The organism is Belnapia rosea, assembly GCF_900101615.1.
Lineage (GTDB): Bacteria > Pseudomonadota > Alphaproteobacteria > Acetobacterales > Acetobacteraceae > Belnapia > Belnapia rosea.
This window is the reverse complement of the sequence record NZ_FMZX01000007.1, coordinates 109,817-165,192: the sequence shown is the minus strand read 5'-3', so window position 1 is coordinate 165,192 and position 55,376 is coordinate 109,817. Positions and strand designations below refer to the sequence as shown.

General features: G+C 70.4%; 52 protein-coding genes, 1 tRNA gene and 1 pseudogene (1 of these 54 cut by a window edge). 27 read left to right on the top strand and 27 right to left on the bottom strand.

Annotated features, from left to right (window positions below):
- Positions 1-458 precede the first annotated feature (458 nt).
- Positions 459-662, top strand: coding sequence for a hypothetical protein (locus tag BLR02_RS14680; RefSeq protein ID WP_090560222.1), 204 nt, complete (start codon positions 459-461; stop codon positions 660-662).
- Between the two features lie 36 nt (positions 663-698).
- On the opposite strand, the pseudogene BLR02_RS30435 reads toward BLR02_RS14680, so the two are convergent.
- The 3 genes and pseudogenes from BLR02_RS30435 to BLR02_RS14670 all read right to left on the bottom strand — a co-directional run.
- Positions 699-874, bottom strand: a pseudogene (locus tag BLR02_RS30435) (IS701 family transposase); the annotation flags it as partial.
- Between the two features lie 332 nt (positions 875-1,206).
- Complete coding sequence (locus BLR02_RS14675; protein ID WP_090663720.1) at positions 1,207-2,406, bottom strand: CaiB/BaiF CoA transferase family protein; 1,200 nt, start codon at positions 2,404-2,406, stop codon at positions 1,207-1,209.
- Positions 2,403-3,335 (bottom strand): glycine reductase, encoded by a 933-nt coding sequence (locus tag BLR02_RS14670; RefSeq protein ID WP_090560224.1) that lies wholly within the window; start codon positions 3,333-3,335, stop codon positions 2,403-2,405. Before BLR02_RS14670 ends, BLR02_RS14675 begins: the two co-directional genes overlap by 4 nt.
- 106 nt (positions 3,336-3,441) lie before the next feature.
- On the opposite strand from BLR02_RS14670, the gene BLR02_RS14665 reads away from it, so the two are divergent.
- Positions 3,442-4,692 (top strand): MFS transporter, encoded by a 1,251-nt coding sequence (locus BLR02_RS14665; RefSeq protein WP_218127954.1) that lies wholly within the window; start codon positions 3,442-3,444, stop codon positions 4,690-4,692.
- Positions 4,693-5,022: 330 nt separating this feature from the next.
- On the opposite strand, the gene BLR02_RS14660 is transcribed toward BLR02_RS14665, so the two are convergent.
- Together BLR02_RS14660 and BLR02_RS14655 are read right to left on the bottom strand one after the other, a co-directional pair.
- On the bottom strand, positions 5,023-5,238 hold the full coding sequence (locus BLR02_RS14660) for a hypothetical protein (RefSeq protein WP_218127953.1): 216 nt from the start codon (positions 5,236-5,238) through the stop codon (positions 5,023-5,025).
- Positions 5,239-5,775: 537 nt separating this feature from the next.
- Positions 5,776-6,096, bottom strand: coding sequence for a DUF1488 family protein (locus BLR02_RS14655; protein WP_090663718.1), 321 nt, complete (start codon positions 6,094-6,096; stop codon positions 5,776-5,778).
- Positions 6,097-6,755: 659 nt separating this feature from the next.
- Between BLR02_RS14655 and BLR02_RS14650 the strand changes: the two genes are divergently transcribed.
- Together BLR02_RS14650 and htpG are read left to right on the top strand one after the other, a co-directional pair.
- Complete coding sequence (locus BLR02_RS14650; protein WP_090663717.1) at positions 6,756-7,757, top strand: LLM class flavin-dependent oxidoreductase; 1,002 nt, start codon at positions 6,756-6,758, stop codon at positions 7,755-7,757.
- A gap of 70 nt (positions 7,758-7,827) precedes the next feature.
- Entirely contained in the window at positions 7,828-9,654 is a 1,827-nt protein-coding gene (htpG, locus tag BLR02_RS14645) for a molecular chaperone HtpG (RefSeq protein WP_090560229.1), read from the top strand.
- 9 nt (positions 9,655-9,663) lie between these two features.
- On the opposite strand, the gene BLR02_RS14640 is transcribed toward htpG, so the two are convergent.
- Positions 9,664-10,638, bottom strand: a complete 975-nt coding sequence (locus BLR02_RS14640) for a magnesium transporter CorA family protein (RefSeq protein ID WP_218127952.1) — start codon at positions 10,636-10,638, stop codon at positions 9,664-9,666.
- A 24-nt stretch (positions 10,639-10,662) separates the two neighbouring features.
- On the opposite strand from BLR02_RS14640, the gene recO reads away from it, so the two are divergent.
- The 3 genes from recO to BLR02_RS14625 are packed head-to-tail and all read left to right on the top strand — an operon-like array spanning position 10,663 to position 13,244.
- Positions 10,663-11,400, top strand: a complete 738-nt coding sequence (recO, locus tag BLR02_RS14635; RefSeq protein WP_090663746.1) for a DNA repair protein RecO — start codon at positions 10,663-10,665, stop codon at positions 11,398-11,400.
- Positions 11,401-11,448: 48 nt separating this feature from the next.
- The gene (locus BLR02_RS14630; protein ID WP_090663715.1) at positions 11,449-12,219 is read left to right on the top strand and encodes a 5-oxoprolinase subunit PxpA; all 771 of its coding nucleotides are present in this window, start codon (positions 11,449-11,451) and stop codon (positions 12,217-12,219) included.
- Entirely contained in the window at positions 12,216-13,244 is a 1,029-nt protein-coding gene (locus tag BLR02_RS14625; protein WP_090663714.1) for an LLM class flavin-dependent oxidoreductase, read from the top strand. The genes BLR02_RS14630 and BLR02_RS14625 overlap by 4 nt, the downstream gene beginning before the upstream one ends.
- An 18-nt stretch (positions 13,245-13,262) precedes the next feature.
- Here the strand turns inward: BLR02_RS14625 and BLR02_RS14620 are convergent, their stop codons facing one another.
- Positions 13,263-14,345 carry a TRAP transporter substrate-binding protein gene (locus BLR02_RS14620; RefSeq protein WP_090663713.1) on the bottom strand — a complete coding sequence of 361 codons (1,083 nt, stop codon included), beginning with the start codon at positions 14,343-14,345 and terminating at the stop codon, positions 13,263-13,265.
- Between the two features lie 249 nt (positions 14,346-14,594).
- Between BLR02_RS14620 and parC the strand changes: the two genes are divergently transcribed.
- Complete coding sequence (parC, locus tag BLR02_RS14615; protein ID WP_090663712.1) at positions 14,595-16,835, top strand: DNA topoisomerase IV subunit A; 2,241 nt, start codon at positions 14,595-14,597, stop codon at positions 16,833-16,835.
- Between the two features lie 6 nt (positions 16,836-16,841).
- Here parC and BLR02_RS14610 read toward each other — a convergent pair whose 3' ends face one another.
- Positions 16,842-17,783 (bottom strand): Bug family tripartite tricarboxylate transporter substrate binding protein, encoded by a 942-nt coding sequence (locus BLR02_RS14610; protein WP_143018138.1) that lies wholly within the window; start codon positions 17,781-17,783, stop codon positions 16,842-16,844.
- Between the two features lie 93 nt (positions 17,784-17,876).
- Between BLR02_RS14610 and BLR02_RS14605 the strand changes: the two genes are divergently transcribed.
- Positions 17,877-18,347, top strand: a complete 471-nt coding sequence (locus BLR02_RS14605) for a nucleoside deaminase (RefSeq protein ID WP_176849576.1) — start codon at positions 17,877-17,879, stop codon at positions 18,345-18,347.
- Between the two features lie 6 nt (positions 18,348-18,353).
- On the opposite strand, the gene queE is transcribed toward BLR02_RS14605, so the two are convergent.
- From queE to BLR02_RS14590, 3 genes are all read right to left on the bottom strand, one after another.
- On the bottom strand, positions 18,354-18,968 hold the full coding sequence (gene queE, locus BLR02_RS14600) for a 7-carboxy-7-deazaguanine synthase (protein WP_090663710.1): 615 nt from the start codon (positions 18,966-18,968) through the stop codon (positions 18,354-18,356).
- A 250-nt stretch (positions 18,969-19,218) separates the two neighbouring features.
- Positions 19,219-19,602, bottom strand: a complete 384-nt coding sequence (locus tag BLR02_RS14595) for a nuclear transport factor 2 family protein (protein ID WP_090663709.1) — start codon at positions 19,600-19,602, stop codon at positions 19,219-19,221.
- Positions 19,603-19,619: 17 nt separating this feature from the next.
- Positions 19,620-20,939: an NAD(P)/FAD-dependent oxidoreductase gene (locus tag BLR02_RS14590; protein WP_090663708.1), complete on the bottom strand. Its 1,320-nt coding sequence runs from the start codon at positions 20,937-20,939 to the stop codon at positions 19,620-19,622.
- 113 nt (positions 20,940-21,052) lie between these two features.
- On the opposite strand from BLR02_RS14590, the gene BLR02_RS14585 reads away from it, so the two are divergent.
- Positions 21,053-22,003: a 2-hydroxyacid dehydrogenase gene (locus BLR02_RS14585; RefSeq protein WP_176849575.1), complete on the top strand. Its 951-nt coding sequence runs from the start codon at positions 21,053-21,055 to the stop codon at positions 22,001-22,003.
- A 1-nt stretch (position 22,004) separates the two neighbouring features.
- A complete protein-coding gene (locus tag BLR02_RS14580) occupies positions 22,005-22,775 on the top strand; it encodes a class II aldolase/adducin family protein (RefSeq protein WP_090663707.1) in 771 nt (256 codons plus the stop codon).
- Between the two features lie 48 nt (positions 22,776-22,823).
- On the opposite strand, the gene BLR02_RS28660 is transcribed toward BLR02_RS14580, so the two are convergent.
- Both BLR02_RS28660 and BLR02_RS14575 read right to left on the bottom strand, forming a co-directional pair.
- Positions 22,824-23,273, bottom strand: coding sequence for a hypothetical protein (locus BLR02_RS28660; protein WP_143018137.1), 450 nt, complete (start codon positions 23,271-23,273; stop codon positions 22,824-22,826).
- A 66-nt stretch (positions 23,274-23,339) separates the two neighbouring features.
- On the bottom strand, positions 23,340-24,917 hold the full coding sequence (locus tag BLR02_RS14575) for an ABC transporter substrate-binding protein (RefSeq protein ID WP_090663706.1): 1,578 nt from the start codon (positions 24,915-24,917) through the stop codon (positions 23,340-23,342).
- Between the two features lie 119 nt (positions 24,918-25,036).
- Here BLR02_RS14575 and BLR02_RS14570 point away from each other — a divergent pair, with 119 nt between their 5' ends.
- From BLR02_RS14570 to BLR02_RS14540, 7 genes are read left to right on the top strand one after another with little or no spacing between them, the layout of a single operon-like run.
- The gene (locus BLR02_RS14570) at positions 25,037-26,653 is read left to right on the top strand and encodes an amidohydrolase (RefSeq protein ID WP_090663705.1); all 1,617 of its coding nucleotides are present in this window, start codon (positions 25,037-25,039) and stop codon (positions 26,651-26,653) included.
- Positions 26,653-27,594 (top strand): ABC transporter permease, encoded by a 942-nt coding sequence (locus BLR02_RS14565; RefSeq protein ID WP_090663704.1) that lies wholly within the window; start codon positions 26,653-26,655, stop codon positions 27,592-27,594. Before BLR02_RS14570 ends, BLR02_RS14565 begins: the two co-directional genes overlap by 1 nt.
- Positions 27,591-28,460, top strand: a complete 870-nt coding sequence (locus BLR02_RS14560; protein ID WP_090663703.1) for an ABC transporter permease — start codon at positions 27,591-27,593, stop codon at positions 28,458-28,460. The genes BLR02_RS14565 and BLR02_RS14560 overlap by 4 nt, the downstream gene beginning before the upstream one ends.
- Before the next feature lie 10 nt (positions 28,461-28,470).
- The gene (locus tag BLR02_RS14555; protein ID WP_090663702.1) at positions 28,471-30,051 is read left to right on the top strand and encodes an ABC transporter substrate-binding protein; all 1,581 of its coding nucleotides are present in this window, start codon (positions 28,471-28,473) and stop codon (positions 30,049-30,051) included.
- Between the two features lie 12 nt (positions 30,052-30,063).
- The gene (locus tag BLR02_RS14550; RefSeq protein WP_090560247.1) at positions 30,064-31,497 is read left to right on the top strand and encodes an amidohydrolase family protein; all 1,434 of its coding nucleotides are present in this window, start codon (positions 30,064-30,066) and stop codon (positions 31,495-31,497) included.
- Positions 31,494-32,474 carry an ABC transporter ATP-binding protein gene (locus BLR02_RS14545; RefSeq protein ID WP_090663701.1) on the top strand — a complete coding sequence of 327 codons (981 nt, stop codon included), beginning with the start codon at positions 31,494-31,496 and terminating at the stop codon, positions 32,472-32,474. The genes BLR02_RS14550 and BLR02_RS14545 overlap by 4 nt, the downstream gene beginning before the upstream one ends.
- Positions 32,471-33,532, top strand: a complete 1,062-nt coding sequence (locus BLR02_RS14540; protein WP_090663700.1) for an ABC transporter ATP-binding protein — start codon at positions 32,471-32,473, stop codon at positions 33,530-33,532. The genes BLR02_RS14545 and BLR02_RS14540 overlap by 4 nt, the downstream gene beginning before the upstream one ends.
- On the opposite strand, the gene BLR02_RS14535 is transcribed toward BLR02_RS14540, so the two are convergent.
- Positions 33,505-35,319, bottom strand: coding sequence for a PHA/PHB synthase family protein (locus BLR02_RS14535; RefSeq protein ID WP_090560250.1), 1,815 nt, complete (start codon positions 35,317-35,319; stop codon positions 33,505-33,507). The genes BLR02_RS14540 and BLR02_RS14535 overlap by 28 nt on opposite strands.
- A gap of 144 nt (positions 35,320-35,463) precedes the next feature.
- Between BLR02_RS14535 and BLR02_RS14530 the strand changes: the two genes are divergently transcribed.
- The 6 genes from BLR02_RS14530 (at position 35,464) to BLR02_RS14505 (ending at position 41,985) form a co-directional block, all read left to right on the top strand.
- Positions 35,464-36,000: a hypothetical protein gene (locus BLR02_RS14530; RefSeq protein WP_090663699.1), complete on the top strand. Its 537-nt coding sequence runs from the start codon at positions 35,464-35,466 to the stop codon at positions 35,998-36,000.
- A gap of 110 nt (positions 36,001-36,110) precedes the next feature.
- Entirely contained in the window at positions 36,111-37,331 is a 1,221-nt protein-coding gene (locus BLR02_RS14525; RefSeq protein ID WP_090560252.1) for an LL-diaminopimelate aminotransferase, read from the top strand.
- 35 nt (positions 37,332-37,366) lie between these two features.
- Positions 37,367-38,677 (top strand): homoserine dehydrogenase, encoded by a 1,311-nt coding sequence (locus BLR02_RS14520; protein ID WP_245704790.1) that lies wholly within the window; start codon positions 37,367-37,369, stop codon positions 38,675-38,677.
- Positions 38,678-38,740: 63 nt separating this feature from the next.
- Complete coding sequence (gene glpX / locus BLR02_RS14515) at positions 38,741-39,736, top strand: class II fructose-bisphosphatase (RefSeq protein ID WP_090560254.1); 996 nt, start codon at positions 38,741-38,743, stop codon at positions 39,734-39,736.
- A 4-nt stretch (positions 39,737-39,740) separates the two neighbouring features.
- A complete protein-coding gene (gene recJ / locus BLR02_RS14510) occupies positions 39,741-41,516 on the top strand; it encodes a single-stranded-DNA-specific exonuclease RecJ (protein ID WP_090560255.1) in 1,776 nt (591 codons plus the stop codon).
- Between the two features lie 196 nt (positions 41,517-41,712).
- Positions 41,713-41,985 (top strand): hypothetical protein, encoded by a 273-nt coding sequence (locus BLR02_RS14505; protein WP_090560256.1) that lies wholly within the window; start codon positions 41,713-41,715, stop codon positions 41,983-41,985.
- A 34-nt stretch (positions 41,986-42,019) separates the two neighbouring features.
- Here BLR02_RS14505 and BLR02_RS14500 read toward each other — a convergent pair whose 3' ends face one another.
- The 6 genes from BLR02_RS14500 to BLR02_RS14475 form a co-directional block, all read right to left on the bottom strand.
- Positions 42,020-42,634: a YcbK family protein gene (locus BLR02_RS14500; protein WP_090560257.1), complete on the bottom strand. Its 615-nt coding sequence runs from the start codon at positions 42,632-42,634 to the stop codon at positions 42,020-42,022.
- Between the two features lie 133 nt (positions 42,635-42,767).
- The gene (locus BLR02_RS14495) at positions 42,768-43,760 is read right to left on the bottom strand and encodes an ABC transporter ATP-binding protein (protein WP_090663697.1); all 993 of its coding nucleotides are present in this window, start codon (positions 43,758-43,760) and stop codon (positions 42,768-42,770) included.
- A gap of 17 nt (positions 43,761-43,777) precedes the next feature.
- Entirely contained in the window at positions 43,778-44,614 is an 837-nt protein-coding gene (locus BLR02_RS14490; RefSeq protein WP_245704789.1) for an ABC transporter permease, read from the bottom strand.
- Complete coding sequence (locus BLR02_RS14485; RefSeq protein ID WP_176849574.1) at positions 44,611-45,534, bottom strand: ABC transporter permease; 924 nt, start codon at positions 45,532-45,534, stop codon at positions 44,611-44,613. The genes BLR02_RS14490 and BLR02_RS14485 overlap by 4 nt, the downstream gene beginning before the upstream one ends.
- 2 nt (positions 45,535-45,536) lie before the next feature.
- Positions 45,537-46,619 carry a pyrimidine utilization protein A gene (gene rutA / locus BLR02_RS14480; protein WP_090560260.1) on the bottom strand — a complete coding sequence of 361 codons (1,083 nt, stop codon included), beginning with the start codon at positions 46,617-46,619 and terminating at the stop codon, positions 45,537-45,539.
- Positions 46,620-46,636: 17 nt separating this feature from the next.
- Positions 46,637-47,932, bottom strand: coding sequence for an ABC transporter substrate-binding protein (locus BLR02_RS14475; RefSeq protein ID WP_090663696.1), 1,296 nt, complete (start codon positions 47,930-47,932; stop codon positions 46,637-46,639).
- A gap of 241 nt (positions 47,933-48,173) precedes the next feature.
- On the opposite strand from BLR02_RS14475, the gene rutA (BLR02_RS14470) reads away from it, so the two are divergent.
- Both rutA (BLR02_RS14470) and BLR02_RS14465 read left to right on the top strand, forming a co-directional pair.
- The gene (gene rutA / locus BLR02_RS14470) at positions 48,174-49,280 is read left to right on the top strand and encodes a pyrimidine utilization protein A (RefSeq protein WP_245704788.1); all 1,107 of its coding nucleotides are present in this window, start codon (positions 48,174-48,176) and stop codon (positions 49,278-49,280) included.
- Positions 49,281-49,356: 76 nt separating this feature from the next.
- A tRNA-Glu gene (locus tag BLR02_RS14465) sits at positions 49,357-49,432 on the top strand.
- Positions 49,433-49,472: 40 nt separating this feature from the next.
- On the opposite strand, the gene BLR02_RS14460 is transcribed toward BLR02_RS14465, so the two are convergent.
- Together BLR02_RS14460 and BLR02_RS29510 are read right to left on the bottom strand one after the other, a co-directional pair.
- Entirely contained in the window at positions 49,473-49,673 is a 201-nt protein-coding gene (locus BLR02_RS14460) for a hypothetical protein (RefSeq protein ID WP_090560262.1), read from the bottom strand.
- Between the two features lie 7 nt (positions 49,674-49,680).
- Positions 49,681-49,872, bottom strand: coding sequence for a hypothetical protein (locus BLR02_RS29510; protein WP_176849573.1), 192 nt, complete (start codon positions 49,870-49,872; stop codon positions 49,681-49,683).
- A gap of 467 nt (positions 49,873-50,339) precedes the next feature.
- On the opposite strand from BLR02_RS29510, the gene BLR02_RS14455 reads away from it, so the two are divergent.
- Complete coding sequence (locus tag BLR02_RS14455; RefSeq protein WP_090663695.1) at positions 50,340-51,281, top strand: hypothetical protein; 942 nt, start codon at positions 50,340-50,342, stop codon at positions 51,279-51,281.
- Between the two features lie 7 nt (positions 51,282-51,288).
- Here the strand turns inward: BLR02_RS14455 and BLR02_RS29505 are convergent, their stop codons facing one another.
- The 5 genes from BLR02_RS29505 to BLR02_RS14435 form a co-directional block, all read right to left on the bottom strand.
- Complete coding sequence (locus tag BLR02_RS29505; protein ID WP_176849572.1) at positions 51,289-51,426, bottom strand: hypothetical protein; 138 nt, start codon at positions 51,424-51,426, stop codon at positions 51,289-51,291.
- Between the two features lie 64 nt (positions 51,427-51,490).
- Entirely contained in the window at positions 51,491-52,366 is an 876-nt protein-coding gene (locus tag BLR02_RS14450) for a lipid A biosynthesis lauroyl acyltransferase (protein ID WP_090663694.1), read from the bottom strand.
- A gap of 2 nt (positions 52,367-52,368) precedes the next feature.
- Positions 52,369-53,391: a zinc-binding dehydrogenase gene (locus BLR02_RS14445; protein ID WP_090663693.1), complete on the bottom strand. Its 1,023-nt coding sequence runs from the start codon at positions 53,389-53,391 to the stop codon at positions 52,369-52,371.
- Between the two features lie 37 nt (positions 53,392-53,428).
- Entirely contained in the window at positions 53,429-54,697 is a 1,269-nt protein-coding gene (locus BLR02_RS14440) for a beta-ketoacyl-ACP synthase (RefSeq protein ID WP_090663692.1), read from the bottom strand.
- On the bottom strand, positions 54,694-55,376 hold the 3' portion of the coding sequence (locus tag BLR02_RS14435; protein WP_090663691.1) for a beta-ketoacyl-ACP synthase. 463 nt of this gene lie beyond the right edge of the window; only the last 683 of its 1,146 coding nucleotides appear in the window; its start codon lies off the right edge, out of view; it ends in the stop codon at positions 54,694-54,696. Before BLR02_RS14435 ends, BLR02_RS14440 begins: the two co-directional genes overlap by 4 nt.

Here is a 55,376-nt window from a genome sequence, read left to right as displayed (position 1 = left end):
GGTCGGCCAGGGGACAGAGATTCCGGACCCCTATGCCCAGTCGCATCGGACCTGCCCATCAAGACGCGGGCCCAGTACTCGTTTCGGTGAACCGGCATGACCGCATCGGCTCGGCCCGGTTCTCGCACATCGACCTGGCCCGGCTGGTCAAGGTAGCCGTGGCGGGGGCAATCCAGCCGAGGTCTCCGGCCATAACCTCCGTTCCGGCTTCATCACCAGCATGGCCCGCGCTGAGATGGCGGAGCGGCACATCCAGATCCAGTCCGGCCATCGCAATCTGCCAGTCCTGCGAGGGCTGTATCCGCTGAGGCAATCTGTTCATGGACGATGCTGTGGCCAGGGTCGGGGCTGTGACGGCCCCACCCGACTGTAGGATAAAAAGCGCTCCATGGTCCGAAATGTAACGGGAAGTGACAACCAACCTGCAGCTTATGCGTATCGGCAATCGGAGGTGGCGCATGACCGACCCCGGTAACCGCGAAACTGGCTTCTACTGGATCTGCATAGGTGGCCAGGAGCCAGAGGTCGCTCAATGGCAGGCCGAATGGGACCAATGGTTGGTGACGGGCCAAGAGCTACCGCTCTCCGACGTATATGCTGAAGACGTGGTGGTGCTGAGCGACATGTTGTCGCCGCCGGTCGTCAATGCTCGCGTCGACTGAAAAGGCACGCCATCACTGTCCAGCGGGCCATCACGGGAAAGAATAGGCAAGCATCCTCATCAGCGCATGTCGGCTCGGGCCTGCGCCTGTTCGCATACCCGGCGTGCCTTGATGGCGGCCGCGAGGCGACGCAGGCTCAAGTCAGCAGGCAGGTTGGCTGGGGAGTGGTTCCGCTCGCCCGTTGGGAGGTGCTCGCCGATCACCAGCCACGAGGGTCAGCAAGACCAGTGTCTGGCCGCTGGCAGTCCTACCAGGAGCCGAGGCGCATTGCGGCGCGACGCCAGCCGGTGCCGGCCCTTCCTCGGCAGCGCCGCGTCATCCACAAGGTGCCAAGCCTCTGGGCCGCCGACCAGGGTTACGCAAAAGCCTGGCCGCAAGTGGCTCGGCAGCCCCAGCCGCTCCGCCAATGGGTCAAGGACGGCACCAGCCAGCGCTTCAGCGCCCTCTGTCAATCCACAAGTGTCGCCATGGCATCACCTCGGCCGACACGCCGAACAACTCCGCTCGCCGCCTGTCCGGTGCGTCCCCGCTTGCCAATGGAGTGCTAGATCACCCCCGCTTCGCGGAAGGCCGCGATCCGCGCCGCGTCGTATCCCGCAGCCGCCAGGACCGCCTCGGTATCCGCGCCGAGTGCCGGGGCCGGACGGTCGAGCCGCGCACCGCCATGCGCCATGCGGAAGCCGGTGGTGGCGAAGCGCAGCCGGCCCCAGGGCGTCTCCACCTCCTGCAGGGCATCGCGGGCGCGGATCTGGCGGTGGTCGATCACCTCGTCCACGCGCCAGATGCGGGCGCAGGGGGCGCCGGCGGCGTTCAACCGTTCCTCCCAGTCGGCGGCATCGGCCGCGGCGAGCGCGCCTTCGATCACCTCGCGCAGCAGCGCGGCATTCTCGAGGCGGAGGAACCAGTCGGCGAGGCGCGGCTCCTCCAGCGCATCGGCGCGGCCGATGGCCTGCATCAGCGACGCGTACTGCTTGTCGGTATTCACCGCGAGCAGGAGGTGACCGTCGCGGGCACGGAACAGGTTGGCTGTCGCCTTCCGGCTGACCGCCTGGTTGCCCCAGGGCCTCTGCCGATGCCCGGCGACGGTCCAGTCGGCGACCTGGCCGCCCAGGAAGGCGAGGGTCGATTCCAGCATGGAGACGTCGAGCCGCTGCCCGCGCCCGGTATGCGTCCGCTGAAACAGCGCAGAGGCGACGGCAAAGGCAGCCGTCATGCCGGAGAGCTGGTCGCAGACCGCGAAGCCGGCGCGCAGCGGGTCCCCGCCCGGATGGCCGGTCATCGCCATGATGCCGGACATGGCCTGGATGCGGCCGTCATAGCCTGCCTCCAGCCGGTCCGGCCCGGTCTGGCCGAAGGCGGAGACGCTGCAGAATATCAGCCGTGGGTTGATGTCCGAGAGCGCCTCATAACCGAGGCCGAGCCGGTCCATCACGCCGGGGCGGAAATTCTCCATCACCACATCCGCCTCGGCGGCGAGGCAGTGGATGATCTCCCGCGCCTCCGGCTTTTGCAGGTCGAGGGTGAGGCTGCGCTTGTTGCCGTTCACCGCCTGCCAAGCCGAGGCCATGCCGCGCTCCGCCCATTCGCGGGAGAGGGGCGTCCGACGCATGTCCTCCCCCTCGCGCCGCTCCACCTTCACCACATCCGCGCCGAGGAGCGCGAGCTGGTAGCTGGCGAAGGGGCCGGCGAGGACCTGGGTGAAGTCGAGGATGCGGACACCCTCGAAGGGGCGGGTGCCGCTCATGCCGCCTGCTCGCGCAACCCCTTGGCGATGGCCTTCTGGCGCAGGAATTCCTCCTTGCGACGGGCCAGCTCCTCCGCCCCGATCTGCTCGAGGTTGAGGTAGTCGAGCTTCCATTCCCCCGTCTCGTCCCAGCGCTGGGGCGATTGCAGCGTGCTGCGCGGGCCGGCCGCCGTCTCCAGCAGCCGGAGGGCGAGCTCCAGCGTCGCCGCCTGGCTATCCGGCTCATGCGGACGTCCGGCGGCATTGCCGAGCGGGAAGTCGCTGAACAGGAAGCGTGGCACGCCGCAATGCTCCACGATGTCCTTGGCACAACCCATCACCACGGTCGGGATTCCGTGCTGCTCCAGGTAGCGGGCGGTCAGGCTGACGGTCTGGTGGCAGACCGGGCAATTCGGCACCAGCACAGCCACCTCCGCTCCATCCTGCAGGCAGCGGGAGAGGATTTCGGGGCAGTCCACCTCCACCGTATGGCGGTGGCTGCGGTTGGTCGGCGCGCCGAGGAAATGCGTCGTCAACTCACCGATCCGGCCGGCGGCAGCTGCGTCTCGCAGGGCGTGGAGCGGAAACCAGGCCCGCGCATCCGTCGCCGGGCTATGCTTCCGGTCATAGGCGATGTGGGAGATGCGAAGGTCGTGCTCCTCATCCATCCGGCCGGAATAGACCTGGTAGAATTTGGCGGCCGAGTTGTAGGCCGCGCCCGGTCCCTGGTCGCCCTTGTCCGGATCGAAGGGTGCGGCCGTGGTGATGAGGGTCAGGCGGCTCTCGGCCAGCGGCTTGCGCAGGGGCGAGAAGGGGACGTCCCGGTAATGCGCCCAGCGATAGGGGTCATAGCCGATCGCCCGGTAATACTCGCGGGTCCGCTGCATGTAGGGGATCGGGCTGTCGTAATCGGGCGCGAAGCCCATCGCCCTGTCGATCTCCGCCGTCATCGTCGCCTCCCTGGTGGGCAGAGGCTAAGCCTGTGCGCTCCGGGGTCAAGCATGGCGCCCCGCCTGCGGCCCTGGCATGCTGCGAGAAATGTCAGGAGGAAACCGCATGGCTGCGACGCCCGGGGGCGTGGACTCCCGCTATGCCTGGATGCGCCTCGCCGCTTCGGTGGCGCTCAGCACGCTCGGCGGCGTCGGGCTCTGGTCGATCGTCGTGGCGTTGCCGGCGGTGCAGGCGGAATTCGGCACGCTCCGCGCCGGGGCCTCGCTGCCCTACACGCTGACCACCATCGGCTTCGCCATCGGCGGCATCGCCATGGGGCGGGCGGCAGACCGGTTCGGGGTGATGGTGCCAGTGATCTTCGGCACGGTTGCCTTGGCCGCGGGCTATGTCGCCAGCGCCTTTGCCGGCAGCATGGGTCAGTTTGCGGTGATCTACGGGGTGCTGGTCGGGCTGCTCGGCTCCTGCGCCACCTTCGGGCCGCTGGTGGCCGATACCTCGCTCTGGTTCGCCCGGCAGCGGGGGCTGGCGGTCTCGCTCTGTGCCAGCGGCAACTACTTCGCCGGGGCGTTCTGGCCGCCGGTCTTCTCGCATTTCATCGAGACGGTGGGGTGGCGGCAGACGCATATCGGCGTCGGGGTCTTCTGCCTTGTCACCATGCTGCCGCTGGCGCTGGTGCTGCGGCGGCCCCCACCGGTGCAGGGTGCGGCAGCGCCCGTCCAGGGGGAAGGCCGGAATGGCCATCGCGGCACCTTCGGCCTGCCGCCCAATGCGCTGCAGGCGCTGCTGATGGTCGCCGGCATCTCCTGCTGCGTGGCGATGGCGATGCCGCAGGTCCATATCGTCGCCTATTGCGTCGATCTCGGCTATGGCGCGGCGCGGGGGGCGGAGATGCTCTCCCTCATGCTGGCCTGCGGCGTGGTGAGCCGCCTCGCCTCGGGTTGGATCCTCGACCGGATCGGCAGCCGGGCAACCCTGCTGCTCGGGGCGACGCTGCAGGCCGTGGCGCTCTCGCTCTTCCTGCCCTTCGACGGGCTGTCCTCGCTCTATGCCATCTCGGCGGTCTTCGGCCTGTTCCAGGGCGGGATCGTGCCGAGCTACGCGATCATCGTCCGCGAGAGCTTCCCGCCGCGGGAGGCAGGGCTCCGGGTCGGGCTGGTGCTGTCCTCCACCCTGGTCGGGATGGCGCTCGGCGGCTGGATGTCGGGCGCCATCTTCGATGCCACCGCCTCCTACCAGATGGCGGTGATCAACGGCCTTGCCTGGAATGCGCTGACCATGGTGATCGCGGCCTGGCTGCTTTGGCGGGGGCGGACGGGGTTCCAGGCGCCCTCGACCCGGTCCGTATGGCAGTCGTGATCCCGCTATCCGCTCCCGCCTCTCCACCGTCCCGGAGGCGGCGAAGCGGGCCGAGATGATACTCGCGCCTCCGCGGTATGGAGGGGATCCGGTTGCCGCAATCGGGCGGGAAGCCCATCGCCCTGTCGACCCCGGCCGGCATTACCGCATCCCCGGTGGGGGGGAGAGCCTGGAACCCCCGCGCCGGGACCGGCCATGGCCCCCCAACACACTGTCTTATGGTCTGCGAGCAGCAACCCGGAGTCCCAGGCTCAGGTCTCGGCATGTCGCCCGCATAAGCGGCCGGCAATCCTCAGGGCAGTGGCATCCGAGACAGGCTGTAGGATTGGATCAGGCGCGCGGGACGGCAGGGGTGATGACCTCGTCGTCGTCCTTCGGTGCATAGGGCGACACGTAACCGACCTGGCTCTGGATCATCACCAGGGTGCCGCCAATCATGGCGGCGAGCACGACCAGATGCGCCCATATGCCGGAATTCGGGCTCATCCAGTTCAGCACCCACATCACTGCCGTAATGGCGGCGAAGGCGGCGATCCATAGCCACATATTGGCCGAGATGTGCGCACCCGCATAAGCGGTCGACGCCCGATAAGCTCGCATTGGCATTTGAGAATTCCTTTGTTTCCTGGAATCAACGAAGCAACATGCGTCTGTCGACGATAGGCCAAGGGCTTGCTGTCTTCCCTGGTCACCGCGAGGCTCACCAGGAGGAACGATGACGCTGGAGCAGGAGCCGAAATCCGGTCTTGGCTCGCGTCGGCGTATTCCGCTCGTGCAACACGGTCGCACGGTCCATCTGGCTGGCGGCTGCAGCGGCCAGTGCGCTCCATCGGCGCCGGTACCGCAGGACGCGGAGTCTGCGCCTGATCAGCGCCAGCATGGGCGGACCGAAGGAATGGCGGCGGCAAAACGGATTGATGGTGCCTTCGGACTCATCGGCGTTTTCCCTTGCCGGTCGGGACCGGTGACGTCTGCCGAGGCGGACCGAAGCCTGCCACCATGGAGATCGCGCTGAGTATCAGGATCAAGGACGCTAGGCTGAGCATGGCCGTCATCTGAACATCGTGTCCCGTAAGAAGCGCTTCATGAATCAAGCTTGGCCGCCATGCGTATCGCCGCGGCATGGTCTTCGAGATCACTCGACCAGACCGTGAGCGGCGTGGGGTAGGGGATAGTGCGCCGCTGGAGCTTGCTGTGCACGGCCGCCTCGATCCGGCTACGTGCCGCCATGAAGCATTTCAGGACGTCTTTCGTCTTGAAGCATGGCCCGGGGGCCAGTTCGCGTATGACGACAGGCATCACGGCGCAGGGCACGACCTGCATGTCGTGCTGCACCTCGAAGAGCACGCGCCGGCCATCCCATCGGGCCTGCGGAGCCGTACCGTTCGTGTCGATGTCCATCATGGGCACCACTCCCCGTGGGTCCGCCCGCTGTCATCCACCTGGCACGACAGGACGCGCCCGGCTCCCCAATCGGGATAGGCCTCCTGGCCACCAGGGCGGTCGGAAGGGGCGGCGCTCGGCCTCTGGGCGAAGGGGCTTGCGGGCACCGCCGTCAGCGCGACGATCCTGGCAGCCTGCAGATGTGGCGGCACGTCCGGCAATTCCTGTCCCATTTGCACGATCTGGGTCCTGGTGGACCGCCGGGGGGCATTTCCATCCAGGTTGGCCGGCCGGGCAAAGATGACGGCTGGCTGATGTATGCGAGTAATCATCGAAGGTCTCCGAGATCAGGACGAAGCCTGTCCGCCCACCTTCGGAAGTGCCTCTCCCGTGTGTTCTGCGGCGGCATTACTCCGGCGGAAAGAGAGGCCGGCCCATCCTCAGCAGCAGGGCTGAGACCTTGTCCTGGCCTGAGATGGTTATTCTGGCGTCAGGACCATCATCACGGTACCGGCACTTTGGCCCGGTGGTGGCCGCCGAACTTCTTCAGGGGCGTCAACGCCTAGGTCCGGTTCAGCCCATGACTGGGTTCAGTGTCGGCGCACAGGCTCTGCAGGATGGAAAATCCGATGGGGAGGGACGGGGTTCCAGGCGCCCCTGGCCCGACCCATATACCGGATATGATCCCGCTCTCCGTCCTCGACCTCTCCCCCATCCCCGAAGGCAGCGAGGCCGGCCAGGCGCTGCGCAACTCGGCGGATCTCGCCCGCCATGCCGAGGGGCTGGGCTACCAGCGCTTCTGGATGGCGGAGCACCACAACATGCCGGGCATCGCCAGCGCGGCGACGGCCGTGGCCCTGGCCCATGTCGGGGCGGCGACCAGCACCATCCGCATCGGCGCCGGCGGCATCATGCTGCCGAACCACGCCCCGCTGATGGTGGCGGAGCAATTCGGCACGCTGGCCGCGCTGCATCCCGGCCGGGTCGATCTCGGCCTCGGCCGGGCGCCCGGCTCCGACCAGCGGGCGGCGGTGGCGATCCGCCGCAACCTCGCCGGCGATGTCGAGGACTTCCCGCGCGACGTGATGGAGCTGATGGCCTATTTCGAGCCGGCCCAGCCCGGCCAGGCGCTGCGCGCGGTGCCGGGGGAGGGGCTCGATGTCCCGGTCTGGATTCTCGGCTCCTCGACCTATGGCGCCCAGCTCGCCGCTGCGCTCGGCCTGCCCTATGCATTCGCCTCGCATTTCGCGCCCGACCAGATGCGGCAGGCGATGGCCATCTACCGCGAGCGCTTCAAGCCCTCGGCCCGGCTGTCGAAGCCCCATGTGATGCTCGGGGTGAACATCTTCGCCGCGCCGACGGACGCCGAGGCGCGCTTCCTCTTCACCTCGCTGCAGCAGAGCTTCCTCAACCTCCGCCGCGGCCGGCCGGGCAAGCTGCCGGCGCCGGTCGAGGACATGGAGAGCCGGCTCGACCCGCATGGGCGGGCGATGCTCGAGCATTCGCTGGCCTGCTCCATTGTCGGCGGGCCGGAGACGGTGCGGCGGGGCTTGCAGGAATTCGTTGCCGAGACGGGGGCGGATGAGCTGATGGTCACGGCGGCGATGCATGACCATGAGGCGCGCAAGCGCTCCTTCAGCATCCTGGCCGGGTTGCACCAGGAGCTGGCGGCTGCTGCATAGCCCTTGAATCCGGGCGACGATTTTTGCATATCGCCCCGCCGGATAGGCAATCCTTCCCTGGAGGACAGGCGTGAGCGAGACGGTCGAGCGGCATGAATTCGGCGCCGAGGTGGGGCGTCTGCTGGATCTGGTGGTCCACGCCCTCTATTCGGACCGTGAGATCTTCCTGCGGGAGCTGGTGGCCAATGCGGCCGACGCCATGGACCGGCGGCGCTTCGAGGCGCTGACCCAATCCGTCCCCGCCCTGCCCGAGGGCGCCAGCATCCGCATCCTTCCCGACAAGGCAGACCGGACGCTCGTCATCAGCGACCAGGGCATCGGCATGACGAAGGAGGAGCTGGCGCGGAATCTCGGCACCATCGCCCGCTCCGGCACGCGGGCCTTCACCCAGTCCCTGGCGGATGCCAAGCCGGGCGAGCGGCCGAGCCTGATCGGGCAGTTCGGCGTCGGCTTCTACTCGGCCTTCATGGTCGCCGAGCGGGTGGAGGTGGTCTCGCGCCGCGCTGGCGCCGAGGAGGGCTGGGCCTGGGCCTCGGCGGGGCAGGGCGACTTCACCCTGGCGCCCGCCAGCCGCGAGGAGCCGGGCACCACCATCACCCTGCACATCAAGGCGGATGCCGAGGAGTTCCTGGAGCCGATCCGGCTTCAGACCATCATCCGGAAATGGGCGGACCACATCACCGTCCCCATCACCATCGCCCGGGACGGCAAGGACGAGGCCGCCAACGAGGGCACCGCGCTCTGGCGGAAGCCGAAATCCGAGGTCACCGAGGAGCAGTACGCCGAATTCTACCGCCACATCGCCCATGCCTTCGACCAGCCCTGGGCGACGCTGCACTGGCGGGCCGAGGGCACGACGGAATTCGCCGCGCTGCTCTTCATTCCCGGGATGAAGCCCTTCAATCCGGTCGAGGGCGAGCGGGACAGCCGCGTGCGCCTGCATGTCCGGCGGATGTTCATCACCGAGGAGGCGGCGCTGCTGCCGCCCTGGCTGCGCTTCGTCCAGGGCGTGGTCGATACCGAGGACCTGCCGCTCAACGTCTCGCGCGAGATGCTGCAATCGACGCCGGCGCTCGCCCGCATCCGCAAGGCCGTCACCGGCCGCGTGCTGTCGGAGCTGAAGTCGAAGGCGAAGGATGCCGAATCCTATGCCGGCTTCTGGGAGAATTTCGGCCCGGTGCTGAAGGAGGGCGTCTGGGAGGACAACGAGTACCGGAAGGACCTCGCGCCGCTCCTGCGCTTCCGCTCCTCCGCAGTTGAGGGCTGGACCTCGCTGCCTGACTACGTCTCGCGGATGAAGGAAGGGCAGGAGGCGATCTACATCCTCGTCGGCGACGATGCGGAAGCGCTGGCGAAGTCGAGCCAGCTCGAGGGCTTCCGCGCCCGCGGCGTCGAGGTGCTGCTGCTCTCCGACCAGGTGGACGCCTTCTGGCCGGAGCGGCTGGATCGCTTCGACGACAAGCCTATCCGCAGCATCACCCAGGGCGCGGTTGATCTGTCGAAGATCGGCGGCGGGACGGAGGCGGGCGAGGCGGCAGATGTGGGGAAGCTCCTCCCCCTGCTGAAGGCGGCGCTGGAGGGCGAGGTTTCGGAGGTGCGGGCGACCGACCGGCTGGTCGACAGCGCCGTGGTGCTGGCGGCACCGGCGGGTGGGCCCGACCTGCAGATGCAGCGCCTGCTGCGGCGGGCAGGGCGGAGCTTCGGCGCCGGGCTGCCGGTGCTGGAGATCAACCCCCGCCATGCGCTGATCCGCAAGCTCGCCGGCGCGGAGGGCGACCTCAAGGCGGAGGCTGGCACGCTGCTCGACCTTGCCCGGTTGCAGGATGGCGACGTGCCGCGCGACCCGGCAGGGTTCGCCCGGCAGGTGGCGGCGCTGCTGGCCGGCAGCCTCGACTGAAGGGGCTGCCTACAGCCAGGCTTTCAGCCGGAAGACGATGAGGGGGATGACGGCGCTGAGCAGGATCAGCAGCAGCCCCCAGGGGTAGCCCCAGAGCCAGTCCAGCTCCGGCATGTACTTGAAGTTCATGCCGTAGATGCTGGCCACCAGCGTCGGCGGGATGCCGACGACCGAGACCACGGTCAGGATCTTGATCGTGTTGTTCTGCTCGATGCTGATGAAGCCGAGCGTCGCATCGAGCAGGAACTGCACCTTGTCGGACAGCCGCGCATCGTAGTCGTTCAGCGAGGCGATGTCCTGCCGGAGCGTCCGCACCCGGTTGTCGGTGCCGGGCGGGATCCAGTGCTTCGCCTGCTCCGCCGCGAAGGGAAGGATGCGCTCCACGCCGAGCAGCGTGTCCCGCAGCACCGAGACATGGTCGCCGGTGCGGCCAATGGCGCGTAGCGTCCGGCGGAGGCGCCGGTCCATCTCGGCCGGGCGGTTCCGCTGCGGCTGCTCGGCCTCGAAGGCGGCATGGGAGAGGCCGTCGAGCTCGGTCCGTATCCGCTCCAGCGCATCGGCGATGCGGTCGACCAGCACCTCCAGCAGGGTGACGAAGGCGGTGAAGCTGCCGGTCAGCTCCTGCGGCCGGTCCGCCAGTGCCTCCACCGCGCCGACCGGGGCGAAGCGCACCGTCAGCAGGTGGTGCGGCGAGAGCACCAGGCCGAGCGGCGTCAGTACCGGCCGGTCCTCCGCGGTGCGGGCGATGACGGGCAGGCTGAGATAGAGCACCTCGCCCTGGGCCGACATGCGGCTGGAGCTCTCGATCTCCCGCAGCGATTCGAGGGTCGGCACGCGGAAGCCGGTGGCGCGGGCGACGGCCTCCTTCTCCTCCTCCGTTCCCTCCAGCAGGTCGAGCCAGACGGCGTCGGGTGGCAGGTCGGCAGCGAGACGGGCCCCGCCCGGATGGATGGTGAGCAGCCCGCCTCTCCCTCGAAAATGCAACGGCCCCGCACCATCTCTCCGCCCATGAGCACCGAGTGGCAAGGCCCGGCCGTCGTCCTCGGCGCCCGGCCGCATGGCGAATCGGGCGCCGTGGTGACACTTTTGACGGAGGCGCTGGGCCGCCATGCCGGGCTCGCCAAGGGCGGCGCCTCGCGGGCGCAATCCTCGCTCTGGATGCCGGGCAACCTGGTCGAGGCGCGCTGGGTGGCGCGGCTGCCGGACCAGCTCGGCTCGCTCTCGGGCGAGCTGGTCCATCCCGCCGCCGCGCTGGCGCTGGAGGACCCGCTGGCCCTTGCCCTGCTCTCCGCTGCCTGTGCGGTGGCCGAGGGGGCGCTGCCGGAGCGGGAGCCACATCCGCGCTGCTTCCAGGGGCTGGTGGCGCTGATCGCCCGGCTGCCCGAGGGCGCCCTGGCGACACTGCCCGACTATGTGCGCTGGGAGGCGGAGCTGCTGACCGAGCTCGGCTACGGCCTCGACCTCACCCGTTGCGCGCTGACCGGCGGGATGGAGGACCTCACCTGGGTCTCGCCCCGCAGCGGCCGGGCAGTAAGCGCCGCGGCGGCCGGCCCCTGGGCGGGGCGGCTGCTGCCGCTGCCGCGCTTCCTGCTCGGCCAGTCCGGGCCGGTGAGCGCGGCGGAATGCCTGGCGGGGCTGCGGCTCACCGGGCATTTCCTGGCGCGCGACGCCTTCGGCCACCAGCATCGCGGCCCGCCCCCGGCGCGGGGGATGCTGCAGGACCGTGTCTCCGCGGCCATTGCCTAGCAGTCCCCGGGATGCTCAGGTTTCGGCCAGTCCTGCCGGGGGAACCGCATGGCCGCCAGAATTCTCGACATCAATTGCGACATGGGTGAAGGCTTCGGCAATTGGCGGATGGCCGACGATGCCGCCGTGCTGCCCCTCGTCACCACCGCCAACCTCGCCTGCGGCTTCCATGCGGGCGACCCGGTCATCATGATGGAGACGGCAGGCGCGGCGCGCGCCGCCGGCGTCGCCGTCGGGGCGCATCCGGGCCTGCCCGACCTGGCCGGCTTCGGCCGCCGGGTGATGGCGCTGAGCGCCGCCGAGCTGCATGCCTGTGTCGCCTACCAGGTCGGCGCGCTGCAGGCCTTCCTGCGCATCCACGACCTGCCGCTGAACCATGTGAAGCCGCATGGCGCCATGTTCCATGTCCTGCGCAACCCGGAGATGGCGGAGGCGGCGCTCGACGCCATCACCGGCACCGCGCCCGGGGCGCCGATCTATTGGCTGGTGGGGGAGGTGTTCACCGCGCGGGCTCGGGCGCGGGGCCTGCGGGTCGTCACCGAGGCCTATCCCGACCTCGACTATGCCGATGATGGCATGCTGCTGGTCGAGCGGCGCAAGCGCCCGGTGGAGCCGGCGGTGATCGAGGCCCGCATCACCGAGATCCTCACCCGCGGCACGCTGACCAACAGCCGTGGCACGACCCTGCCCATGGAGGTCGAGAGCGTCTGCATCCACAGCGACGGACCGAACGTGCTGGAGGTGCTGGCGGCCGTGCGCCGCGCCGCCGAGGCCTGCGGCGTCGCCCTTGCCTGCGCCACGAGGGGGGCTGCCCGATGAAATTCTCCGTCATGTTCAGCTTCGTCGCGCCGGAGGGCGGGCTGCTCTCCCACCGGGAGAGCTTCGCCCAGATGGCCGAGGTGCTGCCGCTGGCGGAGAGCCTCGGCTATCACGGCGTCCACATCACCGAGCATCATTTCCAGGAGGATGGCTGGCTGCCGAACCCGCTGCTGGCCCTCGCCATGGCGGCCGGCATCACGAAGCGGATGCGGCTGGTGACGAACATCCTGGTCAGCACGCTCTATCATCCCGTGCAGCTGCTCGAGGACCTGGCGACGCTCGACAACCTCTCGAATGGGCGCCTCGGGCTCGGCACCGCGCCGGGCTATGTGCGGGAGGAATTCGCCGGCCGCGGCCTCGCCTATGAGGAGCGCTTCCAGCGGCATGAGGAGATCATCGACTTCCTCCAGCAGGCCTGGCGCAACCCGGCGGACATCGGTTTCGAGGGGCGCTTCGTCCGCGTGCCGCATCTGCCGCTGCAGCCACGGCCGGTGCAGGCGGAGCTGCCGATCTGGTACGGCGTCTCGGGACCGAAGATGCTGGAGCGGGCGGCGCGGCGCGGCGTGCCGGTGACGGCCTCGCCGCGCCACACCACGGCCGAGCTGCAGGAGCATTTCGCCCGCTACGAGGCCGCCGCCGCCCGCTTCGGCTATGTGCCGACCGAGCGGCCGGTGATCCGCGAGGCGCTGGTGCTGGAGGACCGTTCGGAGGCGGTGCGCTATGGCGGGCCGGGCACCAGCCAGCTCTTCGGCCTCTACGGCAAGAAATCAGCGTCCGGCGAGCGGGCGCTGCGCGACGATGCCGGCGCGCTGGTCACCGAGGCGGCGCCGCTGGCCTTCGAGGCGCTGGCCTCGCGCTTCCTGGTCGGTGACCCGGCCTCGGCGCGGGAGGGAGTACAGGCGCTGATCGAGGCGCTGCACCCGACCGAGCTCGTGCTGCGGATGCAGATGCCGGATGTGCCGACCGAGGTGCTGGCCCGCTCGCTCCGCACCTTCGCCGAGCGGGTCATGCCGCATTTCGCATGACCTGCCGGCGCCTCCGCGTCAGCCCGGGATCCCGTGGCTGAAGCGGAAGGCGTCCATATTGCCCTCCGCCACGCGGAACCAGGGGTTGGAGCTTTCGAGGAAGCGCTTCCAGGGGCCGTAGATGGTGCGGAAATCCTCGCTGGACTGGGCGATCTCCTCATAGGTCTCGAAGGCGGCCTTGTAGCAGGCCTCCATCACCGCGCGTGGAAAGATGCGGAGCTGCACGCCCTGGGCCAGCATGCGGCGCAGCGCATCCGGGTTGCGGGCGTCGTAGCGGGTCGGCATCAGCATGAACTGCTCGTTGCAGGCGACCTCGAAGGCGGCCTTGAAGCCCGGGCTCAGCGCCTCCCAGGCGGGGAGGGAGACCTGGACGGACATGGTGGCGTTGGTGTCCCACCAGCCGGGCGCGTAGTAGTAGGGTGCCACCTTGTGCAGGCCGATCTTCTCGTCGTCATAGGGGCCGATCCATTCGGCGGCGTCGATCGTGCCGCGCTCCAGCGCCGCATAGACCTCGCTGCCCGGAATCTGCTGCGGCACCGCGCCGAGCTTCGCCATCACGCTGCCGCCGAGGCCGGGGATGCGCATCTTGAGGCCGCGCAGGTCCTCCGGCGTGCGGATCTCCTTGCGGAAGAAGCCGCCCATCTGCGCCCCGGAATTGCCGGCGGGGAAGGGGATGAGGTTGCTGCGGCGATAGAGCGCCCGCATCAGCTCCAGCCCGCCGCCGTCATGCAGCCAGGCGGCCTGCTGGCGGATGTTCATGCCGAAGGGCAGGCCGGCATCGAAGGCGAAGGCCGGGTTCTTGCCGATGAAGTTGGACGACATGATGTGGCCGCACTCGATGGTGCCGGCCTGGACGGCGTCCATCACCTGCAGCGCGGGCATCAGCTCGCCGCCGGCGAAGCAGCGGATCTCGAAGCGCCCGTCGGTGAGCTGGCCGACCCGCTTGCAGAGATTGACCGCCGAGCCCTGCAGCGCGTCGAGGCTGTTCGGCCAGCTCGTCGCCATGCGCCAGCGGATGGCAGGGGCGGGCTGGGCCAGGGCCGGGGTTGCCAGTGCGGCGAGGCCGGTGGTCGCCCCTGTCATGATGGTCCGACGCTGCATCGCTCCGCTCCTTGTCCCGTCGCCGGCGATGCTAACGGACCACGGGCGGCCCGGGACCCGGGCCGGGCGCAGTTTTTGCTCCGGCGGGGGCGGGCACACGACCGGGGCGCGGGCGGCAGGTGGCCTCCCTGCCGCCCCGGCGGGCAATCCCGGTCTCGTGTCGAGGCGGCAACGGACGCGGTATGGGTGGCAAATCCAGCCCGCCTCCGCTAGACTGCCGTTGAGAACAAAGCACGAAAACGGCGAAACATGCCCGACGATATCAAGACCCTTCCCGGTGCCCCGGATGGCGGCGGCATGCGCGACACCCATCTCGCGGATGCGCTCTCCGAGCGCTACCTGGCCTATGCGCTCTCGACCATCATGTCACGCTCGCTGCCGGATGTGCGGGACGGGCTGAAGCCGGTGCATCGCCGGCTGCTCTGGGCGATGCACCAGCTGAAGCTCGACCCGGCGGCAGGCTTCAAGAAATGCGCCCGCATCGTCGGCGATGTGATGGGCAAGTACCATCCGCATGGCGATGCCTCGATCTACGAGGCGCTGGTGCGCCAGGCGCAGGATTTCGCCGCACGCTACCCGCTGGTCGATGGGCAGGGGAATTTCGGCAATATCGACGGCGATAACGCCGCGGCCATGCGCTACACCGAGGCGCGGCTGACCACCGTCGCCGAGGCCTTGCTGCAGGGCATCGACGAGAACGCCGTCGATTTCCGCCAGACCTATGACGGGGAGGAGCAGGAGCCGGTGGTGCTGCCGGCGGCCTTCCCGAACCTGCTGGCGAATGGCGCGACCGGCATCGCGGTCGGCATGGCGACGAGCATCCCGCCGCATAATGCAGGGGAGCTGTGCGGCGCTGCGCTGGAGCTGATCCGCAATCCGCAGGCCGAGACCGTGGATCTGCTGCGCCATGTGCAGGGGCCGGACTTCCCGACCGGCGGCACGCTGGTCGAAAGCGCCGAGGCGTTGCGCGAGGCCTACGAGACCGGGCGCGGTGGCTTCCGCGTGCGGGCGCGCTGGCGGAAGGAAGAGGGCAAGCTCGGCGCCTACCAGGTCATCATCGAGGAGATCCCCTACCAGGTCGCCAAGGCGAAGCTGATCGAGCAGATCGCGCAGCTGCTCGAGGAGAAGAAGCTTCCGCTGCTCGGCGATATCCGCGACGAGAGCACCGACAAGGTCCGCATCGTCATCGAGCCGAAGACGCGCAACGTCGATGCGGCGATGCTGATGGAGACGCTGTTCCGCGCGACCCAGCTGGAGAACCGCATCCCGCTCAACCTCAACGTGCTGGATGCGGACCGCACGCCGCGGGTGATGAGCCTCAAGGAGGTGCTGCGCGCCTGGCTCGACCACCGGCATGTGGTGCTGGTGCGTCGCACCGAGCACCGGCTGGCGGCGATCGCGCGGCGGCTCGAGATCCTCGATGGCTATCTCATCGTCTATCTCAACCTCGACGAGGTGATCCGCATCGTCCGCGAGGAGGACAAGCCGAAGGAGGCGCTGATGGCGACCTTCTCGCTGACCGAGATGCAGGCCAATGCCATCCTCGACATGCGGCTGCGCGCGCTGCGCAAGCTCGAGGAGATGGAGATCAGGCGCGAGCACACCAAGCTCAGCAAGGAGCAGAAGGCGCTGCAGGGGCTGATGGGCTCCGAGGCCAAGCGCTGGAACGCCATCGCCGCCGAGATCGAGGAGACGCGGAAGGCCTTCGGTGACGGGGCGCTGGGCAAGCGGCGCACCGTCTCTGGTGGCGCGCTGCCGGCCATCGCGGTGGACGAGAACGCCTTCGTCGAGCGGGAGCCGATCACCGTCATCCTCTCGGAGAAGGGCTGGATCCGGGCGCAGAAGGGGCACCTGCCGGAGGATGCGGAGCTGCGCTTCAAGGAGGGCGACAGCCTGCACCGCCTGGTTCATGCGCAGAGCACGGACCGCCTCATCCTCTTCGCCACCAATGGCCGGGCCTATACGCTGAAGGCGGAGGCCATCCCGCGTGGGCGGGGCGACGGCCAGCCGGTGCGGCTGATGGTCGAGCTCACCAACGAGGATGCGGTGCTGGAGCTGTTCGTCCCGGCCGAGGGCGCGCGCTACCTCGTCGCCGCGCAGGACGGGCGCGGCTTCATCGTCCCCGGCGCCGAGCTGCTGGCCGAGCGGCGGGCGGGCAAGCAGGTGCTGGTGCTGGAGCCGGGCAAGGAGGCCGCGGTCTGCGTCCCCGCCGAGGGCGACATGGTCGCCGTCATCGGCGAGAACCGGAAGCTGCTGCTGTTCCCGCTCGACCAGGTGCCGGAGATGGCGCGCGGGCGGGGCGTGCAGCTGCAATCCTACAAGGATGGCGGGCTGTCGGATGCCAAGGTCTTCACCCGCAAGGAGGGGCTGAGCTGGTGGCTCGGCGACCGGGTGCGGACCGAGACGGATGTGACGCCCTGGCGGGGCAACCGTGCTGGGGCGGGCAAGCTGCCGCCGAACGGCTTCCCGAAGTCGAACCGCTTCGGGTGAGCCGGCCTATTCCGGTTCGATCCCGGCGAGCCTGACGAAGCGGGCCCATTTCTCCCGCTCCGCCCGCAGCAGGGTGGCGATCTGCTCGAGGTCGAGCACCTTCGGGTCGAGGCCGAATTCCCGCATCCGGCTGCGCGCCGGCTCCGCCTGGCCGGCCTCGTTGACCAGCCCGTTCAGGCGCTCGGCGATGGGGCGGGGCGTGGCGGCCGGGACGGCGACGCCAAGGAAGCCGGTGAGGTGGTAGTCCGGCCAGGTCTCCGCCATCGCCGGCAGGTCTGGCCAGCGGGCCCAGCGGCGCGGCGCGGTCACCGCCAGGGCCCGGGTCTGGCCCTGTGCCAGATAGGCATCGCCCGCCGTGGTATCGACGAAGATGAGGTCGAGCCGCCCGGCGATCAGGTCGCCGAAGGCGGCCCCGATGGCGCGGTAGGGCACACCCTGGACCTGCGTCCCCGCCATGATGTTCAGCATCTCCCCAGGCAGGCGGGAGGAGGCGTTGAAATGGCCGAAGAACATCCTGCCCGGCCGCGCCTTCGCATCCGCCACCAGCGCGGCCACGTCGCGCCAGGGCGCCTCGGGCCGGACCATGAGATAGGCGCCATTCGAGGCAAAGATGCCGATGCCGGTGAAGTCCCGCTCCGGGTCATAGGGCAGGTCCCGCACCAGGCTCGGATTGGCCGAGTGGGTGCTGCTGGTGGCGAGCAGCAGGGTCATCCCGTCGGGCGCCGCCGTTTTCACCGCCATGGTGCCGATGACGCCATTGGCGCCCGGGCGGTTGTCCACCACCACGGGCTGGCCGGTCGTGCCCTCGATATGCTTCGCCACCAGCCGGGCGGTGATGTCGCCCGAACCGCCGGCGGCGAAGGGGACGATGATCCGCATCGGCCGGGCCTGGGCCAGGGCAGGGGCGGGCAGGGCCAGGGCGGCGAGCAGCGTGCGGCGGCTTGGCATGGTTCGTTCCTCCTTGGCCGGGGAGCATCCCTCCGCATGGACCGGGACGCCAGGGCATCTGGCGCGTTCGCGGCCGGCGAGGAGGCGGGGCGGATGCAGGACGAGGATTTCATGCACCGGGCGCTGGCGGCGGCGGAGGCGGCGCTCGATGCCGGCCAGGCGCCCTTCGGCGCGGTGGTGGTCGATGCCGGTGGCCAGGTGGTTGGCGAGGGCCACAATACCGTCGCCGCCGACCATGACGTCACGGCGCATGGCGAGGTGGTGGCGCTGCGCGATGCCTGGGCGCGGCTCGGCGACCGGAAGCGCCTCGCCGAATGCACGCTCTACACGAGCTGCGAGCCCTGCCTCATGTGCAGCTGCGCCATCACCCAGCTCGGCCTCCGCCGCGTGGTCTTCGCCGCGCGCGGGACCGAGGTGCCGGGGGCGAGGCGGCTCTTCGAGGCCGACCTCACCGGCGCCGCCGCCTGGGCCGAGGGGCGGCCCGGCTGGCGCATGCCGGAGATCCGCGGCGACCTGCTGCGGGCGGAGGCGCTGGCGATCATGGCGCGGTACGACTGGGGGTAGCGCCCTTCAGCGCACACCCCAGCTCTTATGCGCCTGGATGTTCAGGCGCCATTCCGGGTGGCGCAGGCAGTACTCCGCTGCGGCCGCGGTGTTCTCGGTCAGCGCCGGCCCATCCATCGGCGAGAGCCAGCGCTCCCGTGCCGGGAAGTCGCGGAAGGCCGTCGGGTCCATGCCGGCCTGGGGGAAGACCAGTTTCAGCTCGTCGGCCGCCGTCAGGGCGAGGGGGGCGTTGGCCTTGGGGCTGACGCAGACCCAGTCGATGGGGCCGGGCAGGGGCTGGGTGCCGTTGGTCTCGACGGCGATGGTGAAGCCGGCGGCGCGCAGCGCCGCGAGCAGTGGCGCATCGACCTGCAGCAGCGGCTCCCCGCCCGTCAGCACGCAGAAGCGGCCGGGAGCGCCGGCGGGCCAGAGCGCCGCGGCGGCGGCGACCAGGCCGGCGGCATCGTAGCGTTCGCCGCCGCGGAATTCGGTGTCGCAGAAGCGGCAGACGGCATCGGCGCGGTCTTCCTCGCGGCCGGTCCACAGGTTGCAGCCGGCAAAGCGGATGAAGACGGCGGTGCGGCCGAGATTGGCGCCCTCGCCCTGGGCGGTCAGGAAGATTTCGTGAACGGTATAGGACACAACAGGGGTTCCGGTACGGGGCGTCCCTTCGGCCAGGGCTCCGCCGCTGTCAATGCGGCCGGCGGGGCCCGGGATCGCCCGGCTGGCCTCAATCGACTTCAATCCGCTTCAGATGGCTGCAACCAAGTCCTTGATAAATCTCGGTTGTGGCGTGGAATTTTAGGCTTTGAGGGATTGAGGCGGGGGCCGGGCCGCGGGACGTCATTAGGCGAATATTCCTGTACCGCGTCCCGGCCCGGATGGCAAGGTTTCAACCGGGAGGGGGGTCGAGCAGCACCCAGAGCCGGACGATCCTGCCATCGGCGATCTCCGCCGCATCCGTCCCGGTGACGGTGACCGGGCCGCCCTCGGGCCCGGCCTGCCATGGCAGGACACCCAGCCCATGATGGCCCACGGCGGCACCGGCAGGCCTGAAGCGGAAGGCCGGGCCGAACTGCTCAAGGAGGGCACCGGCGACCTCGCCGATGGCTGCCCGGCCCCGCACGACATTGCCCGGCTCGTACATCACCGGGTCAGGCGCATAGAGCTCCTCCAGGGCGGCCGCGCGCCGTCCGGCATCCCTCTCGTTGAAGACGCGCTCCAGGTTCTCGCGCAGCAGCCGGTCATAGTCCGGCTCGGCCTCGGTATCCGACATGACACTCTCCTCGATGCCTACGCCGCCCTCCGGTCGATGCGGTCGCGCAGGCGGAACCAGCCGCCGATGAAGGGCAGCACCCAATTCGGGTTGCCTGAATAGAGAGGCCGGGTCGGGAAGGGCAGGCCGTCGAGCGGGAAGGGCTCGTTCGCGGCGCCGGCCAGCTTCAGCGCGACATTGTGGCCGAGCCAGCTCGCCATGGCGACGCCGCTGCCCTGGCAGCCGGCGGCGTAGTGGATGCCGCGCTCCACGCCGATATGCGGCAGGCTGTCGAAGGTGAAGGCGACGTTGCCGGTCCAGGCATGGGTGAGCCTCACCTTGGCCAGCTCGGGGAAGCATTCCGTCATGTAGCCATGCAGCGCCGGGGCGCTCTGCTCGGCCGTCGCGGCGCGGAAGCTGGCGCGGCCGCCCCAGAGCACGCGCCTGCCGTCCGGCGAGGGGCGGAAGTAGTTCAGCACCCGCTTGCTGTCGGAGATCATGCGGCGGCCGGGGAAGAGGCGGTCGATGACCTCCTCGCCCAGTTCCTCGGTGGCGATGATGTAGCTGTTCAGCGGCACCAGGCGGCGGGCGAGCCAGGGGCTGGCGGTGCCGCGCCGGTCGAGCGAATAGCCGTTGGTGGTGACGAGCACGGCATCGGCGCGCAGCTCGCCCCGGTCGGTGGCGATGCGGAAGCCGCCTGCCTCCTCGTGGATGCCCTGCACGCGGACGCCATCGACCAGCAGCGCGCCGGCGCGCTCGGCCGCCGCCGCCAGGCCGCGGGCATATTTGCCGGGATGCAGGCTGCCGGTCGCGGCGGCCATCATGCCGCCATGGTAGTGGTCGCTGCCGAGGGCCTCGCGCTGGCGGGATTTCGGCAGCATGCGGGCGGGCAGGCCGGTGATCTCCTCCAGCAGCTCCGCCTTGCGGGCCATGGCGTCGTAGTGCCGCGGCGACCAGGCGGCGGCGAAGCGGCCGCAGCGCACATAGTCGCAGTCGATCTCCTCGCGGGCGATGGTCTCCTCGATGAAGGGCAGGCTGGCGGCGGCGGCCAGCGCAATGGCGCGGCCCCGCTCCCGCCCATGGACCGCCTCGAGCGCCGGGCCGACGATCTTCAGCCCGCCCGAGACCATGCCGCCATTGCGCGAGGAGGCGCCCCAGCCGATGCGCTCGGCATCGAGCACCACCACGGGCTGGCCGAGGCGCCGCAGCGTCAGCGCGGCGGAGAGACCGGCATAGCCGCCGCCGACCACGGCGACGGTGGCCCGGTCGGGCAGGGCGTTGGCGCGCTGCGGCGGCTCTGCTGCCTCCCACCACCAGGGGCTGGTCTTGAAGCCGGGGGCGAAGAGAGGATGGCTCATGGCGGGGCTCCCGGGCCTGATGACGACCGGGCGAGGTTCCCGCCTCCGCCGCCCGGCTGCAAGGGGGTGGCCCGAAACATGCTAAGAGGCGGAGGACAGGCTGAGAGGTCCGGATGGCGGCACGGCGCGTGATGGTGGTGAAATCCGGGGGCGAGGCCGCCATGGAGGAATGGCGGGCCTGCTTCGCCGGCTGCGCCCCCGGGCTCGAGCTCCGCTGGTGGGACGATCCCGCGACGCGGCCGGAGGAGGTCGACTACGCCCTGGTCTGGGACCCGGAGCCGGGCCGGCTCGCCGCCATGCCGGGGCTGCGGGCGGTCTTCGGCTCCGGCGCCGGGGTCGATGGCATCGTCGCGGACGGCGACTATCCACGCCATGTGCCGCTGGTGCGGATGAGCATCCCCGCGGCGACCGAGCGGATGGGCGAGTTCTGCTGCTGGGCGGCGCTCTCGCTGCTGAAGGAGGCGCGGCGGATGGCGATCGCCCAGGCAGAGCGGCGCTGGGACTTCGTCGAGCCGCCGCATCGTGCGAGCCAGCGCACCGTCGGCATCATGGGCCTCGGCAACATGGGCGCGCGGACGGCCATGATGCTGCGCGGCATCGGCTTCCCGGTGATCGGCTGGTCGCGCGGGCGGAAATCGGTGCCCGGCGTCGAGAGCTATGCCGGGCCGGGCGAGATGGGCGCCTTCCTGGCGCGCAGCGACATCCTCATCTGCCTGCTACCGGCGACCGAGGAGACGCGAGGCATCATCAATGCCGCGACGTTGGCGCGGCTGCCGCCCGGGGCGGGCTATATCGGCGTGGGGCGGGGGATGCAGCAGGTGCTGCCCGACATCGTCTCGGCCCTCGACGAGGGCCGGCTTTCCGGCGCCGTCCTCGATGTCTTCGAGCCGGAGCCGCTGCCCGCCGACCATCCGCTCTGGACCCATCCACGGGCCATCGTCACCGCCCATGTCGCCAGCCTGCCGAGCCGGGCGGAACGTGCCTCGGCGGTGGCCGCCGCCATCGCCGGCTTCGAGCGGGGCGAGCCCCTGCCCAACCTCTTCGACCATGCGCGAGGCTATTGAGATGCCCCTTCCGCCCCCGCCCGTCCGCCCGGACCCCGACCACATCCCCGATGAGCGCGAGCTGCGCGAGGACCTGGCCGCCGCCTACCGGCTCATCGCCCTCTACGGCATGACCGACCTGGTCTTCACCCATCTCTCGGTCCGCATCCCGGGCGAGGGGCACCGCTTCCTGGTGAACCCCTATGGGCTGCTCTTCGAGGAGATCACCGCCTCCTCCCTCGTCGTGGTCGATGCCGAGGGGGAGCCGGCGCAGAAGACGGATTGGCCGGTGAACCCGGCGGGCTTCGTCATCCACTCCGCCGTGCACCGGGGCCGGGAGAGCGCGCAATGCGTGATGCACACGCATACCCTGGCCGGCATGGCGGTGGCCGCGCAGGCGGGCGGGCTGCTGCCGCTGAACCAGATCAGCATGGAGTTCGACGGGCGCGTCGCCTTCCACGACTATGAGGGCGTGGCAGCCGACGACAACCTGTCCGAGCGCGAGCGGCTGGTGCGGGACCTGGGCGACAAGCCCTGCATGGTGCTGCGCCACCACGGGCTGCTGACCGTGGGCGCGACGGTTCGCGAGGCCTTCTACTGGATGTGGTACCTGGAGCAGACCTGCCGCATCCAGCTGGCCGCCCAGGCCTCCGGCGTGGAGCTGGCACTACCCTCGGCCGAGACGGTGGCGCGGACGCGGGCGCAGTTCAGCATCGGCCCGACCAAGGGCTGGCTGCCCTGGCAGGCGCTGAAGCGGAAGCTCGACCGCGAGCAACCCGACTACAAGGACTGACCCGAATTCCTCGGGCGATTGGGGAGGGGCGGTGCCCCTCCCGCACCGTCAGCGCCGGGCGATGAGCAGCCCAAGCGCGAAACCCAGGGCGCCGGCGCCGAGCAGCGCCAGCATCGGCTCCTCCCGCACCCGCTCGCCGATGTAGTCGGTTGCCTGCTGGCCCTGGCGATAAGCCTGGCTGCCGGCCTGGGACAGGGTCTCGCCGGCCTGCCGTGCCATCTGCCCGGCCTGGGCGCCGTACTCGCCGACCCGCTCGCGGGCCTCGTCGGCCAGGCCGCTGGCGCGGCTGGCGGTGTCATCGGCGAAGCCCTTCGCCTGGCCGGCCATCTCGCGCGCCTTCTCCATGGTGTCGTCGGACTGGCCCGGCGGATGCTGCCCGACCGCCGAGGGGTCGATCCCCTGGGGCCGGCCGCCGGGCATGCTGCCCGACTGCATCGCATCCTTGCTGTGCGCGCCCACCGCGGCCGCGCCGCTGCCTTCCATCCGCTTCTCGCTCATGGCCTGTGTCCCTCTGGTTGTTGCGCAAGGAACGCGCCAGAGGGCGATCGGTGCCAGGATGGAGGCCTATTTCTTCTCGACCCCCCAGAAGACCGGGATGGTGGTCGGGCGCATGCCCTCGATATTGGCCCGGCGGGCGCTCAGCGTGCGGTACTGGCCGGCGCTGATATAGGGCAGGACCTGGTAGGCCCGCTCCTGCACCTGGTCGAGCAGGGCGCGGCGCTTCGCCGCATCCGGCTCCTCCCACCAGGCGCGGCGGAGGCGCTCCAGCGCCTCGTCGCAGGGCCAGCCGGCAAGGCCGCCGTCGCAGGGGCTGGCGAGGTAGAGGTTGGTCAGCGGGTTCTGCGCGTCGAAGACATTGGCAATGGTGACGAAGAGGTTCCAGCCGCCCTGGTCCTGCGGTTCGCGCCGGTTGCGGCGCTGGGTGAGCGTCGCCCAGTCCATCGAGGGAACATCCATGTTCAAGCCGCCGCGGCGGAAGGCCTCCGCCATGGTCAGCGTCACGGCGTTGTTGGCGGGGCTGTCGGTGGCGTTGAGGAAGACCACCCGGCGGCCGTCATAGCCGGCCTCGCGCAGCAGGGCGCGGGCGCGCTCGGGCTCCGCCTCGCGGAGGCCCTCGGCGCCGGCCGCAGTCTCGAGCGGCGTGCCGCAGAGGAAATAGGCCGGGCAATAGGGCACCTGCTCGCTCGGGCGGACGCCGATGGCCTGCTGGTTCTCCTGCTGGTTGACCAGGTGGAGCAGGGCGCGGCGGGCCCGCGGGTCGTTGAAGGGCGGCTGGGTGTGGTTGATCCGCAGCCAGACGACCGAGCCGACCGGGTTCAGCGCGAAGAGGTGGATGGCGCGGTTGCGCTCCAGCGTCGGGATGATGTCGGGGGAGGGGACTTCGAGGAAGTCGATCTCGCCCGATTGCAGCGCGGCGGCGGCGGTGGCCGGGTCGGGCATGGAGAGCCATTCCAGCCGCTCGATCCGCACCACCTTGCCGCCGGCGAGGCCATCGGCCGGCTCCGGGCGCGGGCGATAGGCCGGGTTGCGGCGATAGACGGCGCGGTTGCCGGACTGCCACTCGCGCGCCTCGAAGACGAAGGGGCCGGAGCCGGTGGCATCGGTGATGGCGGTCGTCGCCGGCGTCTGCGCCAGTCGCTCCGGCATGACGAAGAGGGCGCTGGCGGTGGGGCGGGCCAGCGCCTCCGTCACCAGGGCGAAGGGGCGGGCGAGGGTGAGGGTGAAGCTGCGCTCATCCGCGACCTCGAGCGAGGCGGTGGCGGCGGCGAGCGCGCGGCCCACCACGTCGCGCTGCGCCCAGCGCCTGATGGAGGCCACGGCATCGGCGGCGCGAACCGGCGCGCCGTCGTGGAAGGCGAGGCCCTCGCGCAGGGTGAAGTGCCAGCGCATGCCGTCCGGCGAGTGCTCGAAGCTCTCGACCATCTGCGGCTGCGCCTCGCCCTTGCTGTCGAGGGCGAAGAGCTGGTCATAGACCATGAAGCCGTGATTGCGGACGAAGGCGGCGGTGGACTGCACCGGGTCGAGACTCGCCAGGTCGTTCACCAGGACGACGCGAAGGGTCTGCGCCGCGGCCGGGAGGGCGAGCATCGCCGAGAATGCGGCGCCCGCGAGCAGGCGGGTGATGCGGGAGGGTGCGGGCATGGGGTGTCCTGCTTGCGGGATGGGCAGGGGCAGTCTCGCAACGGAAACGGGCGGCGGCAACGCCGGTTGACGCGGGCCGCCGCGGTGACGGACCATCCCGCCGCTTGGGGGAGGGCCGGATGACTGCTGACCTGCTGCTCGAAGGCCGCGTCTTCCGTGGTCTCGCTGGGGGCTTCGCCGAGGCGGTGGCGGTGAAGGACGGGCGCGTCCTCGCCATCGGCACGCGGGACGAGGTGGCGGCGGCGGCGGGGCCTGGCACGCGGCGGGTCGCGCTCGGCGGGCGCGTGGCGATCCCGGCCTTCAACGAGGCGCATATGCACCTGCTGCCCTATGGGCTCGGGCTGACGCAGGTGAATCTGCGGGCCGAGGAGGTGAGGAGCCTCGACGAGGTGCTGGGGCGGATCCGCGCGGCGGCGCGGGCGGTGCCGAAGGGGGCCTGGGTGGTCGGGCGCGGCTACGACCACAGCGCGCTCGATGTCGGCCGGCACCCGACATCGGCGGAGCTGGATGCAGCGGCGCCGGACAACCCGGTCTGGATCGTCCGCACCTGCGGGCATATGGGCGTCGCCAACGGCGCCGCGCTGCGGGTCGCCGGCATCGGGCACAACACGCCGGACCCGGAGGGCGGCGTGATCGAGCGGCGCGGCGGTGGCCTGACCGGCCTCGTGCAGGAACGCGCGATGCGGCTCGTGCAGTCGGCCATGCCGAAGCCGGACGAGTCGCAAATGGTGGATGCCATCGAGGCCGCCTGCCGGCAGCTGGCCTCCATGGGCTTCGCCTCGGCGACCGACATGAATGTCGGCATGACGGCGGGGATGGCGGAGGTCGGCGCCTATGAGGCGGCGAAGGCGGCGGGGCGGCTGCCGCTGCGCATGTGGCAGGTGCTGGCGGGCAACCCGGAGGGCATCGCCGAGGCGGCCTGGGAGGCGGGGCTGCGCCCGATGGCGGGGGATGACTCGCTGCGCTGGGGCGCGGTGAAGGTCTTCGCCGATGGTAGCGCGGGCGGGCTGACGGCGGCCTTCTTCGACCGCTACGTACCGGCGGATACGCGGGGCGTCTTCACCTTCCCCGACGAGACGATCCATGCGCTGCTGCGGCGCTACCATGAGCAGGGCTGGCAGCTCGACATCCATGCGATCGGCGATGCGGCGATCGAGCAGGTGCTGCAGGGGATGGAGGCGGCGGATTCGCCAGCGCACCCCTTCGCCGGGCGGCGGCACCGGATCGAGCATTGCGGCTTCGTCACGCGCGACCAGCGGCGGCGGATGCTGGCGCGCGGCATCCTGCCGGTGCCGCAGCCGGTCTTCATCTACGAGTTCGGCGATACCTACATCGCCAATCTCGGGCGGGAGCGGAGCGAATACGCCTATCCGATGCGGACCTGGCTGGAGGAGGGGCATCACCCGGCGGCGTCCTCGGACTGCCCGGTCTCGACCGTCGATCCCTTCATCAACCTCTTCACCATGCTGACGCGGCGGACGAACAGGGGGACGGTGCTCGGCATCGAGGAGGCGCTGACGCCTGAGCAGGCGGTGCATTGCCAGAGCTGGTGCGGTGCCTACACGCAATTCGCCGAGGACCGGCGTGGGACGCTCGAGCCCGGGATGCAGGCGGATATCGCCGTGCTGTCGCAGGATGTCTTCGCCATCGCGCCCGAGGCGGTGCTGGAGACGCGCGCCGACCTGACGCTGCGCGACGGCCTGTCGATCTTCGACCGGCATGGCGAGCTCGCCTGATGGCGCGCCATGCGCTGCGGCGGATCCTGCTCGTCATCCCGGTGCTGCTCGGGGTGCTGCTGATCGGCTTCCTGCTGATGCAGGTGGTGCCGACCGACGCGGCGACGGTGCGCGCCGGGCCGACCGCGACGCCCGAGGTGGTGGAGGCGATACGCCGCGACCTCGGGCTCGACCGGCCGCTCTACGTGCAATTCGGACTCTATCTTTGGCGGCTGGCGCAGGGCGATCTCGGCGTCTCCATCATCAACAACGTCCCCGTCTCGCAGGAGCTGGGGGCGACGATCGGGCCGACGCTCGAGCTGATGGTGGCGAGCCTCGTCTGGGCCATCCCGCTCGGCATCCTGATGGGGACGGCGGCGGCCTATTGGCGGGGCGGGGCGATCGACAAGGCGATCCTCGCCGTCAGCGTCGCCGGCGGCTCGGTGCCGGTCTTCTTCCTCGGCCTGCTGCTGATCTGGTTCGTCGGCTTCCAATGGCAGCTCCTGCCCTTCACCGGGCGGGGCGGGCCGCTCTGGACGATGGAGGGGCTGCAGGCGATCGTGCTGCCGGCGCTGACCCTCGGCGGCGTTTTCATCGGGCCGGTCGCGCGGATGACGCGGACGGCGGTGCTCGACGTGCTCTCGGCCGATCATGTGCGGACGGCGCGCGCCAAGGGGCTGACGGAGCGCCGCGTCGTCACCATGCATGCGCTGCGCAACGCGCTGATCCCGGTGGTGACGCTGGTCGGCTTGCAGATCGGCTTCCTGCTCGGCGGCGCGGTGGTGACGGAGACGGTCTTCTCCTGGCCCGGCGTCGGGCGGCTGGCCGTCGGCGCCATCCTCTCCTCCGACCTGCCCATGGCCCAGGGGACGATCATCGTGCTGTCGAGCGGCTTCATCCTCATCAACCTGGCCGTCGACATGCTCTACGCTGCGCTCGACCCGCGGATGCGCGCGGCATGAGCGCGACGACAGCCGAGGCGGAGGCGCCGCGCCGGCCCGGCCTGCTGGCCCGGCTGCTGCGGGACCCGGCGGCGGCCGGTGCCCTCATCTTCACCCTGCTGCTGCTCGCGGCGGCGGCCCTGGCGCCCTGGCTGGCGCCGACCGACCCGCTCGACAACAACCTCGCCCTGTCGATGCAGCCGCCCGGCTCGCCGGGCCTTCCGCTCGGCGCCGATGCCCAGGGGCGGGACATGGTGACGCGCATGCTCTTCGGGCTGCGCGCCTCGCTGCTGATGGGCTTCTCCGCCACGCTGGCGGGGGGTGTCGTGGGCGTGCTGCTCGGCTTCCTCGCCGCCTTCTACCAGCGCTGGCTGGACGGGCCGATCATGCGGCTGATGGACATGATGCTGTCCTTCCCGGCCATCCTGGTCGGGCTGGCCATCGCCGCGATCTTCGGCCCGGGCCTGTCCAGCGTGGTGCTGGCGCTCGCCATCGCCACCGTGCCGCTGATGGCGCGGATCGCCCGCGGCAGCGCGCTGGTGACGATGCGGCTCGACTACATCGAGGCGGCGCGCGCCATCGGCATGACCGATGCGCGGCTGATCTGGCGGCACCTGGCGCCCAATTGCCTCTCCGCCATCTTCGTCTTCACCACGCTGCGCTTCGGCCAGGTGATCCTGCTCGGCTCGGCGCTCTCCTTCCTCGGCCTCGGGGCGCAGCCGCCGACCGCCGAGCTGGGTGCCATGGCGAGCGAGGGGCGGAATTTCCTGTTCTTCGCGCCGCATATCGCGGTCATTCCCTGCATCGGCATCTTCGCCATCGTGCTGGCCTTCAACCTGCTGGGGGATGCGCTGCGCGACGCGCTCGACCCGCGGCTTCGCTTCTGAGGAGAGTCGGATGAAACAGCTTCTCGCCGCCGCGCTGCTCGCCGTCTCGGCCGGCACAGCGCTGGCCCAGCCGGCGCCGCGCAACACGCTGGTCGTGCTGCGCGAGATCGATGCCGACAATTACGACCCGCCGCGCTCCACCGCGCGTTCGGCGGGCGAGAGCATCTACATGATGAGCGACACGCTGGTCTCGCTCGACTGGGACATGAAGACGGTGAAGCCCGGCCTCGCCGAGCGCTGGGAGGTCTCGCCGGACGGCAGGACCTATACCTTCCACCTCCGCCGCGACGTGACCTTCTGCGACGGCAAGCCCTTCACCGCGCGCGACGTGGTCTACACCATGAACCGCTGGCTGGATCCTGCGACGCGGAGCCCGGTGCGCTGGCGGGCGGGGCCGGTGAAGGAGATCCGCGCCAGGGACGACCATACCGTCGAATACGAGCTGAACGAGCCCTATGGCGAGCTGCTGTACCAGCTCAGCCTGTTCTTCGCCTCCATCGTCGACCAGGCGACGGTCGAGAGGCTCGGGCCGAATTTCGGCGTGCAGGGCTTCAACGGCACCGGCCCCTATTGCTGGGTGAGCTGGACGCCGCGGCAGGAGCTGGTGCTTCAGAAGCACCCGAACTACCGCTGGGGCCCGCCGATCTACGCCAACCCGGCGCCGCAGGTGGACCGGGTGATCTGGCGCGTGGTGCCGGAGAGCCAGACGCGGCTGGCGGCGCTGCAGACCGGCCAGGCGGATGCGACGCAGTACATCCCGCCCATCGCCATCAGCCAGCTGCGGCAGATGCCGAATGTGCGGATGTCGACGCAGGAGAACTATTTCTGGGACTATTTCGTCGGCTTCAAGGTGGACAAGCCGGTGATGAACGACCCAGCGGTGCGCCGGGCGATCAACCAGGCAGTCAACCGCGCGGCCATCGTCCAGGCGGTATGGTTCGGCTCGGCGAAGCCGGCGGATGCCTATCTCAACCCGAACACCGCGGGCTACGACGCCGAGGCGGCGAAGCTGGTGCCGGGCTATGACCCCGAGGCGGCGAAGCGCACCCTCGACGAGGCCGGCTGGCGCATGGGCCCCGACAATGTGCGGGTGAAGGACGGGCAGCGCGCCAGCTTCCTCACCTATGTCATCAACACCCAGCAGAGCCGGCAGGTGCTGGAGGCGATGCAGGCCGACCTGCGGCGGGTCGGCATCGAGATGAAGATTCAAATGTGGGATGCGACGGTGGGCTGGGGGCGGCTGGCGACGCAGGAATTCGACGCCTTCATGATGTCCTACCCCTATGTGACGGCGACGGACGGCTTCTCGCTCTATTTCGACAGCCGCAACCGGCCGACGCCGAACCGGATGAACTGGTCCGACCCGGCGACCGACCGGGCGCTGGAGCAGGCCAAGGTGGCGCTCGACCCGGCGGCGCGCATGGCGGCGATCGCCGAGGCGCAGCGGCTGGTCGCGGCAGCGAATGTTTGGTTTCCCGTGGCGCGGGAGCAGCTCTGGGTCGCCTCCTCGATGCGGGCCGAGGGCGTGCGCGCGCATGGGATCTACGGTGTCGCGCTCTATAAGGGCCTCGACATCCGGCTGACGCGATAAAGGGAGAGAAGAATGCCCGTCACCCTCATCCGCAACGCGGATATCGTCCTGGCCTGGGACGAGGCCACCAAGCAGCATGTCTACATGCCGAATGGCGACGTCGCCTATGAGGACGGCAAGCTGCTCTTCGTCGGGCGCGACTATGCCGGGCCGGTGCAGGAGACGATCAGCGGCAGCGGCATGATGGTCATGCCGGGGCTGGTGAACATCCATTCCCACCCCTCCTCGGAGCCGATGAACAAGGGCTTCACCGATGAGGTGGGGACGCCGGGCCTCTATAATTCCTCGCTCTACGAGTACCTGCCGATCTTCCGCCCCGACCCGGACGCGGTGCATAGCTGCGTGCGCGTGGCGCTGTCGGAGCTGCTGCTCTCCGGCGTCACCACCGTCGCCGACCTCTCCGTAGCCCATCCGGGTTGGCTCGACCTGCTGGCCGAGAGCGGCATGCGCGTCTGCATCGCGCCGATGTTCCGCTCCGCCCGCTGGTTCACCAAGAACGGCCATGTGGTGGAGTATGAGTGGGACCCCTCGGCCGGCGAGAAGGCGATGGAGGAGGCCTTCGGCCTGGTGGAGCGGGCCGAGCAGCATGAGAGCGGCCGCCTCTTCGGCATGGCGGTGCCGAGCCAGATCGACACCTGCACGCCGGAGCTGCTGAAGGACAGCCGGGACGAGGCGCGGCGGCGCGGTATCTCCTGGCAGATCCACGCCGCGCAGTCGGTCTCGGAATTCCACGAGATCACGCGGCGCCACGGCTTCACCCCGATCGGCTGGCTGTACGAGCAGGGGCTGCTCGACGACCGGGCGATCATCGGCCACGGCATCTTCCTCGACGACCATCCGAGCACGCCCTGGCATACGCGGCGCGACCTCGACATCCTGGCCGAGACGGGGACGACCGTCGCGCATTGCCCGACCGTCTTCGCCCGGCGCGGCATCACGCTGAAGCATCTCGGGCGCTACAAGCGCACCGGCGTGAACATGGGCATCGGCACCGATACCTATCCGCACAACATGCTGGATGAGATGCGCCTCGCCGCCTACCTGGCGCGGACCCAGGCGACGGACCCGCGCAGCATCACCACGACCGAGCTGTTCGAGGCGGCGACGGTGGGCGGCGCGCGGGCGCTCGGGCGGCCGGATATCGGAAGGCTGGCGCCGGGCTGCCGGGCCGACTTCGTGCTGGTGGACATCACCCACCCGCAGATGCGCCCGGCGCGGGACCCGGTGCGCAGCCTGATCTACGCCGCGGGCGACCGGGCGCTGCGCGCCGTCTATGTCGACGGGCAGCAGGTGGTGAAGGATGGCGAGGTGCTGACTATCGACTACCGCGCCGCCGCCGAGCATCTGCATGAGTCGCAGAAGCGCGTGGCCGAGCAGGTGCCGCAGCATGACTGGGCGCATCGCACGGCCGAGAAGATCGCCCCGCCGAGCTTCCTCTGGAAGTGACCGCCGGGCCCATCCTCAGGATCGAGGGGCTGCGCACCCGCTTTGGCGGCTTCGCGGCGGTGGATGGCGTCGATCTCGATGTGCCGCGCGGGCGGACGCTCGGCATCGTCGGCGAGAGCGGCTGCGGGAAATCCGTGCTGTCGCTCTCGGTGATGGGGCTGGTGCCGCGGCCGGGGCGCATCGCCGAGGGGCGCGTGCTGCTGGAGGGGCGCGACCTGCTCACCCTGCCGCCGGCGGCGATGCGGCGGGTGCGGGGAGGGGAGGTGGCGATGATCTTCCAGGAGCCGATGACCTCGCTCAACCCGGTCCATACCGTCGGCGCGCAGATCGTCGAGGCGATGCGGGCGCATGAGCCCAAGGGACAGGGGTCCGCGCGCGACCTGCGCGAGCGGGCGATCGCGGCGCTCCGGCGGGTGCGGATCCCCTCGCCGGAGCGGCGCTTCGAGGAGTATCCGCACCAGCTCTCGGGCGGGATGCGGCAGCGGGTGATGATCGCCATGGCGCTGGCCTGCGCGCCGCGCCTGCTGATCGCCGACGAACCGACGACCGCGCTCGACGTGACGGTGCAGGCGCAGATCCTCGACCTGCTGCGGGAGCTGCAGGCGGAGACGGGGATGTCGATCATCCTCATCACCCATGACCTCGGCGTGGTGGCGGAGATGGCCGATGAGGTGGCGGTGATGTATGCGGGCCGCGTGGTGGAGCGGGCGCCGGCCGCTGCCCTCTTCGAGGACCCGCAGCACCCCTATACGATCGGCCTGCTCGGCTCCGTGCCGCGGCTGGATGAGGAGCGGACGCGGCTGCTCGCCATCGAGGGCAGCGTGCCGCCGCCCTTCGCCTTGCCACCCGGCTGCCGCTTCGCGCCGCGCTGCCCCTTCGTGGCGGAGGCCTGCCGCGCCGAGGTGCCGGCGCTGCGGGGGATCGGGCCGGCGCATGGCGTCGCCTGCCTGCGGGCGCCGGTGGAGCTGGCGGCATGAGCGCGCCGCTGCTGGAGGTCGAGGGGCTGGCCCGGCACTGGGCGGTGAAGGGCGGCACGGTGCGGGCGGTGGACGGCGTCTCCTTCGCCCTCGGCCGGGGCGAGACGCTGGCGCTGGTGGGTGAGAGCGGCTGCGGGAAGTCGACCACCGCGCGGCTGGCGCTGCGGCTGATCGAGCCGACGGCGGGGCGGGTGCGGATCGACGGCACCGACATCACCGGCCTGTCCGGCGGCGCGATGCGGCGGATGCGGCGGCAGGCGCAGATCATCTTCCAGGACCCCTATGCCAGCCTCAACCCGCGGCTGACGGTGGGGGAGGCGATCGCCGAGCCGCTCATCGTCCATGGCATCGGCGATGCCGCCAGCCGCGCGGCGCGGGTGCGGGAGCTGCTGGGGCTGGTCGGGCTGGCGGCCTGGCAGGCGGGGCGCTTCCCGCATGAGTTCAGCGGCGGTCAGCGGCAACGGATCGGCATCGCCCGGGCGCTGGCGGTGCAGCCGGCGCTCATCATCTGCGACGAGCCGGTTTCGGCGCTCGACGTCTCGATCCAGGCGCAGGTGGTGAACCTGCTGAAGGACCTGCAGGCGCGGCTCGGCCTCGCCTACCTGTTCATCGCCCATGACCTGGCGGTGGTGAAGCACATGGCGGACCGGGTGGCGGTGATGTATCTCGGCCGCATCATGGAGGTGGCGGACAAGCGCAGCCTCTTCGCCAATCCGCGGCATCCCTATACGCGGGCGCTGCTCTCGGCCATCCCGCAGCCCGATCCGCGGCGGCGGGGGATGGTGAAGCCGCTCGGCGGCGACGTGCCGAGCCCGCTCAACCCGCCGCCCGGCTGCCGCTTCCACACCCGCTGCCCGCATGCCGAGGCCATCTGCCGCGAGGTGGAGCCGCCGGATGTGGAGGTGGCGCCCGGGCATCGCAGCGCCTGCCACTTCGCCGCCGCGCTGCCGCCGGTGGAGGCGCTGGCGGGCGAGGGGCTTTCGCCCATCGCGGCGCGGCGGCTGGCGCTGTTCGCGGAACGGAAGCCCACTCAGTCGGCGCCGAGCACCTTGACGTAGCTGCCGGGCGCATCCTCGAGCGCCGGCAGGGCGCCGGAGCCGGGGATGCGGGCGGGCACCTGCTCCTTCGCTCCCTTGTCCTGCGAGGTCACCCAGCGCTGCCAGTCCGGCCACCAGGAGCCGGCCAGCTCGGTCGCACCGCCGAACCAGGCCTCCGGGTCGGGCGGCAGGTTCTCATTCACCCAGTGGCTGTACTTGCCGCTGCCCGGCGGGTTCACGATGCCGGCGATATGGCCGGAGGCGGCGAGGACGAAGCGGATCGGGCCGCCATAGATCTGCGTCGCGCGGTAGGTCGATTTCCAGGGCGCGATATGGTCCTCGCGCGTCGAGATCATGTAGCTCGGCACCTTGATCTTGCGCAGGTCGATCTTCACGCCCAGCAGGTCGAGCTCGCCCGGCTTCACCAGGTCGTTCTGCTGGTACATGCGGCGCAGGTAGAAGCTGTGCATCTTCGCCGGCATCCGCGTGGAATCGTCGTTCCAGTAGAGCAGGTCGAAGGGGAAGGGCTCCTGTCCCAGCAGGTAGTTGTTGACGACGAAGGACCAGATGAGGTCGTTGGCGCGGAGCATGTTGAAGGTCGTCGCCATCTCGCGGCCCTCGAGATAGCCGCGCTGCTGCATCTTCTCCTCGAGGCCGCGCAGCTGCTCCTCGTCGATGAAGACGCTGAGCTCCCCGGCTTCCTCGAAATCGGTCATGGTGACGAAGTAGGTGGCGGTCTTGACGCGGGTGTCGCGCTTGGCCGCCATATGCGCCAGCGTCGTCGCCAGCAGCGTGCCGCCGAGGCAGTAGCCGATGGCGTTGACCTGCCGCTCGCCGGTCGCCTGCTCGATGGCGTCGAGGGCGGCATAGACGCCCTCGTGCATGTAGTCGTCGAAGCCCTTCTCGGCGAGGTGCTCGTCCGGGTTCACCCAGGAGACGACGAAGACCGTATGGCCCTGGTCGGTCGCCCATTTGACGAAGGAGTTCTTCGGCCGCAGGTCGAGGATGTAGAACTTGTTGATCCAGGGCGGGAAGATCACCAGCGGGCGCCGCAGCACCGTCTCGGTCGTCGGCGCGTACTGGATCAGCTGCATCAGGTCGTTCTGGTAGACGACCTTGCCGGGCGTGACCGCGATGTTCTCGCCGACGCGGAACTTGCTGTCATCCGTCATGCGGATGCGGAGCTTGCCCTTGCCGCGCTCGAGGTCGGCGAGCAGGTGGGAGAGGCCCTTCAGAAGGTTCTCGCCACCCGTCTCGGCGGTCTTGCGCAGCACCTCCGGGTTGGTGAGGAGGAAATTGGAGGGGCTCATCGCATCGACGAATTGCCGCGTGTAGAAGTCGACCTTCTGCGCCGCCTTCTGGTCCAGCCCCTCGACGCTGCCGACGACGGTCTGGAAGTAGCGGGCGCTGAGCAGGTAGGACTGCTTGATGAAGTCGAAGACCTCGTTCTCGCGCCAGGCCTCGTCCTTGAAGCGGCGGTCGCGCGGATCCTCGGCGATGACCGGCTGGGATGTCTCGCCCAGCATGCGGCGGGCGGTGTTCTGCCAGAGGGTCAGGTAGTCCTGCCAGAAGCCGAGCTGGGCCTGGACCAGCCGGGCGGGGTTCGCCATCAGCCGGGTCGTCATTTCGAGGAAGGCGCCGCCGATATTCAGCGGGTCGGGCGTGGCGGTGCCCGATTCCGACTGGCGCTTGAGGAAATCCGCCACGATCCGCTGGCCGCGCTCGGCGACCTCGGACATGGTGCGGGTGACCAGCGCCGGGTCGGGCAGCCGGAATTGATTGTTGTCAGGTATTTTTTCTTCGGCCATGGCGCATCCTACCCTTGGCGGGTGGTAGGCTCCAACCCTGCTGCGGGCCCGGGGTTGCTTTCCCGCCAGGCCATTCCGCGTTAACCAGGGCATGGAATGGAGGCGGTATCGATGCGGCATGTGAGGTTCCGGGCGGGAGCGTGCATGCCACAGGTCCTGACCCTGGCCATGCTGCCGGCCCTGGCCGGCTGTACCATCCCGAAGGCAGTCAACCCGGTGGAGATCTATCGCACCGTCACCGGCGCGGTCGATGAGGGCCGCCCGCCGCCGCCGGGGCTGGACCGGGGGCGGCCCAACCTCGCCAGCGTCCCGCCGCGGCCGGAGCGGCCGCCGCCCGAGGTGCGGGATGCGATCTCGGCCGCCCTTGTCGCCAACCGGGAGCAGTCACGGGCGGCGCTGGCGCCGCGCGCCGTGCCGGCGCGGCCGGGTCAGGCCGCCCCGGGCGACCCGGCCATCCCGGCCTCACCGCCCGCCCGGGCCTCGCTGGCCGGCGCCCCCGCCATTCCCTGGAGCGACACCGCGCCGCGGGGGAGCGACACCGCGCCGCGGGCCCGGCCGCCGCAGGGTGGGGGGCCGGCTGCCGCGCCGGAGCCGGCGCCGCCCGCCATGCCGGACCTGGCCCCCGCCCCGCCGCCGCCCGACCTGCTGGGCCCGCCACCACGGCCTGAGCTGCGCCCCTAGCTCCGCCGCCCCATCTGCGCCAGGCGGACCTCGCGGCAGCGGGCGCAACCGGCTATAGGGGCGGGCCGGGCAGCCCTCTGGCCCGGCGCAACCCGATCGGACCCAAGTCGATGACCGAGGAATTCCACCGAATCCGCCGCCTGCCACCCTATGTCTTCGCGGAAGTGAATGCCGCCAAGGCCCGGGCCCGTGCAGCCGCAGAGGACATCGTGGATCTCGGCATGGGCAACCCGGACAGCCCGACGCCACCCCATATCGTCGCCAAGCTGATCGAGGCGGTGCAGGACCCGCGGACGCACCGCTACTCGATGTCGAAGGGCATCCCCGGGCTGCGGCGGGCGCTGGCCGGCTATTACGACCGCCGCTTCGGCGTGAAGCTCGACCCGGAGCGGGAGGTGGTGGCGACCCTCGGCAGCAAGGAGGGGCTGGCCAACCTCGCCCAGGCGATCAGCAGCCCGGGCGACACCATCCTGGTGCCGAACCCCTCCTACCCGATCCACCAATTCGGCTTCATCATCGCCGGCGCCTCCGTCCGCAGCCTGCCCTGTACGCCGGATGACGAGATGCTGGCGGCGATCGACCGGGCCGTCCGGCATTCCGTGCCGAAGCCGACGGCGGTCATCGTCAATTTCCCCTCGAACCCGACCGCCCATCTCGCCAGCATCGAATTCTACCGCGACCTGGTGGCGCTCTGCCGCCGGCATGAGCTCTTCATCCTCTCCGACCTCGCCTATGCCGAGCTCTATTTCGGCAGCGTCCCGCCGCCCTCCGTGCTGCAGGTGGAGGGGGCGAAGGATGTCACGGTGGAGTTCACCTCGCTCTCCAAGACCTACAACATGCCGGGCTGGCGGATGGGCTTCGCCGCCGGCAATGAGCGGCTGATCGGGGCGCTGACGCGGGTGAAGTCCTACCTGGACTATGGCGCCTTCGCGCCGATCCAGATCGCCGCCGCCGCCGCGCTGAACGGGCCGCAGGATACGGTGGCCGAGATGCGGACGCTCTACCGCGAGCGGCGGGACCTGCTGGTGAAGGGGCTGCGCCAGGCGGGGTGGGAGACACCCTCGCCCGAGGGCTCGATGTTCCTCTGGGCGCCGATTCCGGAGAAATTCCGTCATCTCGGCAGCGTCGAGTTCAGCAAGCTGCTGCTGGCGCGGGCCAAGGTGGCGGTCGCGCCGGGCCTCGGCTTCGGCGAGCATGGCGACGGGCATGTCCGCATCGCCCTGGTCGAGAACAACCAGCGCATCCGCCAGGCGCTCCGCGGCATCCGCAGCTTCCTCCAGGGCGACAATCTCGGCCCCGTGGCGGCCGAGAAGGAGCAGGTCTCGGCATGAGCGCGTCTGATCGTGGACGGCCGCAGGCCGGGAGCGTGAGTCAGCCGCGTCCTGAGCATAAGCCTCTCTCGGTTGCGGTCGCCGGCCTCGGGACGGTCGGCGCCGGCCTCCTCAAGCTGCTCTCCGAGAATGCCGATATCGTCGCGGCGCGGGCCGGGCGGCCGGTCACGGTCGGCGCCGTCTCCGCCCGGACGCGCGGGCGGGACCGGGGCGTGCCCCTCGATGGCCTGCGCTGGTATGACGACCCGGTGGCGCTGGCCGCGGACCCCGGCACGGATGTCGTCGTCGAGCTGATCGGCGGCAGCGACGGGCCGGCTCGGGCCCTGGTCGAGGCGGCCATTGCCGCTGGCAAGCCGGTGGTCACCGCCAACAAGGCGCTGCTCGCGGTGCATGGCGCGGCCATTGCCGAACTCGCCGAGGCCCGTGGCGTGCCGCTGGCCTTCGAGGCCGCCGTGGCGGGCGGCATCCCGGCCATCAAGGGGCTGCGCGAGGGGCTGGCGGGCAACCGCATCCGCCGCGTCGCCGGCATCCTCAATGGTACCTGCAACTACATCCTCACCGTGATGCGCGAGCAGGGGCGGGAATTCGCCGAGGTGCTGGCCGAGGCGCAGGCGCTTGGCTATGCCGAGGCCGACCCCTCCTTCGATATCGACGGCATCGACGCGGCGCACAAGCTGGCGATCCTGGCCGCGCTTGCCTTCGGCCGGCCGGTGGAATTCGGCGCCGTGCATGTCGAGGGCATCCGCGAGGTGACGGCGCTCGACATCGCGCTCGCGGGCGAGCTCGGCTACCGGATCAAGCTGCTCGGCATCGCCAGCCGCGACGCGGCGGGGATCTCGGCGCGGGTGCATCCCTGCATGGTGCCGGTGGCCGCACCCATCGCGCGGGTGGATGGCGTGTTCAACGCGGTGGTGGCGGAGGGCGATTTCGTCGGCCGGGTCATGCTGGAGGGCCGAGGGGCCGGGGCGGGGCCGACCGCCAGCGCCGTGGCCGCCGACCTGATCGACCTGGCGCGGGGCCGGCACACGCCGGTCTGGGGCGCGGCCAGCGGGGCGCTGGACGCAGCACCCTCGGTGCCGATGGACCGGCATTGTGGCGCCTACTACCTGCGGCTGATGGTGCTCGACCGGCCCGGCGTCATCGCCGATGTCACCGGCATCCTGCGCGACGAGGCGATCAGCCTCGAATCGATGCTGCAGCGCGGCCGGGCGCCGGGCGAGGCGGTGCCGGTGGTGCTGACCACGCATGATTGCGAGGAGGCGGCGATGCGGGCGGCGCTGGCGCGGATCGCCGCGCTCGATTCCGTGCTGGAGAAGCCCGCGCTCATCCGCGTCGAGCCGCTGTAGGATCACCCGCGACTCCGCCGCGGCAGAAGCGGCACAGGCTTTAGGACGACAAGGAAGCAGACCATGGCAGCAATCGAGGCCACCCACGGCAAGGTCGTCGACCGCAACCTGGCGCTGGAGCTGGTGCGGGTGACCGAGGCCGGGGCCATCGCCGCCTCCCGCTGGATCGGCCGGGGCGACAAGAACGCCGCCGACGGCGCCGCGGTGGACGCCATGCGCAAGGCCTTCGACACCGTCGCCGTCAGCGGCGTGGTGGTGATCGGCGAGGGCGAGATGGACGAGGCGCCGATGCTCTATATCGGCGAGAAGATCGGCCTCGGCGGGCCGGAGGTGGATATCGCGGTCGATCCGCTGGAGGGCACCTCCATCACCGCCAAGGGCGGCCCGAACGCGATCGCCACCCTGGCGCTTGCCGAGAAGGGGGGCTTCCTCCACGCCCCCGACATCTACATGGACAAGATCGCCATCGGGCCTGGCTTCCCGGAGGGGCTGGTCGATCTCGACGCCTCGGTCGAGGAGAACCTCCGCGCCCTGGCCCAGGCGAAGCAGTGTGAGGTGGGCGACCTCATGGTCTGCACCCTCGACCGCGACCGCCACAAGGCGATGATCAAGGCCTGCCGGGCCGCGGGCGCGCGCATCACCCTGCTCGGCGACGGCGATGTCTCGGGCGTCATCGCGGTCAGCCAGCCGGAGACGGGCATCGACATCTATATCGGCTCGGGCGGCGCGCCGGAGGGCGTGCTGGCGGCGGCGGCGCTGCGCTGCATCGGCGGCCAGCTGCAGGGCCGCCTCCTGTTCGAGAATGAGGAGCAGGTGGAGCGCGCCCGCACCATGGGCATCACCGACCCGAACCGGAAATACAGCGTCGATGAGATGGCGCGGGGCGACGTGATGTTCGCCGCCACCGGCGTCACCACCGGCCCGATGCTGCGCGGCGTGCGGCGCACCGCGACCGGCGCCATCACCCATTCCATGGTCATGCGTAGCAAGTCGGGCACCGTCCGCTATGTCGAGGGCCATCACAACTTCGACCGCAAGCCGATGCCCTTCTTCGGCTGAGACCATGGCCGAGCCTGTTCTCGGCATTGGCCGCAGCCTGACCGGCCGGCGCTGGGTCTGGCGCGAGGCCGAGCCGCGGCTGGGCCTCGCCATCGCCCAGCGGGCCGGCCTGCCTGAGCTGGTCGGCCGGCTGCTGGCGGCCCGCGGCGTGCCGCTCGAGGGTGTCGGCGACTTCCTCGAGCCGACGCTGCGCGCCCTGCTGCCCGATCCGTCCCGGCTGATCGACATGGATGCCGCCGCCGAGCGGCTGGCGCGGGCCGTCCTCGCCGGCGAGACGGTGGCGGTGTTCGGCGATTACGACGTGGACGGCGCCTGTTCCGGCGCGCTGATGGTCCGCGCCCTGCGGCGCCTCGGCTGCACCGTCAGCCACTACGTGCCGGACCGGCTGAAGGAGGGCTACGGCCCCAACCCGGCCGCCATCCGCATCCTCTGCGAGCGCGGGGCGACGCTGATCGTCTGCGTCGATTGCGGCATCGCGGCGCATGAGGCGCTGGCCGCCGCCGAGGGGCGGGCCGATGTGGTGGTGCTCGACCACCACAAGTCGGAGGGGCCGGTGCCGCGCATCGCCGCGGCGGTGAACCCCAACCGGCTCGACTGCACCTCCGGCCTGCGCAACCTCTGCGCCGCGGCGGTTGCCTTCCTCGCTGTGGTCGCGCTGCACCGGGCGCTGCGGCGGGCGGGGCATTTCGCCCAAGGGACGGAACCCTCGCCGCTCGAATTGCTCGACCTGGTGGCGCTGGCGACCGTCTGCGACGTGATGCCGCTCACCGGCGTCAACCGGGCGCTGGTGACGCAGGGGTTGAAGGTGATGGCCCGGCGCGGGCGGGCGGGCATCGCCGCGCTGCTCGATGTCGGGCAGGTGCGCGATGGGCCGACGGCGCATTCCCTGGGCTTCGTGCTCGGCCCGCGGATCAATGCCGCCGGGCGGGTGGACGAGCCCGATCTCGGCATGCGGCTGCTGCTCTGCGACGACCCGGTCGAGGCGCGGGCCATGGCCGAGCGCCTGGATGCGGTGAACCGGCGGCGGCAGGAGGTTGAGGCTGAGGTGCTGGGCGCTGCCTTCGCCGCGGCCGAGGCGCAGCATGCCGCCGGGCACCCCGTGCTGCTGGTCGTCGGGGATGGCTGGCATCCAGGCGTGGTCGGCATCGTCGCCGGGCGGGTGAAGGAGCGGTTCAACCGGCCCGCCTGCGTCGCCGGGCTGGCGGGCGGGCTGGCCAAGGGCTCCGGCCGCTCCGTCCCCGGCGTCGATCTCGGCGCGGCCGTCATCGCCGCGCGGCAGGCGGGGCTGCTGGAGACGGGTGGCGGGCATGCCATGGCTGCCGGCTTCAGCTTCCTGGCCGGGCGGCGGGAGGAGCTGCATGCCTTCCTCGACGAGCGCCTGGCCCAGGCGGGCGGGCTGCCGGGTGCCGCCGACCTGGTGGTGGAGGGCAGCGTCGCGGTGCCGGCCGCCACCACGGACCTCGCCTGCCAGGTCGAGCGGCTGGCGCCCTTCGGCGCCGGCAATGAGGAGCCGGTCTTCGTCCTGCCGCGGGCTCGGGTGGTGCGGGCCGACCGGGTGGGGAAGGAGGGCAACACCATCCGCGCCTTCCTCGAGGGCGAGGCGGGAGGGCGGCTGAAGGCCATCTGCTTCCGCGCCAAGGAGGGGCCGCTGGCCGAGGCGCTGCTGGCCCGGCAGGGCACGCCGCTGCATCTCTGCGGCCAGATCCGGGCCGAGCGCTGGAACGATACGGTGACCGCCTGCCTGCATGTGGTGGATGCGGCGACAGTCCCGTCTGCTTAGGGCGGTTTCCGTTCGCGCTGGCTCACGGATAAAGCAAATACCTCCGACCAAATTATTCCATCTGATCGGAGGTGTTTGCTTGAGGGGCCGCCCTGTCACACGGCGTCACGTGTTGCCCCGAGATTGCGGCGGAATGGCCCGAATGCAGCCTTGCCCCGGGTGGAGCGTTGCCGCATCGACCACGAAGGAGTTGGCCATGCGCCGCTTGATCCTCGCCACCCTGCTCGGGCTCGGGCTCCTGTCCGGAGCGGCTTCCGCGGCCCCGGCCCGGCCAGCAGGCACCGCCCTGGCCATGACGGAAGCCTCACCACTGGTGCCGGTGCAGTATCGCCGCCACTACGCCCCGCCGCCGCCACGGCCCTATTACCGGCGCCACTATGCGCCGCCGCCACGCCGCTACTACCGGCCGCGTTACGCGCCGCCGCGGGCGCGCTACGCGCCGCCACCACGGCCCTATTACCGCTACTGAGGGTGGCGGGGCGGAGGCCCCGCGATGCCCGCGGTCAGCGCGTGCGCGTCGAGGCCCAGGCTTCGGCGATGCGCGCGATGGGGTCCTCGGGAACGGCACGCGGGGCGCTGCTGCCGGACGGGCCGCCGGGTACGTCGCCCCAGCGCCGCACCGGCCCGCTGTCGAGATGGATGAAGCCGCGGCTGGCATAGACGCCGACGCCGCCGCGCTTCATCCCCAGCGCGGCATCGGTGAAGCCCGCCAGCTGCGCGGCGGAGACGCAGACATCGAGTGCCGAGGCACGGAGATGCTGGCTGTTGCCGGCGCCGCAGACCAGCGCGTTGGTCTCCGGCGTGCGGAAGCCTGAGACAACGAGGAATTCGCCGCGCCAGCGGGCACGCTGCCCGGCCTCCCAGAGGATGTCGATGGCCGTCGGGTCGAAGGCATGCACCGTGCCGGTGCGGCTGTCGGCCAGCACGGCCGAGATCTCGGCGAGAGCGCCGGGATCGACCGCGCGCCCGTCATGATAGAGGCCGTTGAAGCGCGCACCCGTCGCCGCATGGCGCAGGGTGAGCCGCCGCGCGGCCGGCAGCGGTCGCTGCGTGGCGAGGGCGGGGGCGGAGAGGGCGACGGGCGCGAGGGCGCCGAGCAGGAGGGACCGGCGATTCATGCAACCTGCCTAACCGTCCGGGGCAGGTCGCGGAACCCTTGCTCGCGCGAACGCGTCCGCGCTCCCGCAAGCGCGATCCCCGCATCAACCTGACGCTGCGTGCCGGTTGATGCTGTTGCTGCTCGGTTATGGGTCAGCCCATTTCCGCCAGCGCATGCGCATCGCGCTCGCGCCAGACCAGCGTGGCGGAATCGCCGGGTGCGACGGGCTCGGCGTAGAATTGCTCATCCGGCACCAGCACGGAGGCATCCTGCCCCTCGCCGACCGAGAGGGCGACGCGCACGCTGCTGCCCTGATACTCCACCGCCGCGACGCGGCCGGGGAGATGCGGGCCGTCACCGGCGGCGCCGAGGCGGCAGCGGTCGGCGCGTACCGCGATGGGGCCGCCCGGCCCCGCCAGCACATTGTGGCCGCCGATGAAGCGGGCGACGAAGGCGCTGACCGGCCGCTCGAAGACCTCGCGCGGCGGGCCGGCCTGGCGGATATGCCCGTCCTGCATCACCACCATCAGGTCGGCCAGCGCCATCGCCTCGTCCTGGCTGTGCGTGACATGGATGAAGGTGATGCCGAGCTCGCGCTGCAGCCGCTTCAGCTCCTCGCGCACGCGGCTGCGGAGGAAGGGGTCGAGCGCCGAGAGCGGCTCGTCCAGCAGCAGCACGCGCGGGCGGGTGATGAGCGAGCGGGCGAGGGCCACGCGCTGCTGCTGGCCGCCCGAGAGCTGCGCGGGCAGGCGGTCGGCGAAGCCCTCCATATGGACGAGGGCGAGGTACTCGCGCGCCCTGGCATGGCGCTCCGCCTTGGCGGTGCCGCGCATCTTCAGGCTGAAGGCGACATTGTCGAGGCAGGAGAGGTGCGGGAACAGGGCATAGGACTGGAACATCATCGCCGTGCCGCGCTCGAGCGGCGGGAGGTCGGTGACGTTCTGGTCGTGGATGAGGACATCGCCCTCGGACACCACCTCATGCCCGGCGATCATCCGGAGCGTGCTGGTCTTGCCGCATCCGCTCGGCCCCAGCAGGCAGCAATAGCTGGCCGGCGGGATGCGGAGCGAGATACCGTCCACGGCGGTGGTCTCGCCATAGCGCTTGGTGACGGAGACCAGCTCCACATCGAAGCGGTGGTTCATGCCTTGGGGCTCCTCTGTCAGCGGGCGGCCGCGGCGCGGCGGCGCTGGAGGCGGATGACGAGGGCGAGGGTGGCGCCGATGACGAGGAAGGAGACCGCCGTCGTCAGCGTGCCGATGGCAAACAGCGTCGGCGAGGTGGCGCTCGAGATCAGCGCGTAGATCTCGAGGGGGAGGGTGTTGCGGTTGCCGGCGACGAGCGTGGTGCGGGCGTATTCGTCGTAGCTGAGGGTGAAGGCGCCCATCGCCACGCCGAGGATGCCGGGCAGCAGGATGGGCAGCGTGACATGGCGCAGCCGCTGCCAGGCGCTGGCGCCGAGATCGGTCGCCGCTTCCTCATAGGCGCGGTTGAAGCGGTTGAAGACCGCGAACATGGCGAAGAGGCCGAAGGGCAGCGTCCAGGTGAGCTGGGCGGCCAGCGCCGAGGTGAAGAGGCCTGGCTCCCAGCCGAAGAGCTGGAAGCCGAGGCCGATGCCGAAGCCGACGAGGAGGCTCGGCATCACCAGGCTGGCGACGGCGAGGTAGAACAGCACCCCCGAGCCCGGGAAGCGGCGGCGGAAGCCCATGCCGGCCGCCACCGAGATCAGCACGGTGAGCAGGCTGACGATGGCGGCGAGGAGGAGGGAGCGGCCGAAGGCAGCGGGGATGTTCGCCATCTGCCCGGGCCGCAGGATCTCCTCGAACCAGAAGGTGGAGCTGCCCACCATGGGGAAGGTCACGCCGCCATCCGGCCCCTGGAAGGAGAGCAGGTAGATGACGAGCATGGGCCCGTAGAGGAAGAGCAGGAACAGGCCCATCAGCGAGGCGAGGGCATAGAAGGTCCAGGGGCGCCGCTCGCGCGGGTCCCGCGCGCTCACCGTACCAGCTCCTTCCGCACATCGACGACGCGCATCATGCCGGCGACCATCAGGGCGACGAAGAGCACGAGGACCATCGAGGCGGCGGCGGCCGGCGGGTATTGCATCGCCTGGATCTCGGTGGCCAGGGCCGAGACGATGGAGGCGCTCTGCCCGCCGCTCATCTGCTTCACCACGAAGAAGTCGCCCATGACCTGGGTGAAGACGAGGATGGAGCCGAGGGCGATGCCGGTCTTCGACAGCGGGATCACCACATCGGCCATGGTGCGCCAGCGGCTGGCGCCGGCGTCGCGCGCCGCCTCGAGCAGCGCCGGGTCGATCTTCGCCAGGGAGTTGGCGATGGGTCCGATCATCAGCAACGTGAAGAGGTGCACATAGGTCACGCAGACGGCGAAGGGCGAGAAGAGCAGGAATTCGAGCGGCTTCTCGGTCAGGTGCACCTGCATCAGCGCCTGGTTGAAGGCGCCGTTACGGCCGAGGAAGGGGATCCAGGCGATGGTGCGGATGATGCCCGAGGTCCAGAAGGGAATGGCGCAGAGCAGGAACAGCACCGTCCGCACCATGCGGCTGCGGACATGGAAGACGAGGAAGTAGGCGATGTTGAAGCCGAGGAAGAGCGTGATGCCCCAGACGATGAAGGCGAATTTCAGCGAGCTGAGATAGACGCGGAGCGTGGCCGGCGTGGTCAGCAAATCGCGGTAGTTGTCGAGCAGGAAGTCCGGGTAGATGCCGACGCGGTCGTAGTCGTAGAAGCTGACCACCAGGAAGATGAGCGTCGGCAGCGCGAAGAAGGCGATCAGGATGATGCCGAGCGGGCCGACCTGGAGCAGCGAGACGAGCTGCGGCGAGAGGCGGAGGCGCCGGCGGCGGCGCGGGCGGGGCGTGACGGCGATGCCCTCGGCGGGTTGGGTGATGCTCATCCTCAGGCGGCCCGCCGGAGGGCATCACGGCAGCGCATCAGCGGCAGGATGCGGGTGCCGAATTGCTCCATGCCGATGACGAAGTCGTCGAAGGTCAGCATGACGCCGCGGACGCCGGGGACCTCCGCCATCTCGTCCAGCATGCGGGCGATGGAGGCGTAGGAGCCGCAGAGCACGCCCTGGTTGGTGGGCAATTGCTGCTCGGTCAGCAGGCGGCGGCGGTTGGGGCCGGCGAATGGGTCGGGGTTCGGGTCGTCGGAGGATTGCGCATCGCGCCAGGCGATGGCCTCGATATCGGTGCCGGCCTTGTAGTGCTCCCATTTCGCCTGGGCGGCGGCATCGGTCTCGTCGGCGATGATCATGGTCAGCACCAGGGCGCCGCAGTCGCGCCCGGTTGCCTTGTTGGCCTCGACGAGGCGGGCAACGCTCGGCGCCACCGCCTTCGGGTCGTTGAAGCCGGTGCTGGCGCAGAAGTTGTAATCGGCATGCTCGGCGGCGTAGCGCGTGCCGGCGCCGCTCTGCGCCGCGCAGATGATGGGGATGGGGCGCTGCGGCAGCGGGCTGCAGCGGCAATCCTCCATCCGGAAGAAGCGGCCCTTGAAGTCGGAGCGGCCGGTGGACCAGAGATCCTTCAGGATGGTGACGTATTCGGTGCAGTACTCGTAGCGGTTGGCATAGTGCTCCGCGCCCGGCCAGATCCCCATCTGGGTGTACTCGGCGCGCTGCCAGCCGGTGATGAGGTTCAGCCCGAAGCGGCCGTGGGAGATGCTGTCGATCGTCATCGCCATGCGGGCGGCGATGGCGGGCGGCAGGGTGAGCACGGCGCAGGTGGCGAAGAGCTGGATGCGGCTCGTCACCGCGGCGAGCCCTGCCATCAGGGTGAAGGATTCGAGGTTGTGGTCCCAGAAGCCGCTCGGCCCGCCGAAGCCGCGCAGCTTGATCATCGAGAGGGCGAAGTCGAAGCCGAAGCGTTCCGCCTTCTCGACGATGGTGCGGTTCAGGTCGAAGCTCGGCATGTATTGCGGGGAGTTGGTCGAGATCAGCCAGCCATTGTTCCCGATGGGGATGAAGACGCCGAGCTGCATGATGCGCGCTTCCCTGCTCAGGAGGTGATGAACTCGTTCCATTTCCGGGTGAGGTAGCGGTCCTCATCCATCACGGAGTTCCAGACCGCGATGTTGCCCATGCGCTGCCAGAAGGCGCCGCCATCGCGGACCTCGCCGGGCTTGATCGCGGGCTTGCCGAAGGGGTCGGGCAGGTCGGTCGCGGCGGGCTTGCCGTCGTACCAGTAGTCCCACTCGGCCGGGGTGAGGACCTTCCGCACCGTCTCCGGCTGGGCCGAGTAGTAGCCCTGGCGGGCGATGAAGGCGCCCTGGAAGCCCGAGGCGTACCAGTTGGCATATTCGATGGCGCAGTCGCGCTTCAGCCCCGTCAGGTGCTTCATCAGGCCGAGATTGTAGCCCCAGCCCCGATAGCCCTCCTTCAGTGGCTGGAAGGTGCAGGGGATGCCGCGGGTGCGCACGGCGGAGACGGCGGGCGACCACATCGACTGGATGACCACCTCGCCCGAGGCCATCAGGTTCACCGACTGGTCAAAGGTCGTCCAGAAGGAGCGGAACTGGCCACTGCGCTTGATCTCCATCATGAGCGCGATCGTCTTGTCGATCTCGGCGCGCGTCATGTTGCCCTTGTTGCCGTAGGCCATGCTGCCGCGCGCCTGCACTGCCATGGCGACATCGATGATGCCGATGGTCGGCTGGTCCTGCAGCGCCGCCTTGCCCTTGAAGGCGGGGTCAAGCAGGTCCGCCCAGCTGGTGATCGGCCGTCCGGTGAGGTCGGGGCGGATGCCGAGCGTGTCGGCATTGGTGACCGATGGCATGCCTGTCACCCAGGCCGTCGGGCCGGGGGCGAAGGCCTTGCCCTCCTCGGTGGTGGCGTAGAGCACGCCATAGGGGGCGAGGCCCTCGGTCGAGGCCTTGCGGCCGTCCGGGTACTCGCCCTTGGTGAAGACCGGGATGGTCTGGTCCCAGTATTTGAGCTTCGAGACCGGGATGGTCTGCAGGACGTTCCGTCCGACCAGATACTTCAGGAAGGTGATGCTGACATCGGCGACGTCGATGGCGCTCGACTGCGAGAGGAAGCGGTTCAGCAGGTCGGCATTCTCGCTCGCCTGCATACGCACGGTGAAGCCGAGATCCTTGCCCGCCTGCTCGGCGATCTGCGGGATGGCGGTGACCGGCGGCCCGGCATGCTGCAGCGTGATGTCGCGGATGTTCTGCGCCCAGATGGTCGGGAAGCCGGTGAGGGCGCCGGAGCCGGCAGCGGCGCCGATGGCGGCCTGGAGCAGGCGACGGCGCGTGGGACCCTTCGCCTGGCCCTCATCGATCGGCTTCGACATCGTGCCTCCTTCCTGTTGCAGGGGTGGCTGGCCTCTGTGCCGGGGCGTCATTGCCATGGGTCAGATGCCGCGCCGCACAAAAGTGAATGCCAGATAGGCAAATGGGGGAAATCACGAGTAAGTGGCCATTTTTAGGGCCTGTATGGTGCAGTTTTGATTGGATATTAAGCATTCGCTCTGTCCGATCAGACGAGGGGGGCGGCATGGCGCTTGCTGCTCCGGCCAGGGTCGGCAGAGGGACATGCGGATCATGCAAATCGGCGTCTTCATCCCCATCGGGAACAATGGCTGGCTGATCTCGACCACCTCGCCGCAATACAGCCCGAGCTTCGCTCTCAACCGCGAGGTGGTGCAGCGCGCCGAGCGCTACGGCTTCGACTTCGCCCTCTCGATGATCAAGCTGCGCGGCTTCGGCGGGCCCTCAGGCCACTGGAACGAGAATCTCGAGAGCTTCACGCTGATGTCGGCGCTGGCCGCCGTCACCTCGCGCATCGAGCTCTATGCGACGGTGCCGGTGCTCGCCATCCCGCCGGCCATCGCGGCGCGCATGGCCGTCACCATCGACGATGTCTCCGGCGGGCGCTTCGGCCTCAACCTCATCACGGGCTGGCAGCGGGCGGAGTATGCGCAGATGGGCCTCTGGCCCGGGGATGCGCATTATGCCCAGCGTTACGACATGCTGACGGAATATGTGGAGGTAATGCAGTCGCTCTGGAATACCGGGCGCTGCGACCTGCAGGGGCGCTTCTACACCATGGAGGATTGCCGCCTGGCGCCGCAGCCTTCGCGGCCGATCCCGCTGATCGCCGCCGGCACCAGCGAGCCGGGCATGGCCTTCGCCGCGCGGCACTGCACCTATAATTTCTGCACCGGCAGCGGCGCCATCAATGATCCGCGCGACAGTGCCGGAAACGTCGCCAAGCTCCGGGCCGCGGCGGAGGCAGCGGGCAGCCCGACCCGGGCCCTGGCGCTGACCATGGTCATCGCCGACGAGACCGATGAGGCGGCCATGGCGAAATGGCGGCACTACAAGGCCGGGACCGATCTCGAGGCGATCGCCTGGCGGTCGGAGCAGGCCTCGGGCGACAAGGCGGCGGCTCCCAATTCCCACTCCTTCCATCTCCGGCAGAGCGAGCCGCTGCCCAATGCCGGGTCGAAGCTCATCGGCTCCTACGCCACCGTGGCCCGGCTGCTGGACGAGATGGCGGAGGTCGAGGGGCTGGCGGGGGTGATGCTGACCTTCGATGATTTCATCATCGGCATCGAGCAGTTCGGCCAGCGCATCCAACCCCTGATGCGCAGCCGGGCCCGGGCAGCGGCCCTGGCCGCCGCCCTGGCCGCCGCATGACGCGGAGGCTGGACGTTCCGGCCGGGCCGGTGTAGTTGGGCGGCCCGCAGCCCACTCGGGCTGCGGTGCAGGCCAGGTCCCCATCGTCTAGAGGCCTAGGACACCAGCCTTTCACGTTGGTAACACGGGTTCGAATCCCGTTGGGGACGCCAGCCGGTCGCCATCCTGCCAGGGCGCACGGCGAGTGCGGCGCTAATTGCCCTCCGTCTGCCGTGCCGAGGGGGTGATGTCCCATAGGACATCGGCATGTCCTTCCCGCGAGAAGCGCACGGTAAGGCCGCATACCGACGAAGCCTGGCCCGCATAGCCCTGCCGGGCCTCACTCAGCGCATCCAGCATCTTACGTTGCATGATGCTGATGGTCGCCGCTGGTACATGCGCTTCGTCGATCATGCGTGGATCAGGACCCTAGGAAGCCTTGAGGGACAATCGAGCCCTCCTTCGCGGGCTGGAAGAGGAACTCCTCCAGCGCGATGCGCGCCAAGACGCTCATCACTGTAATCGCTGCGGTACCGAGCATGAAGGCAACCATTGGTAAAGCTCCTCTGTGCTTTTCCCTCCCCTCACTTGCCGTCATGCTGCGCTGCAACATGGGCGCATTCAAGGCTAAAGCGCGCCGACCTGACCTCCTTGAGAGGTGATGAGGCATATTGGCCACTCCCTGTGGTTGCGCAGGCAGCCTCCATTTGCCGCATCGAAATCGTGAAGCTGTGGAATTGGTGGCTGTGATGCCTGCCAGGCAACCCGATGGGCGCCGTGCGGTCCCATCCGAAAGTGCATTCGGTCTGCCAGTGCCAGGCTGTGCCGCCACGCCACACGGCCTTGGTAACCTCAACAGGACGCGATCGCCGACCACCCGGCGATGGGCCGGCGGAGCCAATCAACCATAACTCCTTCCTCACGCCTTTTTGTGTGATAATCTGCCATCGGCGCTGCCCATCGTCCTAAAAAAGGCCGATCAATCCCAAGGGGATGCAGGGGGAAGTTGGGATGTCAGCGGAACTGTCCATCAGGGGGCAGCGGTCCCCGAGTCGTTATTCGCCCGCATTCGGCGGCAGTGTGGAACGCCTGCCGGAAGGCTGGGTCTGCGGCCGCCACTGCGATATCGGCGGCGATCCGGGCCGCCCGGTCCGGATGGATCTGGTGCTGATGCATCCGGGCCTCGGCATCGCCCTGCTCGATATCGGCGAGCCGAGCGAGGGAGCCGAGCAGGTGTTGCGCGGCCGGCTGGAGGAGGCCCGGTTCGGCGCCATCTTCGGCGGCTATCTGCCCATCATCCAGGGCCGCATCGGGGCCGATGAGGTGCCCGTCATCGCCGAGATCGCCCGCGCCTTCGACCGGCAGCCGCCGCTCAGCGTATCCGGCGGCAGCGCCTGGATGTCGACCGCATGCCGGTTGATCACCCCGATCGATCGCATCTGGGCCGACAATTGGGAGGGGGCGCCGAATCGACTGGCTGGCCAGCGCCCGAGCCAGGCCATGCCCGAACGGCGGGCGACGGTGGTGCCGCTCCGCCGCATGGCTGCGGTGCCGCCGCCCGCGGCGGAGCCCGATGACATGACCCTGCCGCCCATACCGCCGAGGCGGTCCTGGATGCGATGGGGCATCGCGGCGGGTGGTGGGTTGACCGGCCTGGCGGCGCTCGCCCTGCTGGCCTGGCCGGTTGGCCGGCCGGCGCCGGAGCCGGCCCGGCCGGTGGCGGCGCAAGCCCCGGTGGCGCCGGCCACCCCTTCGCCCACGCTGACCGCCACGCCTGTTCTGGCGATGCCCGCTGTGCCGCCGCCCATCCTGCCGGCGGCGCAGATGCAGTCCGGCACGCCTGCACGGGCAGCTGTGGCGCCGGTTGTCACGCCACCGCCCACGCAGAGCGCGCCCGCGGCGAAACGCCCGCCGTCACGCCAGGTGCGGATCGTCCGGCCAGTGCGCGACCGTGCGGCCACTGCCCGCAAGCCGGCCCGGCCGGCCCAGCCGGCAGCCACCCGCACGCCGGGGCGGACCTGACCGGCGGCTACTGGTAGCCGCCGCTCTTCTCCCGCTCCTTCGCGGCGGCTTCCTGGGCGCCGGTATCGACCTTCTTCTCCTCCGTCACCTTGGGCGGGGCGGGCTGCTTGGTGGAGTCCTGGGGCTGTGCCTTGTCGTCGGCCATGGCGTCTCTCCGATCCGGCGGTGAGTAAGGCCAACCGGCATGGGCTGCCCGAGTTCCGCGGCGGCTACCGCCAGCGCCGGTGCATCCAGAGCCATTGGCCCGGATGCTCCCGCACCCAGCCCTCGACGATGCGGTTCAGCAGCGCCGTCGCCGCCTCGACATCGACGCGGCCCCTGGCATCGCGCGGCAGCTCCACCGCCTCGGTCAGCTCCAGCCGGAACCGTCCACCAGGCAGGCGGATGGCCCGCGCGCCATGCACCGGGCAGTCGAAGCGCCGCGCCAGCCGCGCCAGCAGCGGGTTGGAATAGGCCGGCCGGCCGAGGAAGGGCACCTGCGGCCCGCGCCCGAAGCGCTGGTCGATCAGCATGCCGACATGCAGCCCCTCATCCAGCGCCTCCATCATGCGGATCGGCGCGGCGACGTCGGCGGCGATCAGACGGCCCATGAGGCCTTCGCGGAGCCGGCGGATATCCGCAGCCACGGCGCGGTTGTTCGGCGTCCGGTAGAGCACCGCCGAGGGCAGCCCGTGCCGCGCGGCGGCGACGGCGGGCAGCTCCCAATTCGCAAGATGGGCGGCGAAGAAAAGGGCCGGCTTGCCGTCCTCCCGCAGCGCCAGGAAGCGCTCGACCACCTCCGGGTCGATCTGGATCCGGCCCGGGGGGCGTTCGGGATCGAAATCCCAGATCCGCTCCAGATGGACGTATTCCGCCGCCGTCCGGCCGAGATTGTCCCAGGCCTCCGCGGCGATGCGCGCGTGCTGCCCGGCCGTCATCTCCGGGAAGGCGGCGGCGATATTGGCGAGGGCGATGCGATGGGCCTTCACCAGCGGCCCGACCCGCCGCGCCACGGCCGCGCAGAGTGCCCCCGCCCGGTCGGGCCCCAGCCCCCGCACCAGCGCGAAGAGCAGCCGCACCAGCGCCGCGACCGCCCGGTCCCGCATGGTCAGAGGGTGACGACGATCTTGCCGAAGACCTGACGCGTCTCGAGCCGCGCCAGCGCCCCGGCGAAACCCTCGAGCGGCGCCACGGTATCGATCACCGGCCGCAGCCCGCCCGCCATCTTGTCCAGGCCGTCGGCGACGTTGCGCATGGCGGCGCCGAAGCTGCCGATGATCCGCAGCTGCCGCTGGAAGATCATCATCAGGTTGGTCTCGGCCGAGACGCCGGAGGTGCTGCCGCAGGTGACGAGCCGCCCGCCCATCCGCAGCGAGAGCAGCGAGCCCGCCCAGGTCGTCGCCCCGACATGCTCGAAGACGACATCAACGCCGCGCTTCCGCGTCACCTTGCGCGCCACGCTCTCGAAGCGGTCGGTTGTGTAGTTCACCACATGGTCGGCGCCGAGCTCGCGCACCCGCCGGCATTTCTCATCCGTGCCGGCGGTGGCGATGACCGTGCAGCCCATGGCCTTGGCCATCCGCACGGCAACGGTGCCGATGCCGGAACCCGCGGCCTGCACCAGGATCGTCTCGCCCGGCTCCAGCCGCGCATTGTCGAAGAGCATGTGCTCCACGGTGGAGAAGGTGATGGCGGCGCAGGCGGCATCCTCGACCGCGATGCCGTCGGGCACCGGCACGCAGAGCCGCGCCTGCTGGTTCGCCAGCTCCTGCGCGAAGCCGTCGAGATGGAAGCCCTTCACCCCGGCGACATTCTCGCAGAGATTGTCCCGCCCCTCGCGGCAGGCGCGGCAGGCGCCGCAGGTCTGCGCCCCATAGGGCACCGCGCGCTGGCCGATGCGCCAGCCGGCGACGCCCTCGCCGATCGCCACCACCTCGCCCACGGCCTCAGCGCCCACGGTCAGCGGCAGGCTGCGCTTGGCGAAGGCCATGCCGCGCCAGCCCCAGACATCGATGTGGTTGAGCCCGACGGCGAGCATCCGGAGCTGCACCTCGCCCGGACCGGGCGGCGGCGGCGGCGGCACATCGGCAATTCGTGTGTCGCGGTCGCCGAAGAGCTGCAAGGCCCTCATGATGCATGCGCCTCCGGCGCGCGGGCCATGGGGCCGCTCACGGCGCCGCCCCCAGCACGAGGCACACATTCTGCCCGCCGAAGCCGAAGCTGTTGGACAGCACGCGCCCTACCTTCGCCGCCCGCGCCCGGTTCGGCACCACGTCGAGCGGGATGGTGGGGTCCGGCACCTCATGGTTGATCGTCGGCGGCAGCATCCCGTCGCGGATCGTCAGCAGGCTGAACACCGCCTCGATGGCGCCGGCGGCCGAGAGCGTGTGGCCGATCATCGACTTGTTGGAGGAGATCGGCGGCGGCGCATCGCCGAAGACGGCGCGCATGCCGAGCGTCTCCATCTTGTCGTTCTCGGGCGTGCCGGTGCCATGCGCGTTGACATAGTCGATCTGCGCGGCCTCGAGCCCCGCATCGGCGATCGCCGTCCGCATCGCCCCGATGATTGCCCCGCCATCCGGGTTGCTGCGGGTGCGGTGGAAGCTGTCGGCCCGCTCGCCGGCGCCGAGCACGAGGCCGAGCACCTCCGCCCCGCGCGCCTGCGCCGATTCCAGGCTCTCCAGCACCAGCGCCGCGGCGCCCTCGCTCATGACGAAACCCTCGCGCGTCTTCTCGAAGGGGCGGGAGGCGCGCTCCGGCTCCTCGTTCCGGGCCGAGAGGGCGGAGAGCAGGGAGAAGCGGATCATCGGCTCCGGCGCCACGCTGCCCTCGGCGCCGATGCAGAGCGCCGCCGCGGCCTCGCCTCGCTGGATCGCCTCGAGGCCGAGCTGGATGGAGGAAGCCCCCGTCGCGCAGGCGGTGGTGACGGAGACCGGGGCGCCGCGCGTGCCGAAGCGATCGGCCAGCCGCTCGCCGATGCCGCCGAAGAGGAACATCTCGAACAGGTCCCCGCGCCCCGCCGCGGCGGCGATCATCGCGGGGTAGCTGCCTGCCGCCTCGCCATTCGTGCGCCGGGCCAGCTCCAGCCGTTGCGGCCATTCCACCTCGACCGGCGGCATGCCGAGGAAGAGCGGGCCGGGGAAGGGGCCGCCGATCCCGGCCTGCGCCACCGCCTCGGCGGCGGCCAGCGCCGCCATCCGCTCGACCCGCTCGGGCGAGGAGAAGGGCGGGCGCCCGGCCTCCTCCGGCAGGACCACCTGGCCGGCGATGCTGGTCTTCAGGTGCTCGGTCGGGAAGCGGGTGATGCGGCTGATGCCGGAGCGCCCGGCCAGCAGCCCGGCCCAGCTCTCGGCGACGCCGAAGCCGAGCGGCGTCACCAGCCCCATGCCGGTCACGGCGACGATGTGCCGCCCCGCATGGTCGCGCAATCCGCTCATCCTTCCGCCTCCTCCCCGACCGGCTCCAGCACGGCCAGCGCCTCGCCGCGCCAGAGGCCGAAGCCCGTCACCAGCGCCTGCGGCACCAGCCCGGCCTGCAGGGCAAGGGCGGCGAGGGCCAGATTGGCCGGGAAGCTCGCCTCCATCCCATGCCCCAGCAGGTCCGTGGTGAAGCGCACCGGCCCCGCCTCCGTCAGGGTGTCGAGGAAGGCCCGTTCCTCCTCCAGCGCCCCGGCCACGCCGCTCGCCCCGGAGAAGACCGCATGGCCCGGCCGCAAGGGCAGGCCCTCGGCCAGCGCCAGCGCCGAGGCGCGGGCGGTATCGCCGCCACGCCGCCGCGCCGCGCCGTTCCGCACCGCGCCGATCGCGGCGAGGCCCCGCGCGCCGCGCGCCCGGGCATGGCGCGCCGTCTCCAGCACCAGGAAGGCGCCGAGGCTGCCCGTCACCATCCCGCCGCCGGGCCGCCCGGCCAGCGGCACCCAGTCGCCACGCAGGAGGCCGCCCGAGGGGGAGAAGAGCAGCAGCATGTCCCAGCGGCCGGCGGCATAGGCGCCGCCCACCAGCGCCGTCTCGCCCCGCCCCTCGGCCAGGCGCGCCGTGGCGATCCGCACCGCATCCGCCGCCGCCGATTCCTCGCCCATGAAGGTGCGGGAGGAGCCGGTGACGCCATGCACGATGG

Coding starts and splice junctions, on each gene's coding strand:
- BLR02_RS14680 (WP_090560222.1), top strand. CDS start 459: ATGACCGACCCCGGTAACCGCGAAACTGGCTTCTACTGGATCTGCATA.
- BLR02_RS14675 (WP_090663720.1), bottom strand. CDS start 2,406: ATGAGCGGCACCCGCCCCTTCGAGGGTGTCCGCATCCTCGACTTCACC.
- BLR02_RS14670 (WP_090560224.1), bottom strand. CDS start 3,335: ATGACGGCGGAGATCGACAGGGCGATGGGCTTCGCGCCCGATTACGAC.
- BLR02_RS14665 (WP_218127954.1), top strand. CDS start 3,442: ATGGCTGCGACGCCCGGGGGCGTGGACTCCCGCTATGCCTGGATGCGC.
- BLR02_RS14660 (WP_218127953.1), bottom strand. CDS start 5,238: ATGTGGCTATGGATCGCCGCCTTCGCCGCCATTACGGCAGTGATGTGG.
- BLR02_RS14655 (WP_090663718.1), bottom strand. CDS start 6,096: ATGATGGACATCGACACGAACGGTACGGCTCCGCAGGCCCGATGGGAT.
- BLR02_RS14650 (WP_090663717.1), top strand. CDS start 6,756: ATGATCCCGCTCTCCGTCCTCGACCTCTCCCCCATCCCCGAAGGCAGC.
- recO (WP_090663746.1), top strand. CDS start 10,663: ATGAGCACCGAGTGGCAAGGCCCGGCCGTCGTCCTCGGCGCCCGGCCG.
- BLR02_RS14630 (WP_090663715.1), top strand. CDS start 11,449: ATGGCCGCCAGAATTCTCGACATCAATTGCGACATGGGTGAAGGCTTC.
- BLR02_RS14625 (WP_090663714.1), top strand. CDS start 12,216: ATGAAATTCTCCGTCATGTTCAGCTTCGTCGCGCCGGAGGGCGGGCTG.
- BLR02_RS14620 (WP_090663713.1), bottom strand. CDS start 14,345: ATGCAGCGTCGGACCATCATGACAGGGGCGACCACCGGCCTCGCCGCA.
- parC (WP_090663712.1), top strand. CDS start 14,595: ATGCCCGACGATATCAAGACCCTTCCCGGTGCCCCGGATGGCGGCGGC.
- BLR02_RS14610 (WP_143018138.1), bottom strand. CDS start 17,783: ATGCCAAGCCGCCGCACGCTGCTCGCCGCCCTGGCCCTGCCCGCCCCT.
- BLR02_RS14605 (WP_176849576.1), top strand. CDS start 17,877: ATGCAGGACGAGGATTTCATGCACCGGGCGCTGGCGGCGGCGGAGGCG.
- BLR02_RS14595 (WP_090663709.1), bottom strand. CDS start 19,602: ATGTCGGATACCGAGGCCGAGCCGGACTATGACCGGCTGCTGCGCGAG.
- BLR02_RS14590 (WP_090663708.1), bottom strand. CDS start 20,939: ATGAGCCATCCTCTCTTCGCCCCCGGCTTCAAGACCAGCCCCTGGTGG.
- BLR02_RS14585 (WP_176849575.1), top strand. CDS start 21,053: ATGGCGGCACGGCGCGTGATGGTGGTGAAATCCGGGGGCGAGGCCGCC.
- BLR02_RS14580 (WP_090663707.1), top strand. CDS start 22,005: ATGCCCCTTCCGCCCCCGCCCGTCCGCCCGGACCCCGACCACATCCCC.
- BLR02_RS28660 (WP_143018137.1), bottom strand. CDS start 23,273: ATGAGCGAGAAGCGGATGGAAGGCAGCGGCGCGGCCGCGGTGGGCGCG.
- BLR02_RS14575 (WP_090663706.1), bottom strand. CDS start 24,917: ATGCCCGCACCCTCCCGCATCACCCGCCTGCTCGCGGGCGCCGCATTC.
- BLR02_RS14570 (WP_090663705.1), top strand. CDS start 25,037: ATGACTGCTGACCTGCTGCTCGAAGGCCGCGTCTTCCGTGGTCTCGCT.
- BLR02_RS14565 (WP_090663704.1), top strand. CDS start 26,653: ATGGCGCGCCATGCGCTGCGGCGGATCCTGCTCGTCATCCCGGTGCTG.
- BLR02_RS14560 (WP_090663703.1), top strand. CDS start 27,591: ATGAGCGCGACGACAGCCGAGGCGGAGGCGCCGCGCCGGCCCGGCCTG.
- BLR02_RS14555 (WP_090663702.1), top strand. CDS start 28,471: ATGAAACAGCTTCTCGCCGCCGCGCTGCTCGCCGTCTCGGCCGGCACA.
- BLR02_RS14550 (WP_090560247.1), top strand. CDS start 30,064: ATGCCCGTCACCCTCATCCGCAACGCGGATATCGTCCTGGCCTGGGAC.
- BLR02_RS14540 (WP_090663700.1), top strand. CDS start 32,471: ATGAGCGCGCCGCTGCTGGAGGTCGAGGGGCTGGCCCGGCACTGGGCG.
- BLR02_RS14535 (WP_090560250.1), bottom strand. CDS start 35,319: ATGGCCGAAGAAAAAATACCTGACAACAATCAATTCCGGCTGCCCGAC.
- BLR02_RS14530 (WP_090663699.1), top strand. CDS start 35,464: ATGCCACAGGTCCTGACCCTGGCCATGCTGCCGGCCCTGGCCGGCTGT.
- BLR02_RS14525 (WP_090560252.1), top strand. CDS start 36,111: ATGACCGAGGAATTCCACCGAATCCGCCGCCTGCCACCCTATGTCTTC.
- glpX (WP_090560254.1), top strand. CDS start 38,741: ATGGCAGCAATCGAGGCCACCCACGGCAAGGTCGTCGACCGCAACCTG.
- recJ (WP_090560255.1), top strand. CDS start 39,741: ATGGCCGAGCCTGTTCTCGGCATTGGCCGCAGCCTGACCGGCCGGCGC.
- BLR02_RS14505 (WP_090560256.1), top strand. CDS start 41,713: ATGCGCCGCTTGATCCTCGCCACCCTGCTCGGGCTCGGGCTCCTGTCC.
- BLR02_RS14500 (WP_090560257.1), bottom strand. CDS start 42,634: ATGAATCGCCGGTCCCTCCTGCTCGGCGCCCTCGCGCCCGTCGCCCTC.
- BLR02_RS14495 (WP_090663697.1), bottom strand. CDS start 43,760: ATGAACCACCGCTTCGATGTGGAGCTGGTCTCCGTCACCAAGCGCTAT.
- BLR02_RS14485 (WP_176849574.1), bottom strand. CDS start 45,534: ATGAGCATCACCCAACCCGCCGAGGGCATCGCCGTCACGCCCCGCCCG.
- rutA (WP_090560260.1), bottom strand. CDS start 46,619: ATGCAGCTCGGCGTCTTCATCCCCATCGGGAACAATGGCTGGCTGATC.
- BLR02_RS14475 (WP_090663696.1), bottom strand. CDS start 47,932: ATGTCGAAGCCGATCGATGAGGGCCAGGCGAAGGGTCCCACGCGCCGT.
- rutA (WP_245704788.1), top strand. CDS start 48,174: ATGCGGATCATGCAAATCGGCGTCTTCATCCCCATCGGGAACAATGGC.
- BLR02_RS14460 (WP_090560262.1), bottom strand. CDS start 49,673: ATGATCGACGAAGCGCATGTACCAGCGGCGACCATCAGCATCATGCAA.
- BLR02_RS29510 (WP_176849573.1), bottom strand. CDS start 49,872: ATGTTGCAGCGCAGCATGACGGCAAGTGAGGGGAGGGAAAAGCACAGA.
- BLR02_RS29505 (WP_176849572.1), bottom strand. CDS start 51,426: ATGGCCGACGACAAGGCACAGCCCCAGGACTCCACCAAGCAGCCCGCC.
- BLR02_RS14450 (WP_090663694.1), bottom strand. CDS start 52,366: ATGCGGGACCGGGCGGTCGCGGCGCTGGTGCGGCTGCTCTTCGCGCTG.
- BLR02_RS14445 (WP_090663693.1), bottom strand. CDS start 53,391: ATGAGGGCCTTGCAGCTCTTCGGCGACCGCGACACACGAATTGCCGAT.
- BLR02_RS14440 (WP_090663692.1), bottom strand. CDS start 54,697: ATGAGCGGATTGCGCGACCATGCGGGGCGGCACATCGTCGCCGTGACC.